Annotated in this window: 52 protein-coding genes, 1 other RNA gene and 1 pseudogene (1 of these 54 running past the window's edge); 13 read left to right on the forward strand and 41 right to left on the reverse strand. The window is 63.4% G+C overall.

Features of this window, described 5'->3' with window-relative positions:
- Nucleotides 1–324 precede the first annotated feature (324 nt).
- The 10 genes and pseudogenes from YUO_RS0128205 to YUO_RS0128250 form a co-directional block, all read right to left on the reverse strand.
- Nucleotides 325–1254, reverse strand: a complete 930-nt coding sequence (locus tag YUO_RS0128205) for a polyphosphate kinase 2 family protein (RefSeq protein ID WP_028350277.1) — start codon at nt 1252–1254, stop codon at nt 325–327.
- Nucleotides 1220–2231, reverse strand: a pseudogene (locus tag YUO_RS41945) (branched-chain amino acid ABC transporter permease). The gene YUO_RS0128205 and the pseudogene YUO_RS41945 overlap by 35 nt, the downstream one beginning before the upstream one ends.
- Nucleotides 2228–3109, reverse strand: a complete 882-nt coding sequence (locus tag YUO_RS0128215; RefSeq protein ID WP_028350278.1) for a branched-chain amino acid ABC transporter permease — start codon at nt 3107–3109, stop codon at nt 2228–2230. Before YUO_RS0128215 ends, YUO_RS41945 begins: the two are co-directional and overlap by 4 nt.
- A 12-nt stretch (nt 3110–3121) precedes the next feature.
- Nucleotides 3122–3826 carry an ABC transporter ATP-binding protein gene (locus tag YUO_RS0128220; protein ID WP_028350279.1) on the reverse strand — a complete coding sequence of 235 codons (705 nt, stop codon included), beginning with the start codon at nt 3824–3826 and terminating at the stop codon, nt 3122–3124.
- Between the two features lie 3 nt (nt 3827–3829).
- Nucleotides 3830–4603 carry an ABC transporter ATP-binding protein gene (locus tag YUO_RS0128225; RefSeq protein WP_028350280.1) on the reverse strand — a complete coding sequence of 258 codons (774 nt, stop codon included), beginning with the start codon at nt 4601–4603 and terminating at the stop codon, nt 3830–3832.
- Between the two features lie 33 nt (nt 4604–4636).
- Nucleotides 4637–5947 carry an ABC transporter substrate-binding protein gene (locus YUO_RS0128230; protein WP_028350281.1) on the reverse strand — a complete coding sequence of 437 codons (1311 nt, stop codon included), beginning with the start codon at nt 5945–5947 and terminating at the stop codon, nt 4637–4639.
- Between the two features lie 99 nt (nt 5948–6046).
- Entirely contained in the window at nt 6047–6763 is a 717-nt protein-coding gene (locus YUO_RS0128235; protein WP_028350282.1) for a hypothetical protein, read from the reverse strand.
- A 40-nt stretch (nt 6764–6803) separates the two neighbouring features.
- Nucleotides 6804–7832 (reverse strand): ABC transporter substrate-binding protein, encoded by a 1029-nt coding sequence (locus tag YUO_RS0128240; RefSeq protein ID WP_028350283.1) that lies wholly within the window; start codon nt 7830–7832, stop codon nt 6804–6806.
- Nucleotides 7833–8016: 184 nt separating this feature from the next.
- Nucleotides 8017–8805: an ABC transporter permease gene (locus tag YUO_RS0128245; RefSeq protein WP_028350284.1), complete on the reverse strand. Its 789-nt coding sequence runs from the start codon at nt 8803–8805 to the stop codon at nt 8017–8019.
- On the reverse strand, nt 8805–9632 hold the full coding sequence (locus YUO_RS0128250; protein ID WP_028350285.1) for an ABC transporter ATP-binding protein: 828 nt from the start codon (nt 9630–9632) through the stop codon (nt 8805–8807). Before YUO_RS0128250 ends, YUO_RS0128245 begins: the two co-directional genes overlap by 1 nt.
- Before the next feature lie 163 nt (nt 9633–9795).
- Between YUO_RS0128250 and YUO_RS0128255 the strand changes: the two genes are divergently transcribed.
- From YUO_RS0128255 to YUO_RS0128265, 3 genes are all read left to right on the forward strand, one after another.
- Nucleotides 9796–10065 carry a hypothetical protein gene (locus YUO_RS0128255; RefSeq protein ID WP_028350286.1) on the forward strand — a complete coding sequence of 90 codons (270 nt, stop codon included), beginning with the start codon at nt 9796–9798 and terminating at the stop codon, nt 10063–10065.
- A gap of 180 nt (nt 10066–10245) precedes the next feature.
- Nucleotides 10246–11034: an ATP-binding cassette domain-containing protein gene (locus YUO_RS0128260; protein WP_028350287.1), complete on the forward strand. Its 789-nt coding sequence runs from the start codon at nt 10246–10248 to the stop codon at nt 11032–11034.
- Nucleotides 11031–12590 carry an ABC transporter permease/substrate-binding protein gene (locus YUO_RS0128265; RefSeq protein ID WP_028350288.1) on the forward strand — a complete coding sequence of 520 codons (1560 nt, stop codon included), beginning with the start codon at nt 11031–11033 and terminating at the stop codon, nt 12588–12590. Before YUO_RS0128260 ends, YUO_RS0128265 begins: the two co-directional genes overlap by 4 nt.
- Nucleotides 12591–12927: 337 nt before the next feature.
- Here the strand turns inward: YUO_RS0128265 and YUO_RS0128270 are convergent, their stop codons facing one another.
- From YUO_RS0128270 to YUO_RS0128280, 3 genes are all read right to left on the reverse strand, one after another.
- Nucleotides 12928–14658, reverse strand: a complete 1731-nt coding sequence (locus tag YUO_RS0128270) for a sulfatase-like hydrolase/transferase (protein ID WP_028350289.1) — start codon at nt 14656–14658, stop codon at nt 12928–12930.
- A gap of 33 nt (nt 14659–14691) precedes the next feature.
- Nucleotides 14692–16401, reverse strand: coding sequence for a sulfatase-like hydrolase/transferase (locus tag YUO_RS0128275; RefSeq protein ID WP_028350290.1), 1710 nt, complete (start codon nt 16399–16401; stop codon nt 14692–14694).
- 231 nt (nt 16402–16632) lie between these two features.
- A complete protein-coding gene (locus tag YUO_RS0128280; RefSeq protein ID WP_035727836.1) occupies nt 16633–17313 on the reverse strand; it encodes a TetR/AcrR family transcriptional regulator in 681 nt (226 codons plus the stop codon).
- Between the two features lie 143 nt (nt 17314–17456).
- On the opposite strand from YUO_RS0128280, the gene YUO_RS0128285 reads away from it, so the two are divergent.
- Entirely contained in the window at nt 17457–18074 is a 618-nt protein-coding gene (locus tag YUO_RS0128285; RefSeq protein ID WP_028350292.1) for a hypothetical protein, read from the forward strand.
- Here YUO_RS0128285 and YUO_RS0128290 read toward each other — a convergent pair.
- On the reverse strand, nt 18071–18310 hold the full coding sequence (locus YUO_RS0128290; protein WP_028350293.1) for a hypothetical protein: 240 nt from the start codon (nt 18308–18310) through the stop codon (nt 18071–18073). The genes YUO_RS0128285 and YUO_RS0128290 overlap by 4 nt on opposite strands.
- 19 nt (nt 18311–18329) lie before the next feature.
- Complete coding sequence (locus tag YUO_RS0128295; protein ID WP_028350294.1) at nt 18330–19181, reverse strand: SDR family oxidoreductase; 852 nt, start codon at nt 19179–19181, stop codon at nt 18330–18332.
- A 455-nt stretch (nt 19182–19636) separates the two neighbouring features.
- Between YUO_RS0128295 and YUO_RS0128305 the strand changes: the two genes are divergently transcribed.
- The gene (locus YUO_RS0128305; protein WP_028350296.1) at nt 19637–20743 is read left to right on the forward strand and encodes a DUF2336 domain-containing protein; all 1107 of its coding nucleotides are present in this window, start codon (nt 19637–19639) and stop codon (nt 20741–20743) included.
- A gap of 60 nt (nt 20744–20803) precedes the next feature.
- On the opposite strand, the gene YUO_RS0128310 is transcribed toward YUO_RS0128305, so the two are convergent.
- Nucleotides 20804–21640 (reverse strand): LysR family transcriptional regulator, encoded by an 837-nt coding sequence (locus tag YUO_RS0128310; RefSeq protein WP_028350297.1) that lies wholly within the window; start codon nt 21638–21640, stop codon nt 20804–20806.
- Between the two features lie 100 nt (nt 21641–21740).
- Here YUO_RS0128310 and YUO_RS41950 point away from each other — a divergent pair, with 100 nt between their 5' ends.
- A complete protein-coding gene (locus YUO_RS41950; protein ID WP_051379688.1) occupies nt 21741–22196 on the forward strand; it encodes a PaaI family thioesterase in 456 nt (151 codons plus the stop codon).
- Nucleotides 22197–22738: 542 nt separating this feature from the next.
- Here the strand turns inward: YUO_RS41950 and ilvC are convergent.
- From ilvC to miaA, 8 genes are all read right to left on the reverse strand, one after another.
- On the reverse strand, nt 22739–23758 hold the full coding sequence (gene ilvC, locus YUO_RS0128325) for a ketol-acid reductoisomerase (RefSeq protein WP_028350298.1): 1020 nt from the start codon (nt 23756–23758) through the stop codon (nt 22739–22741).
- A 146-nt stretch (nt 23759–23904) separates the two neighbouring features.
- Entirely contained in the window at nt 23905–24507 is a 603-nt protein-coding gene (locus YUO_RS0128330; RefSeq protein WP_028350299.1) for a LysE family translocator, read from the reverse strand.
- Nucleotides 24508–24514: 7 nt separating this feature from the next.
- Nucleotides 24515–25405, reverse strand: coding sequence for an EamA family transporter (locus tag YUO_RS0128335; RefSeq protein WP_028350300.1), 891 nt, complete (start codon nt 25403–25405; stop codon nt 24515–24517).
- A gap of 6 nt (nt 25406–25411) precedes the next feature.
- A complete protein-coding gene (locus tag YUO_RS0128340; protein ID WP_028350301.1) occupies nt 25412–26107 on the reverse strand; it encodes a class I SAM-dependent methyltransferase in 696 nt (231 codons plus the stop codon).
- A 2-nt stretch (nt 26108–26109) separates the two neighbouring features.
- Nucleotides 26110–26652, reverse strand: coding sequence for an acetolactate synthase small subunit (gene ilvN / locus YUO_RS0128345; RefSeq protein WP_028350302.1), 543 nt, complete (start codon nt 26650–26652; stop codon nt 26110–26112).
- A 25-nt stretch (nt 26653–26677) separates the two neighbouring features.
- On the reverse strand, nt 26678–27664 hold the full coding sequence (locus YUO_RS0128350; RefSeq protein WP_028350303.1) for a threonine dehydratase: 987 nt from the start codon (nt 27662–27664) through the stop codon (nt 26678–26680).
- 242 nt (nt 27665–27906) lie between these two features.
- Complete coding sequence (locus YUO_RS0128355; RefSeq protein ID WP_028350304.1) at nt 27907–29682, reverse strand: acetolactate synthase 3 large subunit; 1776 nt, start codon at nt 29680–29682, stop codon at nt 27907–27909.
- 411 nt (nt 29683–30093) lie between these two features.
- Nucleotides 30094–31026 carry a tRNA (adenosine(37)-N6)-dimethylallyltransferase MiaA gene (miaA, locus tag YUO_RS0128360; RefSeq protein WP_028350305.1) on the reverse strand — a complete coding sequence of 311 codons (933 nt, stop codon included), beginning with the start codon at nt 31024–31026 and terminating at the stop codon, nt 30094–30096.
- On the opposite strand from miaA, the gene serB reads away from it, so the two are divergent.
- Nucleotides 31025–31930 carry a phosphoserine phosphatase SerB gene (gene serB, locus YUO_RS0128365; RefSeq protein WP_028350306.1) on the forward strand — a complete coding sequence of 302 codons (906 nt, stop codon included), beginning with the start codon at nt 31025–31027 and terminating at the stop codon, nt 31928–31930. The two genes, miaA and serB, sit on opposite strands and share 2 nt — an antisense overlap.
- A 172-nt stretch (nt 31931–32102) precedes the next feature.
- On the opposite strand, the gene YUO_RS0128370 is transcribed toward serB, so the two are convergent.
- The 10 genes from YUO_RS0128370 to YUO_RS0128415 all read right to left on the reverse strand — a co-directional run bounded on the left by YUO_RS0128370 (nt 32103) and on the right by YUO_RS0128415 (nt 41585).
- A complete protein-coding gene (locus YUO_RS0128370) occupies nt 32103–33608 on the reverse strand; it encodes a Do family serine endopeptidase (protein ID WP_028350307.1) in 1506 nt (501 codons plus the stop codon).
- 301 nt (nt 33609–33909) lie between these two features.
- A complete protein-coding gene (locus YUO_RS0128375; RefSeq protein ID WP_028350308.1) occupies nt 33910–34110 on the reverse strand; it encodes a DUF2065 domain-containing protein in 201 nt (66 codons plus the stop codon).
- Nucleotides 34111–34208: 98 nt separating this feature from the next.
- Nucleotides 34209–35120, reverse strand: coding sequence for a protease modulator HflC (hflC, locus tag YUO_RS0128380; protein WP_028350309.1), 912 nt, complete (start codon nt 35118–35120; stop codon nt 34209–34211).
- Nucleotides 35117–36262: an FtsH protease activity modulator HflK gene (hflK, locus tag YUO_RS0128385; protein ID WP_028350310.1), complete on the reverse strand. Its 1146-nt coding sequence runs from the start codon at nt 36260–36262 to the stop codon at nt 35117–35119. Before hflK ends, hflC begins: the two co-directional genes overlap by 4 nt.
- Before the next feature lie 171 nt (nt 36263–36433).
- The gene (locus YUO_RS0128390; RefSeq protein ID WP_028350311.1) at nt 36434–36946 is read right to left on the reverse strand and encodes a dihydrofolate reductase; all 513 of its coding nucleotides are present in this window, start codon (nt 36944–36946) and stop codon (nt 36434–36436) included.
- Entirely contained in the window at nt 36946–37431 is a 486-nt protein-coding gene (locus YUO_RS0128395) for a GNAT family N-acetyltransferase (protein WP_028350312.1), read from the reverse strand. Before YUO_RS0128395 ends, YUO_RS0128390 begins: the two co-directional genes overlap by 1 nt.
- Before the next feature lie 19 nt (nt 37432–37450).
- The gene (locus YUO_RS0128400; RefSeq protein ID WP_028350313.1) at nt 37451–38245 is read right to left on the reverse strand and encodes a thymidylate synthase; all 795 of its coding nucleotides are present in this window, start codon (nt 38243–38245) and stop codon (nt 37451–37453) included.
- A gap of 174 nt (nt 38246–38419) precedes the next feature.
- On the reverse strand, nt 38420–39400 hold the full coding sequence (locus YUO_RS0128405) for a tripartite tricarboxylate transporter substrate binding protein BugD (protein ID WP_028350314.1): 981 nt from the start codon (nt 39398–39400) through the stop codon (nt 38420–38422).
- A gap of 111 nt (nt 39401–39511) precedes the next feature.
- Nucleotides 39512–41077, reverse strand: coding sequence for a tripartite tricarboxylate transporter permease (locus YUO_RS0128410; RefSeq protein ID WP_028350315.1), 1566 nt, complete (start codon nt 41075–41077; stop codon nt 39512–39514).
- A gap of 7 nt (nt 41078–41084) precedes the next feature.
- Nucleotides 41085–41585: a tripartite tricarboxylate transporter TctB family protein gene (locus tag YUO_RS0128415; protein ID WP_028350316.1), complete on the reverse strand. Its 501-nt coding sequence runs from the start codon at nt 41583–41585 to the stop codon at nt 41085–41087.
- A 400-nt stretch (nt 41586–41985) separates the two neighbouring features.
- Here YUO_RS0128415 and ssrA point away from each other — a divergent pair.
- The 5 genes from ssrA to YUO_RS0128440 all read left to right on the forward strand — a co-directional run bounded on the left by ssrA (nt 41986) and on the right by YUO_RS0128440 (nt 45196).
- Nucleotides 41986–42342: a transfer-messenger RNA gene (gene ssrA, locus YUO_RS44335) on the forward strand.
- A gap of 144 nt (nt 42343–42486) precedes the next feature.
- Nucleotides 42487–43002, forward strand: coding sequence for an SspB family protein (locus YUO_RS0128420; RefSeq protein WP_028350317.1), 516 nt, complete (start codon nt 42487–42489; stop codon nt 43000–43002).
- 73 nt (nt 43003–43075) lie between these two features.
- Nucleotides 43076–44491, forward strand: coding sequence for a class II fumarate hydratase (gene fumC / locus YUO_RS0128425; protein ID WP_028350318.1), 1416 nt, complete (start codon nt 43076–43078; stop codon nt 44489–44491).
- A 262-nt stretch (nt 44492–44753) separates the two neighbouring features.
- Complete coding sequence (locus tag YUO_RS0128435; RefSeq protein ID WP_028350319.1) at nt 44754–44942, forward strand: DUF4169 family protein; 189 nt, start codon at nt 44754–44756, stop codon at nt 44940–44942.
- Entirely contained in the window at nt 44939–45196 is a 258-nt protein-coding gene (locus tag YUO_RS0128440) for a ribbon-helix-helix domain-containing protein (protein ID WP_028350320.1), read from the forward strand. The genes YUO_RS0128435 and YUO_RS0128440 overlap by 4 nt, the downstream gene beginning before the upstream one ends.
- Nucleotides 45197–45248: 52 nt before the next feature.
- Here the strand turns inward: YUO_RS0128440 and YUO_RS0128445 are convergent, their stop codons facing one another.
- Nucleotides 45249–45827: a tetratricopeptide repeat protein gene (locus YUO_RS0128445; RefSeq protein WP_028350321.1), complete on the reverse strand. Its 579-nt coding sequence runs from the start codon at nt 45825–45827 to the stop codon at nt 45249–45251.
- A gap of 288 nt (nt 45828–46115) precedes the next feature.
- On the opposite strand from YUO_RS0128445, the gene YUO_RS0128450 reads away from it, so the two are divergent.
- Nucleotides 46116–47693: an ABC-F family ATP-binding cassette domain-containing protein gene (locus tag YUO_RS0128450; protein WP_028350322.1), complete on the forward strand. Its 1578-nt coding sequence runs from the start codon at nt 46116–46118 to the stop codon at nt 47691–47693.
- Nucleotides 47694–47887: 194 nt separating this feature from the next.
- Here the strand turns inward: YUO_RS0128450 and YUO_RS0128455 are convergent, their stop codons facing one another.
- The 6 genes from YUO_RS0128455 to YUO_RS0128480 all read right to left on the reverse strand — a co-directional run.
- Complete coding sequence (locus tag YUO_RS0128455; RefSeq protein ID WP_235782851.1) at nt 47888–48655, reverse strand: C13 family peptidase; 768 nt, start codon at nt 48653–48655, stop codon at nt 47888–47890.
- Entirely contained in the window at nt 48652–49008 is a 357-nt protein-coding gene (locus tag YUO_RS0128460; protein WP_028350324.1) for an Mth938-like domain-containing protein, read from the reverse strand. Before YUO_RS0128460 ends, YUO_RS0128455 begins: the two co-directional genes overlap by 4 nt.
- Before the next feature lie 68 nt (nt 49009–49076).
- Nucleotides 49077–50177, reverse strand: coding sequence for an AmmeMemoRadiSam system radical SAM enzyme (gene amrS, locus YUO_RS0128465; protein ID WP_035727844.1), 1101 nt, complete (start codon nt 50175–50177; stop codon nt 49077–49079).
- Between the two features lie 111 nt (nt 50178–50288).
- Nucleotides 50289–51779 carry a hypothetical protein gene (locus YUO_RS0128470; RefSeq protein ID WP_156908810.1) on the reverse strand — a complete coding sequence of 497 codons (1491 nt, stop codon included), beginning with the start codon at nt 51777–51779 and terminating at the stop codon, nt 50289–50291.
- Between the two features lie 223 nt (nt 51780–52002).
- The gene (locus tag YUO_RS0128475) at nt 52003–55650 is read right to left on the reverse strand and encodes an AsmA family protein (RefSeq protein WP_028350327.1); all 3648 of its coding nucleotides are present in this window, start codon (nt 55648–55650) and stop codon (nt 52003–52005) included.
- Nucleotides 55651–55818: 168 nt separating this feature from the next.
- Nucleotides 55819–56915: the 3' portion of a cytochrome P450 gene (locus YUO_RS0128480; RefSeq protein ID WP_028350328.1), read on the reverse strand. The gene runs 136 nt beyond the window's last position; 1097 of the gene's 1233 nt are visible here — the last part of the coding sequence; its start codon lies beyond the right edge, outside the window; it ends in the stop codon at nt 55819–55821.

Below are 56915 nucleotides of genomic sequence, written 5' to 3' on the forward strand. Positions count from 1 at the left end.
CCCGTCGATCCATCGCCACCATCGACAAGCCCCCACCCATCAATCCCAGCATTCGCAAACCTCCAACCTCCCCAAACCAGATGGAGTTCTGCTATGGCTGATCTTCCCCGGACAGCCCTGCCCCTTGCGGGGGAGGGTTAGGGAGAGGGGTGCCACACGACGGGCTCTCTCAATATGAGTCCCACCACGATCGACCGAAATTGAAAAGCCGGTGTGTGCTCATCGACCATCTCGCCCGGGGCTTACCCCTCTCCCCACCCTCCCCGCAAGGGGGGAGGGAGCCTGACCGGTGTGCTCGCCTCACGCAGGATAATGAGCGCAGCTCTACCCATCCTGCTTTTTGGCCCCGCCCTCCTCCGCCAGCAGCGCCTCACGCACTTTGGCGAATTCGCTGCGGTCGGCCTTGTCGACCTTTGGAAAATGCAAATCTAGTCTGTCGAGTGCGCTGACGATCGTCGAGCCGATCACGACGCGGGCGAACCATTTGTGGTCGGCGGGGACGACGATCCAGGGCGCCGCCTGCGATGCGGTGTGGCGGATCATCTCCTGATAGGCGGCCTGGTATTTCGCCCACAGCTTGCGCTCACCGATGTCGGCGAGCGAGAACTTCCAGTTCTTGGCGGGATCCTCCAGCCGCTCGAGAAAGCGTTCGCGCTGCTCCTCCGTGGAGACGTTGAGGAAGAACTTCAGGATCACGGTGCCGTTGCGCGCGAGGTACCGCTCCATCGCGGAGATGTCTTCGAAGCGCTCCTTCCAGATGTTTTTGGTTACGAGTTGTGGCGGCAACTTCTGCCGGTCGAGAATTTCCTGGTGCACCCGCACCACCAAGCATTCTTCATAATAAGAGCGATTGAAGATACCGATCCGGCCGCGCTCCGGCAGCGCGATCATGCTGCGCCACAGGAAATCGTGGTCGAGTTCTTTGGTCGACGGCTGCTTGAACGAAGTGACCTCGCAGCCCTGCGGGTTGACGCCCTCGAACACGCTCTTGATCGCGCTGTCCTTGCCGGCGGCATCCATGCCCTGGAAGATCAGCAGCAGCGACCAGCGGTCCTGGGCGTAGAGTTTTTCCTGGAAATCGTTCAGTCGCTTACGATTGGCCTCGATGATCCTGGTCGCCCCCTCCTTGTCGAGACCGCCCTTCTCGTTGGTCTTGTGCGACTTGAGATGAAATTCGCCCGCGCCATCGTAGCGGAACGGGACCACATAGGTTTTTAGTTCATCTGCCAGCGACGGCTGCGGCTTCTTGCTCATGTGGTCTTGGGCTTCTTCGGTTGCGCCTTCAGTTTGTCGAGGATGCTACCCAGAATGCCCTTGGGCAGGAAGATGATGAAGACCACCAGCAAAACGCCGTAGACCAGGTTGTCCCAGCCGACCGCCTTGGTACCGAAGCCGATCCGCAGCCCTTCCGCGAGCAGGATGGTGATGATGGCGCCGATCGTCGGCCCGAGCGAGACATAGAGCCCGCCGACGATGACGGCGAACACCATCTGCAGCGACACCGCAATGCCGCTGACCGTGTCCGGCGAGATGAACATCTGGTACTGGCAGTACAGCGCGCCGGCGAGCGCGGTCATCAAGGCAGAGATCAGCGTGATCTTGAGCTTTTCGGCTGTCACGTTGACGCCGGCCGCAGCCGCCGCGTCCTCGTCCTCCGAGATCGCCTCCATGGCGTAGCGGCTCATGCTGCGGTCGACCCAGCGCCAGATCAGAAGGCCCACCACCCAGACGCCGAGCGCGATCAGATACCACGTCGTCTTGTCGTCGAACTGCAGCGCCAGCAGCCCCCGGCCGCTGGGCGCGCGGTCCGGCGTGTAGCCGAGCGAACCGCCGGTGTAATCACGCGTCGCGGTGATGACCTGCAGCACGATGCCGGACAGCGCCAGCGTCACCAGCACGAAATAGTGCCCGGTGATGCGGAAGCGGAAGCAGGGATAGGCGACCACCAGCGCCAGCAAGCCCGCCGCCACCATGCTGAGCGGAATGCCGATCCAGGGCGTGATGTCGAGGTGGTTCCACAACAGCGCGGTGACATAGGCGCCGACGCCCATGAAGCCGCCATGGCCAAGCGAAACCAGCCCGAAGCGGCCCATGATCGACCACGAAGTGTAGGCGAACGACCAGATCAGGATCAGCACCAGGATGTGCAGGTGATAAGGCTCACGATAGACGAAGGGCAGCGCAATCAGCGCAGCCAGTCCAACGGCCCAGGCGATGTAGCGGGAATTCACGAGCGCCTCGCCAAAAGGCCCGCGGGCCGGATGAACATCATGACGATGAAGAAGGCGAACGCCAGCACGTAACCCCATTCGAGGTCGGAGTACAGGCCGCCCAGCGAAATGATCTGGGCGAACACGAACGCCGCGATGAAGCCGCCGACGAAATTACCGAGCCCGCCGAGCACGCAGATCAGGAAGGTGATCGGCCCGAACGACAGCCCGACGAAGGGATGCACGTCATATTGCAGCACCAGAAGACAGGCGGCGAGGCCGGCGAGTGCGCCGCCCAGTGCCGAGGTGATGAGATAGATGCGCTTGGTATCGACCCCCATCAGCGACATGATCTGGCGGTCCTGCGCGACCGCGCGGATCGCCGTGCCGGTATAGGTGCGCTTCATGAAGAAGTAGATCGCCAGCATGCCGAGCAGGGCGGCGACGAAGGCGAGCAGCCGCGAATAGCTGAAATGCATGTCGCCGATCGCCAACACCGGCAGGCGAATGCCGAGATTGCGAAAATCGATGCCGAAGGCGACGGTGGCAAAGCTCTGCAGGATGAACAGCACGCCGCCGGTCGCGAGCAACTGGTTGATCGGCGGCGCGGTCAATAGCGGCTCGATGACGAGGTAATGCAGGAGCGCGCCCAGCGCTGCGACCAGCAGGATCGCGATCGGCGCTGCGGCCCAATACGGCAGGCCGAACACTTGGACCATGTAGTACATGCCGTACATGCCGATCATGACCAGCTCGGCGTAGCAGATCCAGGTGACGTCGATGACACCGAAGATCAGATTGAGCCCGAGCGCCAAGAGCGCCAGCACGCCTCCGAGCAGGATGCCGTTGACCACGGCTTCCAGCAGAAAGATGTCGAAGGTGTCGAGGAATGCCTGCATCGCCGCTTTGCCCTATACGCCCAAATAAGCTTGCTTGATGGTGTCGGTAGACAGCATCTCTTCCGACGTGCCGGACGCGCGGATGGTGCCGGCCTCCAGCAGGTATGCGCGATCGACCACCTTCAGCACCTGCTGCACGTTCTGCTCGACGATCAGCACCGTCAACCCGCCAGAGCGAATTCGCTTCACCAGTTCGAACACCTGCTGCACCACCACCGGCGCAAGCCCGGCCGAGGGCTCGTCGAGCAGGAGCAATTTGGGATCCGACATCAGCGCGCGGCCGATCGCGCACATCTGCTGCTCGCCGCCCGACAGCGTGCCGGCCATCTGGCTGCGCCGCTCCTTCATGCGCGGGAACAGATCGAACACGAATTCCAGCCGCTCGGAATATTTGGCGCGCGCGCCCGGCATGTAGGCGCCCATTTTCAAATTGTCGTCGACGGTGAGCCGGGGAAACAGCCGGCGGTTCTCTGGCACGTGCGCGATGCCGAGATCGACGATGCGATGCGCCGCCGTCGCCACCACGTCGCGGCCTTCCATCGAAATCGTGCCCTTGGTGGGCCGGATCAGGCCGGAGATCACACGCATCAGCGTGGTCTTGCCGGCGCCGTTGGGGCCGATCACGCCGACCGCCTCGCCAGCCCTGACGTCGAGGTTGATGCCGAACAGCGCCTGAAAGGTCCCGTAACCCGCATCGACCGATCTGAGTTCAAGCATGCGCTAGACCCCTGCCCTGCGCCGCGCTTCGGCGGCGGCAGCCGCGGCCTGGCTCGAATCCGCATCCGTGCCGAGATAGACCTCGATCACTCTTGGATCGCTCGCCACCGCGCTCGGCAGGCCTTCCGAAATCTTCTCGCCGTGATCGAGCACCATTACGCGGTCGACCACCCGCATCAACACGCCCATGATGTGCTCGACCCAGATGATGGTGATGCCGAGCTCGTCGCGGATCTTGCGCAGCATGTCGGCGGCCTGATCCATCTCGTGCTCGTCGAGCCCGCCGAGGCTTTCGTCGGCAAGCAGAAGTTTCGGCCCCGTCGCGAGTGCCTTGGCGAGTTCGAGTTTTTTCAGGCCGGCAGCTCCTAAGCCATCGACGCCGGCGTGGCGGTTGGTCGGCAGGCCGACCATGGCCAGCGCGCGTTCGGCGGCCTCATCCGCGCGGGCGCGGCTGTGGCGGCCCTGGCCGTAATAGCCTGCCAGCGCCACATTCTCGAATATCGTGAGCCGGTGAAACGGCCGCGGGATCTGGAAGGTGCGGCCGATGCCGCCGTTGATGATGCGGTGCGGCGCCTTGCCCGCGATCTCCGTTCCATTGAACACAATCGATCCTGCCGTCGGGATCAGCGTGCCCGACAGCATGTTGAAAATCGTGCTCTTGCCGGAGCCGTTCGGGCCGATCAGGCCGAGAATCTCGCCCTGCTCGACCCGGAACGACACGTTGTTAACAGCGGTGAAGCCGCCGAAGCGTTTCACCAATCCGTCTACCGTCAGCACTCCAGAACCTCCACTTAGCCGTTTGCCCGGCTCTTACTGGTTGCTGAACGTGGTTCCCTTCGGCAGCGGCAACACGGCCTCGCGCTGCGCCTGGCTCTTCGGCCACACCACATACGACTTATCGTCAACATACTGGATGACGACGGGGAACGAGCGTTCGTTCTGGCCGGCCATCTGGCTGCCCTCGCCGTGGAACTTGACACCGAAGCCCAACATGGTGCCACCTTCGGGAATATCGGTCTCGAGGGCTGCCTTGCGCAACGCATCGGGATCGACGCCGCCATACTTCTTGATGGCGCGCGGCAGCACCTCGGTCAGAAACAGATAGGTGTTGGATGCCGCCATGCCGACATGCGCGGAGCGGATCGCGACGCCGGGCTTCGCCTTGTCGAACTCCTCGCCGACCATCTTGATGACCGGCGGCAGCTTCGGATCCATCGATTTCTGGTTGGCGAGCCAGATCGAGATCGGATCGGTGTTGAAGACGTAGTTGACGTCGGAGCCCAAGCCTTCCTTCAGCTTCTCGTAGACGCCATAGCCTGCGCCGTGGCCGACCAGAGCAGCGAATTTCAAGCCCTGCTCGCGCGCCTGGCGGCCGAACAAGGTGATGTCGGGGTTGTAGCCGGTGTGGAAGACCACGTCGGGCCGGGCGCGCTTCAGTTTCGTCACCAACGAAGAAAGATCCGGCGCCGTGGCGGAATAGCCTTCCTTCAGCACGATGTTGAAGCCGGCCTTCTTGGCGCCGGCCTCGTTGCCCTTGGAGACGTCGACGCCGTAGGCGCCGTCCTCGTGGATGATGGCAACGCGCAGATCCTTCGGCTCCTTGCCGAGCTTCGCCTTGGAATTCTGCGCGATGAAATCCATCGTCATCATGCCGAACTGGTCACCGGAGGCTTGCGGCCGGAACACGTATTTGAAGTTCTTGTCTGATAGCACCGCAGATGAGATGCAGGTCGTGATCCACATGAAGTTCTTGAGCTGCTCGACGCGCGCGGCCACCGGCACGCATTGCGCCGAGGAGAAGAAGCCGAGCAGCATGTTGACCTTTTCCTGCTCGATCAGCCGCACCGCCTCGTTGATCGCGACGTCGGGCTTGCTCTGGGCGTCGGCATAAACCGCTTCGACCTTGTAACCCTCGACGCCGGTCTTGGCGTACTGGTCGAGCATGATCTTGGCGCCGATATATTGCAGCTCCGAACCGCCGCCGGCGAGCGGGCCGGTCAGATCGTAGATGACGCCGATCTTGATTTTCTTTTCCTGAGCCTCGGCGGAAACCGCCATCCCCAGCACCGCGATTGCGGCAGACAGCCCGACGAGAAGGCGTGCAGTTTTGCGCCCCGGCATGGAATCCTCCCTGGATTATTTTTTGTGCACTGCATTTTCTTGTTCTTGGTTGGCGCCTATCACATTGGTAGCGCGACCAGATGTCAAGCGCATTGCGCATCACGGCCGGAATGCGAGCTGCGCCTCGATGAATGCCGTGACAAAACGCGGCATTGCCGAATTCAGATCGCGCGCGCTGCGCACGACGTGAATGGCCGACAGTTCCGGCTGACGCTGCGAGGCAAGATTGCGCTCGATCCGCTCGCGCAGCGCGTCGCCCGGCATATTGACGCGCAGAACGCGGATCATCGCGAGCGCAGACCCGGTGTAGAAGCAATGCCAATGCGGCTCGCTGTCGTATTCGCCGGGGGCAAGGCCGGTCTCTTCCTCGAGCTCGCGCGTGACGCTGCCGGAGATATCGACCGCGCCGTCCCTGATATCGTCGAGGTCCGGCGTGCCTGACGGAAAATAGATGCGCCCGGCATTCGCCGTGTGCGGACCCATTTCGCCGAGCACAAAGGCGTCGTCGGCGCAGAGTAGCGCGCCCATGCCGAAGCCGTTGAACACGGAAGCGTCAGGAAAGCCCCAGTCGCGCCACGCCAGAAAACTGGCGAAGTCGGTTTCGAAATAGCTGGCGCTCAGAAGGTCGCCTGAAAACACCGGGTTGCGCCCGAGCAGGACGCGGCCATTCCACAGTGCAGGCTTTTCGCGCCGCTTCTCGGAAAAATGCGCATCGATGTCCGCGCGCCGCGCTTCCGCGAACGGCCAGGCGAATGACTGTACGGGAAGGTCAAGCGCGGTGACGCGATGAATGACCGGAGGTGTTACGCCATTCATCGCGTCACATCGCTCGATTTCACGCCGATCTATCCCTTCTTCACTTCGGATTGGCGCCCGTGGTCTTCTTGGCCTGCTCGACATATTTGTTGGTGTAGGTCTTGGTCACGTCGATATTGGCCTTGGCGATCTCCGGCGAGCCTTCGCTGAACACGGCGAGCACCGCATCGGCGCCCTTCGGGTCCATCAAACCGGTTTGCGAGTACATCGGGATCGTGTTCTTCAGCGCGGCGAGATAGAGTGCCTTGTCCTTGCCGACCATTCCCTCCGGCATCTTCGCCATGATCTCTTCCGGCGAATGCGAATGGATCCAGTTGAGCGTGTTGATGATCGCGTTGGTGAGCGCCTGCACTTCCTTCTCGTGCGACTTGATCCAGGCCGTCGTGGTGTAGAGCGCACCGCCCGGATATTCGCCGCCGAACACCGCCAGCGTGTCCCTTTGCGTGCGGGTGTCGGCCAGTATCTTCAAATCCGGATGGCTGCCCTGCAAAACGGTGACGGAGGGATCGAGCATCACGGCGGCGTCGATCTGGCCCTGCTGCATCGCCGCCACCGCGGTGGCCCCGAGGCCGACGCCGATCACCGCGGCGCTGGTCGGATCGAGGCCGTTCTTCTTCAACAGATATTTTAGGAAGAAATCGGTCGAGGAGCCCGGCGCGCTGACGCCGACCTTCTTGCCGGCCAGATCCTTGATCGATTTGATCTCATTGGTATGCGCGGGCGACACGACCAGCACCAGGCCGGGATAGCGGTCGTAGATCACGAAGGACTGCAATTCTTGTTTCTTGGCGGCCAGGTTGACGCAATGGTCGAAATAGCCCGAGACCACGTCGGCGCTGCCGCCGAGCACGGCCTTCAGCGCGTCCGAGCCGCCCTTGAGGTCGACCAGTTCGACCGCCACGCCCGCCTTTTCATATTCGCCGAGCTGTTTGGCCAGCACCGTCGGCAGATAGCACAGGCAGGCGCCGCCGCCGACCGCGATGGTGACCTTGCTTTGCGCTGCGGCAAATCCCGAGGTCAGCGTCAATGCCAGCAGCGTAGCGGCCAGCCGGCCGAACAGTTTCTTCATGTGTTCCTCCATTCGTTGGCGGCAAGATAGAGCAGCGGGCGACGCTTGAGAAGCTGCACCGTCATTCCGGGATGGTGCGCTAGAATTGTAGGGTGGGCAAAGGCGCTCTTCGCGCCGTGCCCACCATCCATCCGCATCGCAGTCTTGATGGTGGGCACGCTTCGCTTTGCCCACTCTACGAGACCTACCCTCTGCCCTCCGCCGCCGTCGGCCGCCACACCAAGAGCCGCCGTTCGGCCAGCGTCACGCCCATGTCGATCAGGATGACGAACGCCGATAGTACGAACATTCCGGCGAAGACACCGGCGACGTCGAACACGCCTTCGGCCTGCTGGATCAGGTAGCCGAGGCCGGCGGCCGAACCCAGATATTCGCCGACGACGGCGCCGACCACCGCAAAACCCACCGACGTGTGCAGCGAGGAGAACATCCACGACAGCGCAGACGGCCAGTAGACGTGCCGCATCAACTGCCGCTCGTTCATGCCGAGCATGCGGCCATTGTCGAGCACGGTGTTCGAGACTTCCTTGACGCCCTGATAGACGTTGAAGAACACGATGAAGAACACCAGCGTCACGCCTAGCGCGACCTTGGACCAGATGCCGAGCCCCAGCCACAGCGTGAAGATCGGCGCCAGCACCACGCGCGGCAGCGCATTGATCATCTTCACATAGGGGTCGAACACCGCGGCGACGCGCGGCTGGCGCGCGAACCAGAAGCCGACCAGCACGCCGGCGACCGAGCCGATCACGAAAGCGAGAATCGATTCCCAGAGCGTGATGATCAGGTGCTTCCAGATCACGCCGGACGAAAACCATTTGACGATCTGGCTGCCGACATCGATCGGGTTGGAAAAGAAAAACGGCGGCAGCAGGATTTTTCCGAACACCGGTACGGTGGTGAGGAACTGCCACACCGCCAGAGCTACGACGGCGACCAGCAATTGCAACAGGAGCAGCGTCGAGCGGGACATCAGCCTGCCTCCGCACTTCGCGTCGATTGTACGTAGCCCTTCATCACTTCGTCCTTCAACACGCTCCAGATCTCCCGGTGCAGTTCGTGAAAGTCCTTCTCCATCCGGACTTCCGAAATGTCGCGCGGCCGCGGCAGCTTTACGCGCCAGTCACCGATGATGCGCGCGCTTGGTCCTGCCGACATGATCACGACGCGATCAGCCAGCGCGATCGCCTCTTCGAGATCATGGGTCACGAACAGCACCGCCTTGCGGTCGGCGTTCCATAACTCGAGCAAGAGATTGCCCATGATCTGCCTCGTCTGGGCGTCGAGCGGACCGAACGGCTCATCCATCAGCAATATTTTTGGATCACGTATCAAGACCTGCGCGAGACCGACGCGCTTGCGCTGTCCGCCGGACAGCATGTGCGGATAGCGGTTGGCGAAGGCGCCGAGTCCGACCGACGTGAGCCAACCCTGCGCGCGCTGCAGCGCCTGTTCGCGCGGCGCGCCCTTGATCTCGAGCCCGATGGCGACGTTGTCGAGTGCGGTCTTCCAGGGAAACAGCGCATCGGCCTGGAAGAGATAGCCGGCATCGCGGTTCAACCCGGTCAGCGGCTGGTCGAAGATTCTTACCGATCCCGCCGCCGGCTTCAAAAGCCCGGCCGCAACGTTGAGCAATGTCGATTTTCCGCAACCCGTCGGCCCGACGATGGCGACGAACTCGCCATCGGCGACGGACAGGCTGGCCTGCTCCACCGCCGTATAGACGCGGTCCCCGGCCACGCGAAACGCCACCGTCGCATCGCCAAGCGCGACCGCTGCCGGCTGTGCGGTATCCGCCATGTTTTCTTCCCCAAAGATTTGAACGGATGCCTTAGCCGTTACAAACGATAAGTTCAACGCGGCGCTGCAACGCGGATCGGTCGCCCCAACATGCCTTCCAGATGGGTACAGGTTGCTGCAAACTGCATATGTAGCCTGCGATTCGTAGATGTCTTAGGGAGCCATGAACGAGACTTTGATATCCGCCTGCACCATGTTTCTCGTTCCGGCAACGCTTTTGTTTGGCGCTTTAGGTATCGCGAACTCGTCCTTTCTCAAGATGCTCGTCTGCTTGCTTGGTCTAGGCACGGCAGGACTATGGCTCTACCGGATATGGTGGTGGACCAACCTGTCTTTGATTGATCGCAGAACGGCACTTGGTCTTGCTGGCATGTATGCGGGCGCGTGGGTGGTGACATTCCTGGTGCAGTTGAAGAATGTGTTCTCCCGCTGACTGAATCCGTATTGCTGAAAATCCTGTCAGTCTGAAGCTAGGGACCGGGCAAACCGTCGACCATCTCGAACCAATTGCTTTCACAACAAAGCGGGACTTGAAGTCGCACATTCGCGACTGGGCCATTTATCGGCTATCACTGTATCCTTCAGGAACCGCCAAGGTTGGGGACCGCGCCGAATGCCCACAATGCCACTGATCGCCTATGCGCATGTCGGCAAGACGTTCGACGCCGGCCGCGTGGTGGCCGTCGACGACGTCTCGCTCGACGTCGCCGAGGGCGAACTCCTCGCCATCGTCGGTGGCTCCGGCTCGGGCAAGACCACGCTATTGCGGCTCGCCAATCGCCTGATCGAGGCTGACTCTGGCACCATCACGGTCGAAGGCGAGGATGTCCGCAACGTCGATCCGATCCTGTTGCGGCGGCGGATCGGCTATGTCTTTCAGAGCGGCGGGTTGTTTCCGCATCTGACCGTAGCCGGCAATATCGGCATCACGCCAAAGCTGCTTGGCACGCGGCCCGCCGAGATTTCCGTGCGGGTGGATGAACTGCTCGACCTTGTCAGGCTCGACCGCACGCCATATCGCGACCGGCTGCCGCATGAACTCTCCGGCGGCCAGCGCCAGCGCGTCGGCGTGGCGCGGGCGCTCGCCGCACGCCCGCGCATCATGCTGATGGACGAGCCGTTCGGCGCGCTCGACCCCTTAACCCGCGACGCGCTCGGCGACGATTTTCGTGAGCTGCACAAGAAACTCGGCCTGACCACCGTCATGATCACCCATGACATGACGGAAGCGATCCTGCTCGCCGACCGCATCGCGATCATGTGCGACGGGCGGCTGTTGGCGCAGGGCACGCCATCAGAGCTTTCCAAATCCGGCGACGCTTACGTCGGCGAACTCTTGCGCACGCCGCGGCGGCAGACCGAGCGGCTAAGCGCATTGCTTCCTCGCGAGGGTGCGGCATGAGCATCTTCGCCGATCCGCGCTGGGGCGAGGCGCTGGGCCATTTGCCCGATTATCTCGGCAACCACGTCCGCGTCAGCGTCGCCGCGCTGGCGCTGGGGTTGCTTGTCAGCCTGCCGCTCGCGATCATCGCACGCCACCGGCCGGTGATGCGCGGCGCGCTGCTCGGGCTTGCCAGCATCGTGCAGACGGTGCCGGGGCTGGCGCTGCTGGCGCTATTCTATCCGCTGCTCCTGGCGCTCGCGGCGTTGTCGCTGTCATGGTTCGGCGTCAGTTTTTCCGCGTTCGGATTTTTGCCCGCGGTGCTGGCGCTGGCGCTTTATTCGATGCTGCCGGTGCTGCGCAACACCATCACCGGGCTGCAGGGCGTCGACGCTGCAATCCTGGAAGCGGCGCAGGGCGTCGGCATGACGCCGCGGCAATCGCTGTTCACGGTGGAATTGCCGCTGGCGCTGCCGGTGATGATGGCAGGCATCCGAACTTCGGCCGTCTGGGTGATCGGCACCGCGACGCTGTCGACGCCGATCGGCCAGACCAGCCTCGGCAACTACATCTTTGCAGGGCTGCAGACCCAAAACTGGGTGTTCGTGCTGTTCGGCTGCGTTGCCGCCGCCGTGCTGGCGCTGCTGGTCGATCAACTGCTGGCGCTGATCGAAAACGGCTTGCGCAACCGCAGCCGTTTTCGCGCGACACTGGGCAGCGTCGGCATTGCGGCGCTCGTCGTTGCTACGCTGGCGCCTAACCTGGTGCGGCCGCAGACGAACTACATCATCGGAGCCAAGACGTTTGCCGAGCAGTATGTCCTGTCGGCCTTGATGGTGCAGCGGCTGAAGGAGGCTGGGCTTTCGGCAACGACGCGCGAAGGTCTCGGCTCCAACGTGATCTTCGAAGCGCTGGCGGCTGATGATATAGACTTCTACATCGACTATTCCGGCACGCTGTGGGCCAACCAGTTTCACCGCACTGACATCAAGCCGCGTCAGGAGCTCTTGGCCGAGCTGAAGACGATACTAGCGAAGCAGAACATCACACTGCTCGGCGAGCTCGGTTTCGAGAACGCCTATGCGCTGGTGATGCCGCGCAAACGCGCAGACCAATTGGGCATCCGCACCATCGCCGACCTCGCCTCGCGCGCGGCGAACATGTCGATCGCCGGCGACTATGAATTCTTCTCGCGCCCCGAATGGACCGCGCTGCGCAGAGCCTACGGCCTGTCGTTCCGCGGCCAACGGCAGATGCAGCCGGACTTCATGTATGCGGCGGTCGCTTCCGGCGAAGTCGATGTCATCGCCGGCTACACCAGCGACGGGCTCATCGCGAAATACGATCTGGTGACGCTCGGCGATCCCAGGCACGCAATCCCGCCCTATGATGCGATCCTGCTGCTCGCGCCAAAGCGCGCCAATGACGAGGCTTTACGCAAGGCGCTGACCCCGCTGCTCGGCAAGATCGACATCGCCACCATGCGCGAAGCAAACTTGCGCGCATCCGGCAACGATGCCGCGAGCTCGCCGGATGCGGTAGCGCAGTGGCTGTGGGAGAAGGTGGGGAAGAGGTAGGAGGCTGCCGAGCTCCCTCCCCGTCATTGCGAGGAGCGCAGCGACGAAGCAATCCACGCCTCCACTTGGGGCGAAATGGATTGCTTCGCTTCGCTCGCAACGACGGTGGCGAGCCTCTCTGAATTTCAATCCACACCATCACCCCAAGCGCGCTGCGTTCCCTCCCCCCTTGCGGGGGAGGGTTAGGGAGAGGGGTGGCGGCAACGGCGGTGCTCGTGGCTTACCCCTCTCCCCAGCCCTCCCCCGCAAGGGGGGAGGGAGCCGACCGCCGATGCGTCGAGACTGGCCGCTCGCAAGACGGATATGGTCCGTCGGCACGCGTCGGATGACCGGAGCCTCAAAGCCCCTTGATCATGCCGGCGTCGATCAGAAGCCGGTTGAACCGGCGCGCCTCCGCGCCTTTCCTGCAGTCATAGAAGGCTCCCTTGCAGCGGAGCATGATGCTCTTCTGCTCTGTAAAGGTCGGATCGAGCGGGATGCCGGCGGCTTCCTGCAGCACGAGAGGGATGTACGCCGCGTCGAGCGTTTCGAGTGCCGATGACAGGTTGCGCGGCTGATAGTTGATGCCGTCGATAGCATAATAGGTAGAGAAGTAGCGTGGATCGGCGGCCATCACCCGTTTCGCCAGCGTCGCCTGATCGATGCCGGGCTCCAGCATCTTTTGCGAGATCGCCGGCTGGTGATCGCCGAAACGCAGCACCAGGAAGGATTCGTCCGGATAGTCGCGCTTCAGCCGCGCGGTGAATTCGCGATAGTCGTTGGCCGTCATGGTCTGGCGGCGAATGTATTCGTCGACCTCCGCCGTGTTGCCCGGCGGCGTCCAGCCCGGCGGGGTCAAATCGGGCCGGTAGACGTCGGTCCAGGGAAAATGATTGGCCGTGAGATAGACGAACATGAAGACCGGCGCCTGCTGCGGCTGCTCGCGTGCAAACACCTTTAGCGCCTGATCGAAATAGAACTTGTCGGGCTGCATGTCCTGGTTCACGCCCATATCCGCCATGTCGACGAAATGGCCGACGCCGGCTCCCTTCTGGAAGGTGCGCGCGCCAAGGAAGTTGCCATAGGTCGGATAGAGCGAGAAGGTCTTGTACCCGCAGTTCCGCAGTGCCTGCGGCAGTCCACGGGTCACGCGACCCGCGGTTATCCTCGTCACGTAGAACTTGAGATCGCCGAACGACCGCGCCGACAGGCCCGTCAGCACGTTGAACTCGGTGTACCAGGTCGGACCGCCGGTTGCCTCCGCCATCATGGTGCGCTGCTTGCCGTCGATGGACTTGAAGTAGTCGGCGTATCCCGCCGGCACCTTGATGCCTGGCGCGGAGGTGACGTCGAAGCTCGACTCGTCGAGCAGCATGATAATGTGCGGCCGCTTTGCGTCGGCATCACAGGCCGCGTCAGGCGGCAGCGCCGAAAGACCGGCGGCATGCGCTTCCGGTGCGAGGCGAAGCGGGGCGTTTGCCGGCGGATCGGCGTCGATCCATCCCGTCGAAGCCAGCCGCGACACCGCCACCACGCCCGAGCGCGCGAGACTGGAAATGTGGTTGATGCCCTGGAATGGCTCCCACGGCTGCTCGGGCCATGCGACCGACATCGCCGAGATCGACGCAATGCTCGCGGCCAGACCGATCAACGCCAGGCGGCGCCGCACCCGGAACGGATCGAAACGCCAGACCAGCCACAACAGCGGCACGGCAACGATCCCCGCCACGATCAACTGCGTCTGCAATCGCGGAAACACCGAGAGCAGAAACGAAAACGTATCACGGTCGATGATCAGGAAGTCGAGGAACGTCAGGGTGAGCTGCAGGATGCCGAATTTGAAGCGTGACAGTTCGATCAGGATCACGATGAGAGCAAGCGCAATCGCCGCGCAGACCCCGGGTCGCGGCAGCACCAGCAGCAGGGAGCAATTGACGAAAATCCACGCCAGCAGCGCCAGCGTGATCGCAAACGGACCGTATTCGCTGGTGAGCAGGACCACGAGCCCCGCCAGATGAACGGCGATAATCAGGCCAGCCGGGACAAAGAACCGGGCGCCGCGCGATTCCGCGCGGATGCTTTCGCTCATTCCCCGTTCAGCGGCGGCCGACATGTCTCGTCTCTAAAGCCCTTTGATGAAACCTGCGTCGATCAATAATCGGTTGAACCTGCGCGCCTCGGCGCCATCCTTGCAGGCATAGAATACACCCTTGCAGCGGAGCATGATGTTCTTTTGCTCCTTGAACGAGGGGTCGAGCGGAATGCCGGCGGCCTCCTGGATCACCAGCGGCAGATAGGGCGCGTCGATCGTGTCCATGATCGCGGAACTCTTCACCGGCTCGAAGTTGACGGCGTCGATCGCGTAATAGGTGGTGAAGTAGCGCGGGTCGTGGGTATCGAACTTGCGGGCGACCCTGGCTTCATCCAGGCCGGGATCCAGCAGGTTCGAGGAAAACTCCGGCTGATGGTCGCCGTAGCGCACGATCAGGAATGGCTGCGCCGGGAACTTCTTTTTCAGGCTGGCGACGAACGCCGCATAATCCCCGGCGCTCAATGTCTGGCGGCGCAGATATTCGTCGACCACAGGCTCGTTGCCGGGCGCGCGCCAGGACGGCAGCAGGTCGGGGCGGAATTTGGTTTCCCAGGGGAAATGGTTGGCGGCGAGATAGACGAAGGTGAACAGCGGCGTGTTGGCCGGCTGCTCGGCGATCAGATTCACGGCCTTGTCGTAGAAGAAGCTGTCGGGCTCGATGCCCTTCGCGCCGAGCGCGCGTGCGTCATAAAAGTGCTGGATGCCGGTAGAGGTCTGGAAGCCACGCGCGCCCATGAAGGCGCCGTAGGCCGGATAGAGCGAGATGGTGCTGTAGCCGCAGCGGCGCAGCGCCAGCGGCAATCCGCGCTCGACCCGGCCCGAGGCGATACGGGTGACGAAATAGGAGAAGCGGCCGAACGACCGCGATGACAGGCCGGCGAGCACGTTGTACTCGGCCATCCAGCTTGCGCCGCCGCTGCTCTCGGCCACGAACTTGCGCTCGCGGCCGTCAAAGGACTTGAAATGGCTGCCATAGCCCGGCGGCACTTTGACACCGGCGGCCTGGCGGATGTCGAAGCTCGACTCGTCATGGATCATGATGATGTGCGGGCGGCGACCGGCCACATGGCAGGAATCGACCAGCGGCACCTTCAGCCGCTCGGCGGTCGCGGCTTCCGATTCCATAAAACCGTAATTGACGAAGTCGGAAACCGCCGTCACGCCCGAGCGGGCGAATTTGGAGAGATAGCCATCGTCGTAATAGCCGCGCCAGGCTTCATCGGGCCAGACGACGGAATAACCGGCCAGGCTTGCGAGACAGGCCAGGAGGCCGGCAGTGGCCGGCAGGCGGCGGATGCGGAACGGATCGAGCCACCACAGCGCGTACATCAGAGGCAGGATGACAAGGGATGCGCCGACCACGCTCCAGCGCAAGTTCGGAAAGATCGTGAACAGATACGCCGCGGTGTCGCGGTCGATCACCATCAGGTCGACGAAGTTCGCGGTCATCTGCACAACGTCGTGCTTGAGCCGCGACAGCAGCACCAGGACCACGACCAGTGTGAGCGACAGCGCACCCGACAGCGCGGGACGCCGCAGCAGCGCAACAAAGAAGAAGTTCAGAGTGCCCCACGCCAGCACGAAGCCCATGCGGCCGCCGAAATCGGCTTCGGTCTGCAGCATGATCGCCAGCGCCGCCATGTGCGGTGCAGCGACGGCCGAAAGGCGTCCGAGGCCGATGGCGGCAAGGCCGGCGACAAGGGTGGCGGCGGAGGGCCCTGGATTTGGCGCGGGCGCCATGGGAGGTACGCAACATGACCCGGCGTAATGCAAAGCCTTGGCTGGCGACGACCAGGAGACGCACGACCCATCCGGAACCTGAGCCGTGTCACAAAAACGTAGTGGAATCGTCATGAACAGGCAATGAATTTGCCCTCGGGCGAACTACGTCGGGACGAATACGGGGACGCTGGGTGCGCGTTTGCGCACCATAGTTCGCGTCTTCGACGCGCCCCGGAATGACGGAGTGAGTTAGCTCCGCTTCGCAATCCCCTCGATAAAAAGATCCAGCACCGCCTCGGCGGTCCGCTCGGCCTCGGCTCCGGCCACGCCCCAGCGCGGAAAATGGCCGTCGATATTCATCCGGGCAAAACCATAGACCAGCGCCCGCCCGGCGATCTGAACCTGCTTGAGGTCGGCGCTGCGGAGCTGGCCCGCCGCAAAGGCTTGGGCCAGCGTTTGCTCGGTCAGCGCGATCAGCTCGGCATTGTCGCTGGAGATAGCGGCCGCCTGGTCGTGGTCGAACAAGCGGCGGCTGGAAATGATTTCGAAATGGGTCGGGTTGCGCATCGCCCAGCGCAGGTACGCAAGCCCGAGGCAACGAAAGCGGCCGAGCGGGTCGCTGGCCGGTGCCGCGGCAAGCGCGGCCTCGATCTCGGCCCGGAACCGCCGCTGCGCCTCCTCCGCCACCGCCTGGATCAGGGCGTCGCGGCTCGGAAAATGCCGGAACGGCGCCCCCGGCGAGACGCCGGCCCGGCGGGCGGCCTCCCGGACGCTGACCGCCTCCGCGCCGCCCTCGCCGACCAGTTGCAGCGCGGCGTCGATCAGGACGCGCCGGAGGTCGCCGTGGTGATAGGGTTTTGGCGCCGAGGCACGGCGGCGCCGCTTGGTGGTGGGGGATTTTGCGACGGAAGGCTTGGCTGACGGACGCATGCCGTCTCCTACCATCACCAGGTCGTGAATGTAAGCGCTGATTACACGATTGACCTGATCCGCACAGCAAATGTAACTGGTGATTACATCACCAGCCGCGTCATTGCGAGCGAAGCGGACGGCGCAAACCGGGGGAGCAAAACATGCCGACACAGCAAAAATGGTTCGAAGGCTGGCGGCTGTTCGCCCTGCTCGCGCTGACGCTGCTGGCCATGAGCATCTGGATCGCCGGCATGCGCGGCTTCGAGGTCGACGGCGTGCGCATGGTGATCCGCTTCACCGCACGCACCTCGCTGTTACTGTTCTGCCTCGCCTTCGCAGCCGGCGCGCTGGCGCTGTTATGGCCGAACGCGTGGACACGATGGCTGCGCCGCAACCGCCGCTATCTCGGCGTCAGCTTTGCCGCCTCGCACGCCATCCATGCGGCCGCAATTGCCTGCTTCGCCGTGATGGACCCGATAGGCTATGCGGCGGCGACCTCGATCGCGTCCTACATCTTCGGCGGCATCGGGTATGCCTTCATCGTCGCGATGGCCGCGACCTCGTTCGATCGCACGGCCGCTGCGATCGGCGCATGCGCCTGGCGCCGGCTGCATCTCGTGGGCGGCTACTACCTGCTGTTCCAGTTCATGGTGTCGTTCGGCAAGCGGATTCCCGACATGCCGCTCTACGCGCTGTTCCTGATTCCGCTCGTGGCCGTGTTCGCGCTGCGGATGATCGCGATGGCGCCGCGTGCACGCACGACCGCGCGGGCGGGCTAGTCGTCCTTCAGGTAAAACTTCCGTCCGAGACGCCGGTGCACTGACATGACGGCGCGGTCGACGTCGCTGATCAGGCTGTCGCCGAGAACGACATTGGGGATTTCCCAGTTCCGCCCCTCTCGGATGTTGGGAAGTCCGCGCACGGCGGGGACGGACGCCGTTTCGCATCCCGGTTGGCTGCGAAGCGCCGCGTCGGCGATCTGCGTCAGCTCGGCTCTGCTCTTTCCTGTCGTCACTGGTGGCTGGTGCCTTTGCTCATCCCTGCGGCGTCAGCCCGAGGCGCTTGGCGATGATCCGGTCGAGTGTGCGCTTGGGCAACACCGCCGCCATCAACTGGCGCATCGGATCCGGCGCGATGACGTAGCGCACTTTGGGACTGGGCCGCGTCAACGCCTCGAACACCTTCTCGGCGATCTGCTCAGCCGGCAATCCGTTCGCGCCGAGTTGCAGCATGAAGGCGCGGATCTTCTGCAGCGCCGGGAAGTACGGCGAGTTTTTGTAGGCGGAGATATCGACCTCCTCGGCCTTGCTCCAGATCGGCGTCTTGACCGCGCCCGGCGCGATGACGATGACGTCGATCCCGAACAGCATCAGTTCGCGGCGCAGGCTCTCCGACAGCCCCTCGATGGCGTGCTTGGAGGCGGAATAGGCCGAGGTCAGCGGATTGCCGTTCTTGCCGGCGACCGAGGAGATCATCACGATCCGCCCCTTCGGCCCCTTCAAGCTCGGATCGGAGCCGAGCAGCGGCCCGCATGCCTGGGTCGCAATGATCGGCCCGATGAAATTGACCTCCATCTGGCGGCGGAATTCGCCCGCGGCGAGTTCGAGCACGGGACCCGCGACCGCAATGCCGGCATTGTTGACGAGGCCGGCGAGCGTTTCGCCGCTGAGGGCGCCCCGGACCTCGCGCGCCGCCGCCAGCACCGCGGCTTCATCGGTGACATCGAAGATCAGCGGCGTGAAGTTCGCCCCGAACTCGCTCCTGAGGCGGTCGGCATCGGCCTGCTTGCGCACGCTGCCGAACACGCGGAAGCCGCGGTCGAGCAAGAGCTTTGCACTGGCCCAGCCGATGCCGGTGGACGCGCCGGTGATGACAACAGATCTCATGACCTAGGCCTTTGTAAGAGGTTAATGAAGTTCGTCGTGAAGGAATGCTTAAGCTTCGGCTCGGTGGGCTTCCTCCGCGGGGTGCAGCCAGCCTTGACGGCGTCTTGTTCGGCAGATTGCTATTCGAGTTTTCCCGGGAACGGTTTGGTGAGGATAGCAGCCGGACCGGGGTACCGGAAGCCGCGGCAGATGGCCGATCGGTTCGACATCGGCGATTTATCGCGCGAAATCGCAGCATACGTCCCGATCGGATTGGTAAAGCAATTCAGAACGCAAAATTTGCAATGCGCGGCCTGCTTCGACATGCGCCTGTTCCGCAACAACCGCGGCCGATGCATTGCCCGATTCAGATACAGTCGATCTGTGTTCTACCTGGTCCGCACCTTTAACGTGAGTGTAAGGCTCGGCTTGTCATTGTGGGCGCGAACCCTTCAACAACAGACAGGCTGCCCACAATGGTGCAACAGCCGGCGCACTCGATCATTGCCGAACTTGAAGATGCCGTCAGAGGCGGTTCATCCGCCAAGCGGGTGGAGACCCTGCGGCAGGTCACCGATCTCTTCCTCCATGACGGCGAACGCCTCAGCGACGACCAGGTCAAGGTCTTCGACGACGTGCTCTGCCTCCTGATCGCGCGCGTCGAGACGCGGGCAAAGGCCGAACTTTCGAAGCGGCTGGCGCCGCTCGACTACGCCCCGTTCGAAGTCATCCAGCATCTCGCCTGGGACGACGAGATCGAGGTCGCCGGCAGCGTGCTGGCCCATTCCAGCCGGCTCGGCACCGACGTGCTGGTCGAGATCGCCAGCAGCAAGGGACAGGATCACCTGCTCGCCATTTCCGGCCGGGCAAGCCTGCCCGCCGTCGTGACCGATGTCATCGTCGATCGCGGCGAAGACCAGGTGATTCGCAAACTCGCCAACAATGCCGGTGCGCAGTTTTCCGATGAAGGCTATTCCAACATCGTCGCCCGCGCCTCAGCCGACGACGAACTGGTCGAGATCCTCGGTCTTCGCGGCGATCTGCCGCCAAACTGCATGCGCGATCTGCTGCGTCGCGCCAAGGAAGCGGTCCGCGCCCGCCTGCTGGCCATCGCGCCACCCGCGCTCCAGGAAGAGATCAAGCGGGTCCTGAACGAGGTCGCCCGCGAGGCTCCGCCACCGAGCCGCAGCTTCGGAGTCGCCGAGGAACTCGTGAAGCTGATGAAGGGGCTGAACGAGCTCGACGACGCGGCGGTGTACAAATTCGCTGAAACGAACAAGTTCGACGAAGTGACGGTCGCGCTTGCCGTTCTCAACGACATGCCGATCGAGATGACGGCGAAGCTGATGGAAGGGCCGCGGGCCGACCTGATCCTGATTCCTTGCCGGTCAGCACGCCTGAACTGGCCAACGGTCGAGTCCATCCTGCGCAACCGGCCGGTAAAGCCTCCGATCAGCGAGCAGACGCTGGAGATCGCGCAACGCGATTTCCGCAAGCTGTCGATGGAGACGGCCCAGCGCACCGTCCGCTTCTGGCAGTTGCACAACAAGATCGAGAAAGAACCGATTATCCGGACGCATTGAGCGGTCGAATTGGGTCTTGCCTGTGCGCCGTGGTCGCGGCGCGCGCAAGGTCCGAACCGGTCACAAGCCATCCAGCGCGCGATCCAGCCAGCCGTCGGCGCCGCCTCGGACCCATTCAAAGCCGAGCCGCCGGGGTAGATCGACACCCTCGGGGCGAAGCATCCGCACCTCGGGGTGCTCGAAACTGTCCGGCATCAGACAGAACCCGAGGCCCGCCGCCACCATCGCGAGCGCCCGCGCATCGCTATCCGTCTGGGCGACGACCTTCGGCCGCACCTTCCAGGCATCGAGAATGCGCGATGCCGATTGCAACTGCTCGCAGTGCATGCGCACGATCAGGGGCTGGCCCGCCAATATCTCGGGCGAGACTGGCCCGCGCGGAAATGAACGGGCCGAAACGGCCAGCGCCTGCCGATCTGCCGCCAATTCCAATTGCCGCTGGCCGCGTGCGGCCGATCCGAGCGCCGTCAGGACGACATCGTAACGGCCATTGGCAAGCCGCTGCCGCAGCTTGGCAAGGGGCGCATCTTCGGTCCGCCACGACCGCCCCGGCTCGATTGCCCGCAACCGCTCAATGCATTGCGCCACAAATGCCGGAGCAATCGTCGGCAGAATTCCAAGCCGCAGCGGCCTACCCGACGGCCTGCCGCCGGACGCCGCCTTGAGCCGTTCAGCCTGGCGCAAAATCGATCGCGAGGTCTCCAGCACCTCTTCGCCCCTCGGCGTGAGCCTCACGCCACGCGCATGACGCTCCAGCAGTGCGAATCCCAGCTCGGCCTCGAGGGAAGCGATCGCAGCCGACAGCGTCGGCTGCGTGACGAACGCCCGGCGCGCGCCAGCGCTGAAACTGCCCGCTTCGGCGACAGCCACGAAATACCTGATCTGCTTGAAGTCCATCCATAGAGGATATCTATAGCTTGATATCGGAGCAATCGCGATTGCCTAAGCCTCGCGCTGGTCCGAGCATGGCGCCGATCAATGCAGCCGGGAAAGACCGATGGATCATCCGAAACCGCAGATGTCTGCGCACGATGCGATCCGCGAATTGGTCGAACGGGTCACCTATGCGCCCGGCTATACCAAGGCCGTCGGCACCAGGGTCGAGCACGCTGAACCCGGCCATGTCGTGATGTCGCTCGCGAAAAGCGACGGTCTCGTGCAGGCGAACGGCTTCTTTCATGGCGGCGTCATCGCCGGGCTGGCGGACCATGCCGGCGGCGGGGCGGTCACCACGGCCATGCCGCCCGGCCGGTTCGCGGTGACCGTCAACCTCCAGGTTAGCTATCTGGCTCCGGCAAAGGGGGAGTCACTGGTCGCGCGCGCCCGCGCAATCCAGGTCGGAAGCACGATTGGCGTGGCGCATGTCGACGTGGCGTCGCTGGCCGACGGGACGGAGACACCGTGTGCGGTGGCGATCGTGACGCTTCGCGGCGTCGACTTCCCCGCCAAATAAAAGCCACGCAATGCTGGAGAGTGCTGTACGTTCCGATGACGGAACGCGCGTTGCTAGCCAGGATACGAGATCGAAGTCCGGTTCGCTGCTGATCCAGCACATGAGATGTTCGAAGAGCGCGGAAAATCAGGAGCGCTCCTGCTGTTCAACGACGGCGGATATCGTTTCGCACGCGAGAATGCAGATTAAGCGACCGAGCTTTGACTCGGTAAACGCTCACTTTTCCATCGCTAATGTAATTGTTGAACAGCCTCGCACCAAGAATATGCATGAAGCGTCAGCTCTTCGTTTTGGCTTGGCTGGAGCACTCGACGCGGCGTGTTGAAGAATGTGCTTGAAGCATCAATCCTTCAAGGAAACGGCGAGACCGCTGTTGCGATCTCGCCGGATATAGCCGAGCAAGTTTTAAGATTTGGTGTTTAAGTACCAGCCCCTCATCCTGAGGAGCCTGCGAAGCAGGCGTCTCGAAGGATGAAGGCCCGTCTGTGGCCTCATGGTTCGAGACGGCGCTTGCGCGCCTCCTCACCATGAGGGTCAGGCACTCAGTTCTTCGTCTTGTCGACCAGCGCGCCCTTCTTGATCCACGGCATCATGTCGCGGAGCTTGGCGCCGACTTCTTCGATCGGGTGCTGGGCGAGCTTGGCGCGGGTCGCCTTGAACGAGGTCTGGTTGACCTTGTTCTCCAGCATCCAGTCGCGGGCGAACTTGCCGGACTGGATGTCGTTGAGCACCCGCTTCATCTCCTTCTTGGTCTCGTCGGTGACGATGCGCGGGCCGGTGACGTATTCGCCGTACTCGGCGGTGTTGGAGATCGAGTAGTTCATGTTGGCGATGCCGCCTTCATAGATCAGGTCGACGATCAGCTTCACCTCGTGCAGGCACTCGAAATAGGCCATCTCCGGCGCGTAGCCGGCTTCCACCAGCGTCTCGTAGCCGCCCTTGATCAGCTCGACCAGGCCGCCGCAGAGCACCACCTGCTCGCCGAACAGATCGGTCTCGCACTCTTCCTTGAAGGTGGTCTCGATGATGCCGGCGCGGCCGCCGCCGATCGCCGAGGCATAGCTCAAGCCGAGGTCATGGGCATTGCCGGAAACGTCCTTGGCGATCGCGATCAGGCAGGGCACGCCGCCGCCGCGCTGATATTCGGAGCGCACGGTATGGCCGGGGCCCTTCGGCGCGATCATCAGCACGTCTAGGTCGGCGCGCGGGTCGAGCAGGTTGAAATGGACGTTAAGACCGTGCGCAAATACCAGCGCCGCGCCCTTCTTCATGTTGTCGTGCAGGTGCTCGCGGTAGATGTCGCCCTGCAGTTCGTCCGGGGTCAGCATCATCACGAGGTCGGCCCATTTGGCGGCCTCGGCGACTTCCATCACCTTGAAGCCGGCGGCCTCGGCCTTCTTGGCCGAGGCCGAGCCCTGGCGCAGCGCAATCGCCACTTCCTTGACGCCGGAGTCCTTCAGGTTCAGCGCATGGGCGTGGCCCTGGCTGCCATAGCCGACGATGACGACCTTCTTGCCCTTGATCAGGTTCAGGTCGGCGTCGCGATCGTAATAAACACGCATGGTCGTTTCCTCAATCGATGGCCAAAAAGGGCCGGTTAATCAGGCATTTGGACAGGTGGGACCGCCGGTCGCCCGCGAATTTCCGGCGTTGTCTAGAGCATTTTCACTCGAAGGGGAAACCCGTTTATGCATGGCCCGCTGCGGCATCATGCGTCCATGAAGACCGGATAGAGCGAGGCCAGGAGCAGCACCGCCATCACGATGTTGAAGGCGCGCACCGCCCGGCGGGAGGTCAGGATCGGCCGCAGGGCGGTGCCGAACAGAGCCCAGGCCGTGCAGGACAGGATGCCCAGGAGCAGGCTTAAGCCGACCTGGATCGCGATATTCCAGGGATAGGCGGCGATCGCCGCATAGGCGGTGATGGTGCCGATCACCATGACCCAGCCCTTGGCGTTGACCCACTGGAACATCACCGCGCCCCAGAACGTCATCGGACGACCCCGGCTGTCCTGATCCGCGGACGGCGGCTCGGACATCGCAATCGCCCAGGCCAGATAGATCAGGTAGGCCACGCCGGCATATTTCAGGATGGTCTGGAGCACCGGATAGGCGATGAAGATGGTCCCAAGCCCGAGGCCGACCGCGCCGACCATGAAGGCAAAACCGACCGTGATTCCCATGATGTGCGGGATGGTCGGACGGAATCCGTAGGTGAGCCCCGACGACAGCAGCATGATGTTGTTCGGCCCCGGCGTGAAGAACATCACGGTGGCGAACATGATGAAGGCGATCAGCAGGGATTGCGACATGGGGGCCTCATGCGATCTTTGGCAGAACTTGTTTTTCTGAAGCCCTGGTAGGTTTGGACAGCAACATGACGGCGATGCCGCCGACGACGGTGACCATGCCGCCAAGCCGTAGCGGGCCAAAGGTCTCGCCGAACACGACGCTCGATGCAGCGGAACCGACGAACGGCACCAAAAGCGCAAACGGCACCACCTGCGCCGCCGGGTAATCCCGCAGCAGCCGGCCCCACAGCCAGTAGGCGATGCTGGTGGAGACGGCGCCGAGGCCAATCATGCACAACAAACCGGTGAGGGACATGTGGGTCAGCGCATGCCAGGTCGGCTGCGGGCCGTTGCTGACCAGCGTCAACGCAAACAGCGGAACCGCGGCAACTAGACACAGCCACGCGAACAGGTCGAACATCGGCACGCCCTGCGCATGCCGCAGCAGCAGGTTGCCGACCGCGAAGCTGAGCGGCGAGATCATCAATATCGCGAAGGCGCTGACGCTGAAATCGTAGCCGACGGTGCCGCAGATCATCAGTAGGCCAGCGGTGGCGATGGCAATGCCGACTGTCTGCCCCGCGCTCGGCCGCTCGCGAAACAACAGCGCGGCAAAGCCGATGGTGAACAGCGCCTGGCTCTGCACGATCACGCTGGAGAGACCGACCGGAACGCCGCGCGCAATGGCAAAGGCCTGGGCAAGAAACTGGCCGAGGAACAGGGTGAAGCTGATCGCGACCAGCACCGTCCAGGAAACCTTGGGCCGCGCCACGAACAGGCAGGGCAAGGCCGCGATGGAAAAGCGCAGCGTCGTCATCAATTCCGGCGAAAACTCGTCGAGCGCGATCCGGCTGGCCACGAAAGCAAGCCCCCAGATCACCGCTACCAGCACGGCGATGCAAACATCGGCCGGTTTCATTTTTTTCTAGCTCTGTTGATCCGGCTTTGGCTTGCGCAGGAGATAGGTGCCGTGCAGCGGCGCGTGATAATCAACCGATTCCAGCGTGAAGCCGATATCGGTCAGCATGCGCTCGATCACCCAACCGAAGGTCGAGTACTCGTCGCGCATATGGGTGACCACGCCTTCGCGCTGGAAATCGTGATTCTTGATGGTGAAATCGGCCCATTGGTCGACATCGCGCTCGGTGCCGTCGGGCATGCTGACGAACACGATGTCGCGCAGGTAGAAATTCGCGCCGGGCTTCAGCGCGGCATAGATCCTTGCCAGCGCCACCGCCTTCCAGAAGTCAGGCAGATGGTGCAACGTGAATTCGCTGACGATCAGGTCGTAGGAATCCGGCTGGTAGGCAAAGCTCAGGAGGCCTGCCGGCTGGGTGCGGATCGCTACCTTGCGGTCGCGGGCCTGGATATTGGCGAGCGCCAGCATCGCCGGCGAAATATCTATTGCGTCGACCTCGGCCCCCATCAACGCCGCTTCGCAGGCCAGTACACCGTTGCCGCAACCGATATCGGCCACGCGCCAGCCGCGCTGCACGCCGAGCATGGTGAGCGCGGCCCGTGCGCGATCGTCGCTGTCGTCATGCCGGTCGTAGATCGAGGCGACCGCCGAATCGAGCCCGAGCCGCCGCCTTTGAGTGTAATACCAGTCACGCGCCAGCATGTTTACATCCCCTCAGGCCCGCGCCCGATCGCGGCTACGCCAGTGCGCGCCACCTCGACAAGGCCGAGCGGGCGCATCAGGTCGATAAATTGGCTGATCTTGGATGAATTGCCTGTGATCTCGAACACAAAACTCTCTGTCGTGGCGTCGATCACGCGCGCGCGGAACGCGTCCGCCAGCCGCAGCGCCTCGACCCGGCTGTCGCCGCGGCCGCGCACCTTGACCATGGCGAGCTCCCGCTCGATCGAGCGACCGGTAATCGTCATGTCGACGACGCGATAGACCGGGATCATACGGTCGAGCTGGTGCTTGATTTGCTCGATCACCGTCGGCGTGCCCGTCGTGACGATGGTGATGCGCGAGAGATGTTTGTGGCTCTCGGTCTCGGAGACGGTGAGACTGTCGATGTTGTAACCACGGCCCGAAAACAGACCGATCACGCGCGCGAGCACGCCGGGCTCGTTCTGCACCAGCACCGAGAGCGTATGCGTCTCGTTGGGATCGTGGCGCTCTTCCAGGAAGTAGGCGGATGCGGGCTGGTTCATTGTGGTCCCCTTACATATCCTCTCGTCACGCCATCGCCCGTTGGGCGGCTGTAGTGGCATCCGTGCCGATCCATTTTCGAAACAGATCAAAATCGATATTGCCGCCAGACAGGATCAAGCCGACGCGCCTGCCGGCGAGCTTCTGCCTTTCGTGCAGCGCGGCGGCCAGCGGGGCTGCGCCGGCGCCTTCGGCGAGGTTGTGCGTGTCGGTCCAGTAGGCGCGGACGGCGGCTGCGACCTCGTCGTCCGTGACCTGGACGATGCGCGCGGCGCCCTTGCGGATGATGGCGAATGCGTCCGGATCGGGATTGCGCGTCGCCATGCCGTCCGCCAGCGTGTTGCTGGTTTCGGTGGTTACCACCGTGCCAGCCGCAAACGACAGTGCGTAGGACGGCGCTTCGGTCGACTGCACGCCGACGATTTCGGTTTTCAGCCCGAGCAGATCGCGCGCCATGATGCAGCCGGAGATGCCCGAGCCCTGCCCGATCGGCACATAGAGAATGTCGAGGTCAGGCGCCGTCCGGAACAGTTCGAGCGCGTAGGTGGCGACGCCGAGCACCAGATCCGGATGGAACGACGGCACCATATGAAGGCCGGCGAACTGGGCACGGCGCTGGGCTTCTTCGGCCGCCGCCTGAAAATCCTCGCCATGCTCGACGAGGTCGGCGCCGAACGCGCGCATGGCGCGGTTCTTCTCCACCGAATTGCCCTTCGGCACGTAAATCACCGCTGGCACGCCGTGGCGGGAGGCCGCGAACGCAAGGCTCTGGCCGTGATTGCCGCGCGTGGCGGAAATGATCCCCGATATGTCCGGCCGCTCCTGCTTCAGCCGGTCGAGATAGATCAGCCCACCGCGCACCTTGAACGCGCCAATCGGCGTGTGGTTCTCGTGCTTGACGATCACCGTTGTGCCGAGCCGCTCTGCCAACAGCGGCCAGGCATGCGCCGGCGTCGGAGGCACCGCCTGCCCCACGATCTCGTGCGCGCGTTCGAGCTCTCTGAGGTCAAACATGGGTTCTCGTCAACCTTCTCTCTTTTTGTCATCCCCGCGAAGGCGGGGATCCAGTATTCCAGAGACGCCCCGAGATTGACGGAGACGCCGTGGCGTACTGGATCGCCCGGTCCCGGCTACGCCAAGGCTTCGCCGAGGCTGTCCGGTCCTGGCTCGCCGAAGCTCTAGCGGAGGCGGCAAGCCGGGCGATGACAGCGGAATTTTTGTCTCGCGTCCTCACAGCAATCTCTTACCTCGCATCCTCACACCAGCGCCTTGCCGCCAGCAAACGCCGCGGCGGTGGCTTCATCGGTTGCTTCCGCCGGCAGCAGCATTTCGTTGTGCGCCTTGCCGGATGGAATCATCGGGAAGCAGTTTTCCAGCGCGGCGACGCGGCAATCGAACAGCACCGGGCGCTTGACCTTGATCATCTCCTTGAGCGCACCGTCGAGATCGCTGGGCTTGATCGCCTGGATGCCGACGCATCCGAAGGCGTCCGCGAGCTTGACGAAATCCGGCAGCGCCTCGGAGTAAGAATGCGACAACCGGTTGCCGTGCAGGAGCTGCTGCCACTGCCGCACCATGCCCATGTACTGGTTGTTCAGGATGAAGATCTTGATCGGCAGCTCAAACTGAACCGCCGTCGACATCTCCTGCATCGTCATCTGCACCGAGGCATCGCCGGCGATATCGATCACGAGGCTGTCGGGATGCGCGACCTGCACGCCGAGCGCTGCCGGCAGGCCATAGCCCATCGTGCCGAGTCCACCCGACGTCATCCAGCGGTGCGGCTCGTCAAAGCCAAAGAACTGCGCCGCCCACATCTGATGCTGGCCGACCTCGGTGGTGATGTAGGTGTCGTGGCCGCGCGTCGCCTCGAACAGCTTCTGGATCGCGTATTGCGGCAGGATCACGTCATTGCTCTTCTTGTAGGCGAGCGAATTGCGCGCGCGCCATTTGGCGATCTCCTGCCACCACGCCTTGATATCTGGCTTCTTCGCTTCCGCCTTGAACACCTGCAGCAAATCGCCGAGCACGTTGCCGGCGTCGCCGATGATCGGCACGTCGACGTGGATGTTCTTGTTGATCGAGGACGGATCGATATCAATGTGGATCTTCTTCGAACCCGGCGAGAACGCGTCAGTCCGGCCGGTGATGCGGTCGTCGAAGCGGGCGCCGACGCACAGCATGACGTCGCAACCATGCATCGTCATGTTGGCCTCGTAGGTGCCGTGCATGCCGAGCATGCCGAGCCAGTTCTTCCCCGTGGCCGGATAGGCGCCGAGGCCCATCAGGGTCGAGGTGATCGGAAAGCCGGTGACATCCACGAGCTCACGCAGCAGCTTCGAGGCTTCGGGTCCGGAATTGATGACGCCGCCGCCGGAATAGATCACCGGGCGCTTGGCGGCAGCCAATAGCGCCACCGCTTTTCGGATCTGCGCCGCATCGCCTTTCACCCGCGGGGTATAGGACACATGCACGTCGGATTTGCGCGGCGGATGATAGGTGCCGAGCGCAAACTGCACATCCTTGGGCACGTCGACCACGACGGGTCCGGGACGGCCCGTGGTCGCAACGTAGAACGCCTCGTGCAGCACCTTGGCCAGATCGTTGACGTCGCGCACCAGCCAGTTGTGCTTGGTGCAGGGACGGGTGATGCCGACGGTGTCGCATTCCTGGAACGCGTCGTTGCCGATCAGGTGCGTCGGCACTTGCCCTGTGATGCACACCAGCGGGATCGAATCCATCAGCGCATCGGTCAGCGGCGTCACCATGTTGGTGGCGCCAGGGCCCGACGTCACCAGCACCACGCCCGGCTTGCCGGTCGAGCGCGCATAGCCCTCGGCGGCATGGCCGGCGCCTTGCTCGTGCCGCACCAGGATGTGCTCGACGTCGCTCTGCTGGAAAATCTCGTCATAGATCGGAAGCACGGCGCCGCCGGGATAGCCGAAGATGTGCTGGACGCCATGATCGATGAGCGCGCGCACGATCATCGCGGCGCCGGTCATCTGATTGGGGTCGTTGCTCTTGTCGGTCATGGTTTGCTCCGGATGCGCTGGTCGGCGCGGCTTCTTTCGGTTGTCTGTTTTGGGAAATAAAAAAGGGCCCGAGAGGCCCCATGCACACCGCCTGAATTTGGATGGCCGCTAGCCATCCCCGGCGGTGTGCCTGGGTACGACGACGATAAGGAGTTTGGTAATAATGTTACGCATTTGGCGGCTCGGACTTCCCGAAGGTTGCGCGGGTTATACCGTTCGGCCCCCGGAAGTCAAGGGACGGACGCTTTCGGCGCGATTTAGGCAGTGTAGCGGTGTTCCGGGCATTCGGCGAGGGGGAATTTTATGCGTGCAGCCATGCGCCGTCCTCCCCTCATGGTGAGGAGCGCGTCTTCGCGCGTCTCGAACCATGAGGCCCGTGGCCCATCCTTCGAGACGCCGCTTCGCGGCTCCTCAGGATGAGGTCTGCATGCCTGGCCACCCCCTCGCCGCCTCCGGCGTCACCCATTCGAACTCCGGCAGTTGATGCCTGAACCACGTGAACTGCCGTTTTGCATAATGGCGGGTGTCGGCGCGGCCGATTTCGGCGGCCTCCTCGCGCGTGATTTCTCCCCTGAGGTGCCGGATCAGCGCCGGCACGCCGTGGGCCTTCATCGCCGGCAGCAGGGGATCGAGCTTTCGGGCGGCGAGCGCTGCGACCTCCTCCAGCGCACCCGCGGCCAGCATCGCGCCGAACCGCGCATCGATCCGCGCGTATAGTTTTTCGCGCTCAGGCGCGAGGAACAGCGCCGAGAACTCGCTCCGAGGCAGCAGCGGCGGCAGGCCCTCGCGATGCCAGTCCGGCAGGGTGCGGCCGGTGCCTTCCACGACTTCCAGGGCGCGGGCAATCCGGGTGCGGTCGCGCGGCTTCAGGCGCTCGGCGGAGACGGGATCACGCCGCATCAGCTCAGTGTGCAGCGCTTCGACGCCGTCGCGTTCCAGCCGGGCGCGTACGGCTTCGCGCACCTCGGCCGGGATCGGCGGCACCGCGGAGAGACCGCGCGTCAATGCCTTGAAATAAAGGCCGGACCCGCCGACGAAGATCGGCAGCCGCTTCTCCGCGCGCGCCTCTGCGAGCACCTTTCCCGCATCCGTCACCCACGCTCCGGCCGAGAAATTGACCGACGCGTCGACATGGCCGTAGAGCCGGTGCGGCACGCGCGCCTCCTCCTCCGGCGTCGGCCGCGCCGTGATGACGCGGAGATCGCGGTAGACCTGCATCGAATCGGTGTTGATGACGACGCCGCCGGTCTTTTGCGCCAATTCGAGCGCCAGGGCCGACTTGCCGCTGGCGGTCGGCCCTGCGATAAGCACGGCCTTGCTCAAATCTAGCTGAAAAGCCTGCATGTCCCTGGTCGCCACCCTCATCTGCAATCCGGCCAACCCCGCGCTCGACTCCACCATCGTCGACGGCGCGCTGGCCGTTCTCCCCTCGCCGGGAACGGCGCAATGGCTGTTCGACGAAGTGGCAGTCGACATTCCCTTTGACAGCCAGGTCAAGAGCCCGGACGAGATCAAAGCGATCGAAACCCGCCTGCAACAGGCGCGCGGTGACCTGCCGATCGACATTGTCGTGCAGCCTGCCGCGTTCAGGCGCAAGAAGCTTTTTCTCGCCGACATGGACTCCACCATGATCGGCCAGGAATGCATCGACGAGCTGGCCGATTTCGCCGGACTGAAGGCGCATGTCGCAGGCATCACCGAACGCGCGATGCGCGGCGAGATCGAATTCGAGCCGGCGCTGCGCGAGCGTGTGGCGCTCCTGAAGGACCTGCCGGTCAGCGTGGTCGATGAAGTCCTGGCAAAACGCATCACGCCGACGCCGGGAGGCCGCGAGCTGGTTTCCACGATGCGCGCCAACGGCGCCTGGACCTGCCTGATCTCCGGCGGCTTCACGCTGTTCACGCATGCGGTCGCGACCAAGATCGGATTTCAGGAAAACCGCGCCAACGAGTTGAAGGTGCGGGACGGCAAATTCAGCGGCGAGGTGGCCGAGCCGATCCTCGGCCGCGCCGCCAAATTGGCTACGCTGATCGAGCTTCGCGAATCCTTCGATCTCGACGAGATCGATACGCTGGTGGCCGGCGACGGCGCCAACGACCTCGGCATGATCCAGGCCGCGGGCCTCGGCGTCGCCTATCACGCCAAGCCGGCGGTCGCCGCCGCTGCCGCCGCGCGGATCGACTACGGCGATCTCACCGCGCTGTTGTATGCGCAAGGCTATCGGCGCGAGGAGTTTGTAGGGGGATAAGAACTCTTGCGTCGTCCCTGCACACGCAGGGACCCATACGCCGCGGCCCGTCCATGATGCGATGGGGCCAGTTGCCTTTGATACAATCCGCGCTGGCGGTTATGGGTCCCTGCGTGCGCAGGGACGACATCGCGTTTTGATCAGCAGCAGGTTTACGCGGATCTAACAATCCCTACTGCACACCGACTGCCACGAACCGCAATTCGCCCTCGCCGTTCGACACCAGCAGCAGCACCGATTTCTTGCCGTCCTTCTTGAGCTGATCGACGCGCTTCTTGATGTCTGCCGCGCTGGCGACCGCTTCCTGCGCCACCTCGACGATGACGTCGCCGGCAGAGAGCCGCTTGTCGGCGGCGTCGGAGGAGCCGTCGACGCCGGTGATGATGACGCCTTTCACGCTCTCCTTGATCTTGTACTTCGTGCGCAGGTCCTTGCTTAGCGCGGCAAGATCGAGGCCGAGCGCTTTTTGCGTCACAGGCTTCTCGACAGGGTCTTCCTTGGTTTTGGCGGCGGCCTGCTGCACCTTTTCGGTATCCTCGAGGCGGCCGAGCGTAACCTTGCGGGTTTCCTCGTTACCCTTGCGGATGATGACCACGTCGACTTCCTTGCCGACGGCGGTATCGGCGACGACACGGGATAGATCCTTCGGGTCCTTGACGTCCTTGCCGTCGAACTTGACGACGACATCGCCGGGCTCGATGCCGGCAGGCTTGGCCGGCCCCTTGTCGTCGATGCCGGCGACCAGCGCGCCGCGGGCGGGCTTGATGTTGAGGCTTTCGGCGATCTCCTCGGTGACCTGCTGGATCCGCACGCCGAGCCAGCCGCGGCGTAGTTCGCCGAACTGCCGGAGCTGATCAACTACGGCGGCCACCGTCTTCGACGGCACCGCGAAGCCGAGGCCGATCGAGCCGCCAGTCGGCGAGATGATCAGCGTGTTGACGCCGACCACTTCGCCTTCGAGGTTGAACAGCGGCCCGCCGGAATTGCCGCGGTTGATGGAGGCATCGGTCTGGATGTAGCTGTCGTATGGCCCCTGGCTGATGTCGCGGTTGCGCGCCGACACAATACCGGCCGTGACCGAGCCGCCGAGGCTGAACGGATTGCCGATCGCAATCACCCACTCGCCAAGCCGCAGCTTGTCGGAATCGCCGAACTTCACCGCAGTCACCGGCTTCACAGGCTTGAACTTCAAGACCGCAATGTCGGTCTTCTTGTCGACGCCGACCAGTTCGGCCTTGATCTTGGTGCCGTCGTTCATGATCAAGTTGATCTCGTCGGCATCCGCGATGACGTGATTGTTGGTAACGACGATGCCGGCGGCATCGACGATAAAACCGGAGCCGAGCGAATTGGTCTTGCGCGGCGGCTGCATTTCGCCGCTCTTGTCGCCGCCCTTGGGCAGGCCGCCGCGCCGGTTCTTGAAGAAGTCGTCAAAGAATTCCTCGAACGGCGAGCCCGGCGGCAGTTGCGGCATCGTATCCCTGCCGCCCTTGGCTTCCACGCTCTGCGAGGTCGAAATATTGACGACGGAATCGATCACCTTCTCGGCAATGTCGGCGATACCGTCCGGCCCGCGCGCGCTGGCCGGCACTGAAGCCAGCATGCTGGCGGCACCGAGCGAGATCGCAATTCCCATCAGGCGCAGGCGGCTTTTCAAGGCGGGTCTGGCACCGGTCATGTCGGCTCGTCTCCAAAGGCTCAAATTTGGGGCCCACAGTGCGCCCGAACGGGTCCTCGGCGCAAGCATCTGCGCCTGACATTCCGGCGGAAAACGGGCGGCTCGCGGCTCACGATTTCGTTGGCGCCAGAGCTAGTTGCGGCCGTCAATTACCGTCATTCCAGGGCGCGAAGCGGACTCAGATGTGCATTTGCACATCTGAGAATCTCGAGATTCCCCGATCCGCAATTGCGCATCTGAGGACTGGTCCTTCGGACCATCTACGATGCGCGGTTGCGCATCGGAGAATGACGGAGGAACCTTACCGCCGCACGAACCAGATCAGAAGCAGGCCGACGACCGCGGAAACGATGCCCACGATCCGCAGGATATTGTCCGGCGTCGCCAATGCGCTTTTCATCGCCCGGCGCATCCAGGCCGGGCTGGCTGCGAACATCAGGCCTTCAAGCACAAAGAGGATGCCCACACCGATGAGGAAGTCGGCGAACGCAATGGACCTCATCGGATGGCATCCCCCCGCTATTCAAGCGCCTTTTGCTTTTATGCCGGCGAAGCGACCCCCCGCTTCGCCGTAACGGGCGTATTGCGTGGGCCGGCCGCTTAAGGCTTCGGCGCCGCGGCCGCCGCGGCTGCCGCCGGCGGATGGCCCGACGGATTGGCGAAGAAGCGGAAGAATTCGGAATCGGGCCGCAGCAGGAAACGGGTGTCGTTGGAGCGCAGCCCGGTCTCATAGGCCGACATCGAACGATAGAAGGCGAAGAAATCCGGATCCCGGCCATAGGCCTCGGCGAACAGCCGGTTGCGCTCGGCGTCACCCGCGCCGCGCGTCTGCTCGGCGGTCGAGTTGGCCTCCGCAATGATGACGGTCGCCTCGCGGTCGGCCCTCGAGCGGATCTCCTGCGCCTTCTGGCCGCCCTGGGCGCGGAACTCGGCCGCCTCGCGCTGCCGCTCGGTCTGCATACGCTGATAGACCGCCTGGCTGTTGGCCTCCGGCAGGTCGGCGCGGCGGATACGCACGTCGACGACTTCGATGCCGTATTGGTCAGCCTCTCTGTCGAGCTGCTCGCGGATGCGCGCCATCAGGCCCTCGCGTTCGTCGCGCACCACGTTGATGAAGGGGACCTCGCCCAGCACGCGGCGCAGCGCCGCGTTCAACAGCGTGGTGAGCTGGATGTTGGCCGCCTGGATCGTGCCGATGCTCTGATAGAAGCGCAGCGGATTCTTGATCCGGTAGCGTGCGAAGGCGTCGACCACGAGCCGCTTCTGGTCGGAAGCGATCACTTCCTGGGACGGATTTTCCAGATCGAGGATGCGCTTGTCGATGGTGATGACGGTGTCGATGAACGGCGCCTTGAAGTTCAGGCCCGGCTCGGACACAACGTCAACGGGCCGACCGAGCCGGACCACGAGCGCCTGCTGGGTCTGAGACACCGTGAAGACCGAGCTGTAACCCACGATCACCACGACCAACAGCAGGATCAGGGTGACAATACCTGTGACAGGGGACCTCATCGCGTGCCTCCCTGCTGCGGCTGCTGCTGACCGGCCGTCGGCGGCGGACGGCGCGGCGTCAATTCGCTGAGCGGCAGATAGGGCACGATGCTCTGTGCCGAGTTGCCACCGTCATAGACCAGCTTCTCGGATCCGCCGAGAATCCGCTCCATCGTCTCCAGGTAAATTCGCTGCCGCGTCACGTCCTTGGCCTTGTTATATTCCTCGTACACCTTCATGAAGCGCGCGCTCTGGCCCTTGGCCTCGGCGATCGCCTGTTCCCTGTAACCCTCGGCGACCTGCAGGATCTGCGCGGCACGGCCGCGGGCGTCGGGAAGGACGCGGTTGGCATAGGTCTGCGCCTCGTTCTGCTGCCGCTCGAAGTCGGCGCGCGCGGCCTGAACATCACGGAACGCGTCGATCACCTGCGCAGGCGGGTCGACCTTCTGCATCTGCACCTGCGTGATCTGGACGCCGGAACCGTAGGTATCCAGCGTCCTCTGCATCAATTCGTGAACGCCCTGCTCAGTCAGGTTGCGGGCGCCGGTGAGGATTGGCTGGATCTGCGAACGCCCGATCACCTCGCGCATCGCGCTTTCGGCCACCGCCTTCACGGTGCCTTCGGGATTCTGGATGTTGAAGAGGAAATTGCCGACGCCGTTGGGCTTGATCCGCCACAGCACCGTGAAGTCGACGTCGACGATGTTTTCGTCGCCGGTCAGCATCAGGCTTTCTTCCGGCACGTCCCGCATGGTGCGGCCGCGCCGCGCCGGATCGTCGATCAGGCTCATGCCGACCGAAATGGTGGAGACGCGTAGCGCCTTCGGCAGCAGCACGGTTTCGATCGGATAGGGCAGATGATAGTTCAGCCCGGGCTCGACGGTGCGTACATGCTTGCCGAAGCGCAAGACGACGCCGAGTTCTTCCGACTGCACGCGGAAGAATCCGGACAATCCCCAGATTACCAGCGCGCCAGCCAGCACCAGCGCGATGCCCATGCCGCTGAAATAGCCGCCCGGCAGAAGCTGCTGCAGCTTGTCCTGACCGCGCCGCAGCAGATCCTCAAGATCGGGTGGCCTCGGCCCGCCCGACTGCGGACCCGAACCCCACGGTCCCTTCGGACCCGGGCCCCATGGACCCCCACCTTGATTCTTCCACGGCATGCAAACTCTCCTCCGCGAGGGCCCGGGTCCGCCTGTTTTGGGCAGGATGCCCAGCCTCGCCTATCAGCCCGGCTTTATAGGGGACCGCTAGGTCCCTTACAACGCAAGCTTCCTGCACGAAGCAGCTATGCTTGACGCCATAATTGTCAATGTAAACATTGGCTAGCGAGGTTAACCCTGTCGGCGCCGACGAAATGTCACATAGGAGAAATCGGCGCTATCGTCCGGACCGGCCGGATTCCGCACGCGTGCCGCCTCTTCCCATGCGGTTGCATCCACTGCCGGGAAACGCGTATCGCCATCGGGCCGGGCATGCACCTCGGTAATCTCTAGGCGATCGGCGCTGTCCATCCATTGCGCATAGATTTCCGCGCCGCCGATCACGGCGATCTCAGTGGCGAAACGTCGCAGTGCATCACCGGTGGCGATCGCCTTCGCGTTGATGAATGAATGGGTAACCACCACGCCATCGGCGCGAAAACCAGCGTCGCGGGTAACGACGATATTGGTCCGTCCGGGGAGCGGCCGGCCGATCGAGACGAAGGTCTTGCGGCCCATGACGACGGGCTTGCCCGAGGTCAGCGCCTTGAAGCGCGCCATGTCGGATTTCAGCCGCCACGGAATGGCGCCGCTGGCTCCGATCACGCCGTTCTCGGCGACCGCGACGATGAGAACGATTTCCATTACCGCTCCCGTCGCGCCAGCGCCGCGAGCGCCGGACCGCCGACCCGGCACACCGTCCACTCGTCCATCAAGACCGCACCGAGCGACTTATAGAATTCAATCGACGGCGTATTCCAGTCGAGCACCGCCCACTGCAAGCGCGACCAGCCGTTCGCCACGCATTCCCTCGCGAGATGCACCAGAAGCGCCTTGCCGATTCCCTTACCGCGCAGCGTCGGGCGGACGAACAGATCTTCCAGATAGATCCCGGAGCGACCGCTAAAGGTTGAAAAATTCACGAACCAGACCGCGAAGCCCGCCGGCTCACCGTCCCATTCCGCAATCTCGCAGAACAGGCGCGGATTGGCGCCGAACAGCGCCGCATCGATACCAGCCTCGGTCGCTTCCACTTCGTGCAGCAGCTTTTCGTATTCGGCGAGTTCGCGAACGAAGGACAGGACAAGCCCTGCTTCGCCCGGGCGCGCGCGGCGGATCGTCAGCGACATCAGGTGCTCACACCGCTGGTCATACAGCCACTTCGGCCTTGATGTGCGGGTGCGGATCGTAGCCTTCGAGCGCGAAATCCTCGTAGCGGAACGCGAAGATATCCTTCACGTCAGGATTGATCTTCATGACGGGCAACGGCCGCGTCGGTCTCGCCAGTTGCAGACGTGCCTGCTCGAGGTGGTTGGAGTAGAGATGCGCGTCACCCAGGGAGTGCACGAAGTCACCGGGCTTCAGGCCGGTCACCTGCGCCACCATCATGGTCAGCAACGAATAGGATGCGATGTTGAAGGGCACGCCGAGGAACACGTCGGCTGAGCGCTGATAGAGCTGGCAGGAGAGCTTGCCGTTCGCGACATAGAACTGAAACAGGCAGTGACAGGGCGGCAGCGCCATCTTGTCGACGTCGGCCGGATTCCAGGCGGTCACGATCAACCGCCGTGAATCCGGGTTACGCCTGATCATGTCGATGACGTTGGAAATCTGGTCGATGCTGCGCCCGTCCGGCGCCGGCCACGAGCGCCATTGCGATCCGTACACCGGGCCGAGATCGCCGTTGGCGTCGGCCCATTCATCCCAGATCGAAACGCCGTGATCCCTGAGATATTTGATGTTGGTGTCGCCGGCCAGGAACCAGAGCAATTCATGCACGATCGCCTTCAGCGGCAGCCGCTTGGTGGTCAGCATCGGAAAACCGGCCGAGAGATTGAACCGCATCTGATGACCGAAGATCGACAGCGTGCCGGTGCCGGTGCGGTCGTGCTTCTCCGCACCGTCGCTGAGGATACGTTCGAGCAGGTCGTGGTACTGGTTCATGGCTGGTGCTTCAGGCCTTTGTCGGAACGGCGAATTTAGCGGCCGGGACATTCGATCGACACGCCGATTCGGCTTCGCGCAATGATTATACCCGGAAAAATGATCGCTCTCCGAACAAACGACAAGGGGCGGAACCCGCGTCCCGCCCCTCACCTACGGCCTTGATTGTTCGGATTAATTCACCGGCTTGACCACCGGCGTCCACTTCGCGATTTCGCTCTTTACCAGCGTTCCCAGTGCCGCTGGCGTACGATCGGCGGCAGGCGGTATGACGCTGCCGAGTTCGAGCAGGCGCTTGCGCACATTCTCGTCGTCGAGCGCCTTGACGATCGCCGCGTTCAACTTGGCGACGACATCCGGGGGCGTTCCCTTGGGCGCGAAGATTGCGTTCCACGCCTGGGCTTGGAAGGCCGGCAGGCCGGCCTCGGCGGTGGTGGGAACATTGGGCAGCGAGGGGTTACGCTCTGGCGTCGCCACGGCATAGGCCTTGATGGTGCCGCCGTTGATCTGCGGCACGGCATTGACGATCTGGTCGCACATGTAATCGACCTGACCGGCCACCAGCGCGTTCATCGCCGGACCGGTGCCATTGAAGGGAACGCCGATCGGCTTGACCCCGAGTACCGAGTTCAGCAGTTCGCACGATACGTTCGAGACCGAGCCGACGCCGGCATGCGCCGCGTTGACCTTGGATTCGTTCGCCTTGACGTAGGCGATGAATTCCTTGAGGTCCTTTGGCGCAAAATCCTTGCGCGCCAGGATCAGGATCGGCGTGCCGGCGAGCAGTCCGACCGGCTCGAAGTCCTTTTCCGGGTGATAGGCGAGCTTGGGATAAAGCGGCACAGAAGCCGCATGCGTGCCCATATGCCCCGTGATCAGCGTATAGCCGTCATTGGCGGCGCGCGCGGCGCGGGTGGTGGCGGTGGTGCCGCCGGCGCCGACCACGTTTTCGATGATGATGGTTTGACCGAGCGTCTGCGCCATATGGCCGGTGACGATGCGCGCGATGACGTCCGTCGGTCCGCCCGCCGCAAACGGCACGATCATGGTGATGTTGCGCGTCGGATAAGTCTGAGCCTGAACCTGCGAAGACAAGCCCAGTCCCGCAAGCACTGCCAGAAAACCGCTCGCAAGCGAGCGACCGTACCAATTCATTTTGATCTCCCGGATCCGTTGCAATGCCGAGCCCGCCGGCCGGCATTTTCCATGGCATAGAAAATTAGCCCGAAGTCGACCAGACTTCGGGCTGCGGCGCACCGACGCAGGTCAGTTCTCCGATTCCACAAACACCTCATCGCGCTTCTTGCGCAGCGACGGCAGCACCGCAAGAATTAGCAACGCGGCTGCAATCGCCATCAGTACCGCCGACAATGGGCGCGTCAGGAAGACTGACCAGTCGCCGCGCGAAATCAGGAGCGCGCGGCGCAGGTTTTCCTCCATCAGCGGGCCGAGCACCATCCCGAGCAGCAGCGGCGCCGGCTCGAAATCGTGCTTGATCAGCCAGTAGCCGACCAATCCGAACGCGCCAGCGATCATGACGTCGGTCGGCGCGTTGTTCACGGAGTAGATGCCGATACAGCAGAAAACTACGATCGAAGGGAACATCAACCGGTACGGCACGCGCAACAGCCGCACCCATATCCCGACCAGCGGCAGGTTGATGATCAGCAGCATCAGGTTGCCGACCCACATCGAGGCAATCATACCCCACACCAGATCCGGTTGTTTCTGCATCACCTGGGGACCGGGCACGATGCCGTGGATCGTCATTGCGCCGACCATCAGCGCCATCACCGCGTTCGGCGGAATGCCAAGCGTCAGCAACGGAATGAACGATGTCTGAGCTGCGGCATTGTTGGCACTCTCGGGTGCTGCGACGCCGCGGATTTCGCCATGACCGAATTTCGAGGGATCTTTCGCGACCTTCTTCTCGAGCGTGTACGCCGCGAATGATGCGATCACGGCGCCGCCGCCCGGTAGAATGCCGAGAATCGACCCGAGCACGGTGCCGCGCAAGATCGCAGGGGTCGTCTCCTTGAGATCCCTCCGCGTCGGCATCAGTCCCGACACCTTCTCCTGGACCAGCTTGCGATCGGTTTCACCGCCGGCATCGAGATTGCGAATGATCTCTGCAAAGCCGAACAACCCCATCGCCAGCGTGGCAAAGCCAAGACCGTCAGCCAGTTCGGGAATGTTGAAGGCCATGCGAGACGCACCGGTCTCGATGTCGGATCCGACCATCGAAAGCAGCAGGCCGAGCACGATCATCGCGATCGCCTTCAGCACCGAGCCTTTCGCGAGCACAACCGCGAAGATCAGGCCGAGCACCATCAGTGAAAAATATTCGGCAGGTCCGAACGCCAGCGCTATCCTGGTGAGCGGCGCGCCCAGCAGGGCAATCAGCACGGTCGCGACGCAGCCAGCGAAGAACGATCCGATCGCGGCGATCGCGAGCGCCGGGCCGGCGCGGCCTCTCTTCGCCATCTGGAAGCCGTCGAGCGCGGTGACCACAGAACCGGCCTCACCTGGAATATTGACCAGGATCGACGTGGTCGAGCCGCCATATTGCGCGCCGTAATAGATGCCGGCCAGCATGATCAGCGCGCCTACCGGGGGCAGGCCAAAGGTGATCGGCAGTAGCATGGCCACCGTGGCGATGGTGCCGATGCCGGGCAGCACACCAACCAGCGTACCGACCAGTGCGCCGATCAGGCACAGCAGAATATTGACCGGGATCGGAATGGAAATTCCGCCAAGAAAGGCGGGTGTCCACTGCACGAACTGGAAAACGACGCCGAAGCCGAGTCCAAGATTTGTGAAAATATCTCCCATCGCACCCTCACCGGATCATGAAAGTCGGCAGGAGCTGCAACGGCAGTCCGAGCGCGTACGGAAACAGCAGGCTGCAAAACGTCGTCAGGCAGACGGCAACGATCAGCGTTTCCTTCCACCGGGTCTCTGGTGACCCGCATGCCGCGATCAAGAAGGCGGCCATGGCGGCAAAGATCATTCCCATGGGTCGGATCGTGAAGGCAAACGTCAAAATCGCGATCGTCACGAAAAACGGTCCCCTCCAATGGTATTTCGCAAGGTGGGGACCTTCGGTGACAACGCCGACGACGGTAATGAGGGCGCCTAGTCCCAGCAGCAAGAATCCGAACATCCGCGGCGCGGTACCGGCGCCGAACGAAAATCCGCGCATGCCCTGCAAGTCGCTCGACGCCCAAAGGGCGAACACGGCAATCGCCATCAGGGCAATTCCGCCGACAAATTCCTGCGGGTTGCGAACCCAATTCGGCATGATGGATTTGACCGGCGCATGGCCCGGCGTAGCATTCATGGATATCTCTCCTCCCCAAGACAGGCTTCTCGCCCGTTTGCTCGGATAACCTGGATACTTGTCCCGGAAACTGCCTAGCGACTTTCCTCAGACAACGCCAGCAAAACCCAAAACACTCCAGCGCCGACGGTAAACGGAGCGGCCAAAACCGCCATCAAACCCTATAAGGGGCGCGCAGATCGCAACTTTTGCGGTCGGAGCACTGCAACACACGCGAGGTGAATTGCCGATCACGTTACGATCCGCGCGGTGCGAGCGCGGGACGGCGGCGAACTGCGCATAATCCGCGCAATGAACGTGACCGCACATTTTGGAATCGTCGAATCCGTGGCGAAACCGCAACTGAGCGACAGCAAACCGAAAGTTGGGGGCCATGTTCCCTTCCTGTTCAGCGCCTTTGGCCCTGTTTTTCTCCCAACCTGCACCCTATATTGGGGGTGCCGGTTCGCCGGCTATGGAAATAAATGACCGTCGCAATAAACCATTCGGACCCGGGGGCAGTACCCGGCGCCTCCACCCAAGCCCACCCTCCCGTGATGGGTTTCGGCGGGGGCGAACCAGGATCGACGAGGGCGTAAAGGACGAGTTTTTTCCCGGTATTGTTCCGCCGTTATCGGGCTATGCAATAGTTGCAAACGACAACTATGCTCCGGTTGCTCAGGCTGCGTAACGCAGTTTGAAAGACCACTCTAAAGTCCTAGCGGGTTAAGCTCCGCTAGGCGGGGTTCGGAGGCACCTGGCAACAGAAGCCTCCACTTAATTCTTTTCATTTCCGGCCGACGGGAGCCGTTGCTGCAAATTCGATCCGTCGCGCCTGCTGACCTGCGGCTCCCGCCGGGGTAGCATGGGGGCAAAGGGGCGAGTCGGGGGACCGGCGGCCATAAAACCTGACAGGACGACCATGGCGACCGATCACATCCGTTATGACGTGCTGGCGCGCGACGCGCTGCGCGGAGTGTTGCGCCGCGTGCTGGCTGACGCGGCCGAACACGGCCTGCCCGGCGAGCATCATTTCTTCATCACCTTCCTGTCCACCGCCGACGGCGTGAAGCTGTCGCCGCGGCTGCTGGCGCAATATCCGGAAGAGATGACGATCATCCTGCAGCATCAGTTCTGGGATCTGGTGGTGACGGAAGATCGTTTCGAAGTCGGCCTGTCGTTCGGCGGCATCCCCGAGCGGCTGGTGGTGCCGTTCGCGGCGATCAAGAGCTTCCTCGATCCGTCGGTACAGTTCGGCCTGCAATTCGAGCCGTCGGAAACGGCGGCAGAAGCGCCTGCGGCGAAGGTGCCGGCGGTTTCCGCGCCGTCCGCCCTGCCCGTCGCCGCGCCGGAGCCCGCTGCGGAAGTCGAGGACGAGCCGGCAAAGACGAGCGAAGGCGCTGAAGTGGTGCGACTGGATCGTTTCCGCAAGAAATAATCTAAGCGCGAGAAACTCCGCTACGCTGTAGTGTACGCGTTCCGCCCTTTCACGGCGCGCAACGGACATACGCATGGCTCGAGCAAAAACATCCGGAAACAAATCTACCCGTAGCGAGACCGACAGCTTCGGTCCGATCGACGTTCCCGCTGACCGCTATTGGGGCGCGCAAACCGAGCGCTCGCGACAGAATTTCAAGATCGGCCATGACCGCATGCCGATCGCAATCGTCCATGCGCTCGGTCTCGTCAAGCTCGCCGCCGCCCAAACCAACCGGGAGCTCGGACTGCTCGATGCTCGCAGAGCCAGCGCCATCATCCGCGCCGCACGCGAGGTGATCGAAGGCAAGCTCGACGATCACTTCCCGCTGGTCGTCTGGCAGACCGGCTCGGGCACCCAGACCAACATGAACCTCAACGAGGTGATCGCCAATCGCGCCAACCAGATGCTGGGCGGCGAACTCGGCGCCAAGAAGCCGGTTCATCCCAACGACCACGTCAACATGAGTCAGTCGTCGAACGATTCATTTCCGACGGCGATGCATATCGCTGCCGCCGGACGCATCGTCTCCGACCTGATTCCGGCGCTCGACGAGTTGCATCGCGAATTGCGCAAGAAGGAAAAGGCGTTCGCCAAGATCGTCAAGATCGGGAGAACCCACACCCAGGACGCAACGCCATTGACGCTGGGGCAGGAATTTTCGGGCTACGCCGCGCAGGTCGAGAGCGGGATCGCGCGGCTGCGAGCCGCGGTGAAGGAACTGTTCCCATTGGCGCAAGGCGGCACCGCGGTTGGAACCGGTCTCAACTCGAAGCCGAAATTTGCAAAGCTGTTCGCCGGGCATGTCGCGAAAATCACAAGGTTGCCGTTCACCAGCGCGCCCAACAAGTTCGAGGCGCTGGCTTGCAACGACGCCTATGTGCTGGTGCATGGCGCGATCAATTCGGTGGCGACCGGCCTTTTCAAGGTCGCCAATGACATTCGCCTGTTGGGTTCGGGCCCGCGTTCGGGTCTCGGAGAATTGATCCTGCCGGAAAACGAACCGGGCTCGTCGATCATGCCCGGCAAGGTCAACCCTACTCAGTGCGAGGCGATGACCATGGTCTGCTGTCAGGTGTTCGGCAACCAGACCGCCGTCACCGTCGCCGGCAGCCAGGGGCATTTCGAACTGAATGTTTACAAACCCGTATTGGCATATTGTATGATGCATTCCATTCAACTGCTGTCGGACGCGGCGCGCTCGTTCACCGAACATTGCGTGGTGGGCATCCGCGCCGACGAAAAGCGAATCCGCGAATTGATGGGACGCTCGCTGATGCTGGTCACCGCACTGGCTCCCAGGATCGGATACGATAACGCGGCGAAGGTCGCCAAATCGGCGCACGCGCGCGGCACGACCTTGAAGGAAGAGGCTGTGCGCCTCGGGTTTGTGGACGCCGCCGAATTCGAACGCCTGGTGCAGCCGGACAAAATGACACGGCCGGGCTGATCGCCCCCCGGGAAACTACGGATCAGAGATATAAATTATGGATGATACCTGAAGAATGAAGTGGACCATCTATCGCCGTTGTGTTGACGCATGGTAGGAGCAGGAATTATTCGGTTTTTCGCAGAGCGAAATGTATTTTTGATGCTATCAGAGCCGGTAGACGGGGATTCCGAATGACCATCAAATTTGCTTGCGCACGACGCGACGTTTTTCCGCCCCATGAATCATCATGCCTTCGAGTCGCCGGATGATGGAGGCGAGCATGGGAGACGTGATCAATCTGAAGCGATTCAAGAAGCGTACCGAACGGGAACAATTGGCAAAGCAAGCCGATGCCAACCGCGCACGCTTTGGCCGGACCAAGGCCGAACGCACGCTCGATGAACGTCGCAAGGATCGCGCCGGCGATCTTCTGGACCAGCACAAGCTCGAGGACGGAGACGCATCATGAAGTCGCCCGTCGTCAAACGCTCGATCGTCGTTGCCGGTCACAAGACCAGCGTCAGCCTCGAAGAAGCTTTCTGGAACGGGATGAAGGAAATCTCGGGCCTGCGGAACATGACGCTGTCCGAACTGGTCGGCGAGATCGACAGCAACCGCCAGCAGGGCAACCTGTCCTCGGCGATCCGTCTTTTCGTGCTCGACTATTTCCGTACCCGCGCCATGCCGGCCGCCGCGCCGGACGCGCCGCGGCCGCAGGCGTAAGCCTCGATCAGGCGAGCGCGTCGCAACGCACCCGCCCTGTCACGTCATAAGCTCAATAAACGAGTCCGGTGCCGGGCGGCTTTTCGAGCGCCGCGGCCAGCGATCGATACTCCTCACAAGCCGTGCCGCAAATCGCCGCGATCCGCGTCAGATGATACGACGCCTGGTCGCGATTGCCCTGCTCGACCTGCCACAGGCCGTAATATTGCCAGGTCAGCACGTGGTTCGGATCCGCCTTCAACGCGCGCTCGTACCAGACCTGCGACAGCCCGTAGTCGCCGAGCTTGCGATATGAATAGCCGATCAGATTGGCAACATCAGCATTATCGTCACGGCCGAGCGCCTTTAGCTGCTCGATAGCACCGGCAAAGTCGTTGCGCTCATAGATCGTCGCATGCGCGGCACGGTACGCATTCCGGAACGCATCATCGTCGGCGCTCGACTGTTTGGGTGGCTTCTTCTTCGACTTCGAGGTCGATTTGGGAGCGGATCTGGTGTCCGGCGGCGGCGGGGTGGCCGAAGGCGGGTCACCGCCGCCTCCTGCGGCATAGGCCGGAACGGATGGCGGCGATGCGATCACAGCCATTGAAAACAACGCCAGCGTAGCGAACTTGATTGCCGACTTCATCATGCAAACCTCCGGGTTTCCTTGCGTGAGCGCATCCATGGTCCAGCCGGAGGTAGAGACCCCGCCGCGAATGAAGTATTCCCGCCAGGCCCGCGCAAACCGTTTGTGCCCTGCCTGGCTGGACGAATGACGGCAATGCGTATCTAATCGACGGTCGTTGCAGTCCCCGCAAAAGACCGACGGAACCCGGCGAAAACCGGCTGAAGAAGCGTAGAGACCCCCTGGAGAGAGAAATGGACATCGCAAAGCTGACCGCGCCTCGCGACCTCAGTCCATTTTCGGAAGCTCTCCATGCCTGCCTTTCTCGTTCTGGATTCTATCTCCCTTGCCACGCCTGACGGACGCCCGCTGTTCGACGGATTGACGCTCGCCATAGGGCGCGAGCGCACCGGCCTCGTCGGCCGCAACGGCTGCGGCAAATCCTCATTGCTGCGCCTGATTGCGGGCGAGATCGAACCTGCCGGCGGATCGCTGCAACGCATCGGCTCGATCGGCATGCTCGCACAACTGACTGACGAACGGCTGACGACCGACGAGGCGCTTGGCGTCGCCGGCGGCCTCGCCCGCCTGCGCCGGCTCGAACGCGGCGAAGGATCGCTTGATGACGCGACGGAAGCGGATTGGACGCTGGAAGCGCGGATACAGGCGGCGCTGGTCGAGGCCGGACTGCCGGCGCTGCCGCTGGATCGCCCGATCGCCTCCTTGAGCGGCGGCGAGCGAACGCGGGTGGCGCTGGCGCGGCTTTTGATCGAGGCACCGGATCTGCTGCTATTGGACGAGCCGACCAACAATCTCGATACCGACGGAAGGCAGGCCGTGGCGCAGATGCTCGAACGCTGGCAGGGCGGCGTGCTCGTCGCCAGCCACGACCGCACGCTGCTCGAACGCGTCGACCGCATCGTCGAACTGACGCCGGTCGGAAACACGCTGTTCGGCGGCGCGTGGCCGGAATTTGCCAAGGCGCGTGAGGCGGCGCGTGCCCGCGCCACCGATGACCTCGACCGCGCCTCGGACGCCCTGCGCAACACCCAGCGCGCAGTGCAGAAGGCGCGGGAAAAGAAGGCGCGTCGCGACAAGGCCGGCCGCGCCTGGCGCGCCAAGGGCATCGAGGACAACATGTTCATGGACCGCGAGAAAGAGCGCGCCGAGAACAGCGCCGCGCGCGAAAGCGGGCTCGCCAGCCGCCTGCTCGGCGAGCGCACCGAGGCGCTGGAAATCGCCAAGGCCCACGTCGAGATCCTGACGCCGCTTTCGATCGATCTACCGCGTACCCATCTGCCCGGCGGCCGCGAACTTGTCACCCTGAGGGACGTGGTGATGGCTTTCGCGGAGCGCCGTCTGTTCGGACCGCTGTCGTTCGAGGTTCGCGGACCCGAGCGGATCGCCATCCGCGGCGCCAACGGTTCTGGCAAGACCACCTTGTTCCGCCTGCTCACCGGCGAGCTGAAACCGGCGAGCGGCGATATCAGCCGCCTCACCGACCGTATTGCCGTGCTCGATCAGCATGTCGGCCTGCTCGATCCCGGCTTAAGCATTCTCGACAATCTGCGACGCCTCAATCCAGAACTCTCGGCGAACGCCGCGCACGCCGCGCTGGCGCGGTTTGCGTTCCGTAACAAGGCAGCGCTGCAGATCGCGGCGACGCTGAGCGGCGGCGAGCGGCTGCGCGCTGGCCTGGCCTGCGTATTCGCGCGACCGCAGCCGCCCCTGCTCCTGCTGCTGGACGAGCCGACCAACCATCTCGATCTCGCCTCGATCGAGGAGTTGGAGAGTGCACTAAATGGATTCGACGGCGCGCTAACTGTGGTCAGCCACGATGAGGCGTTTCTGAAGGCGATCGGGATTAACCGGGAGATCGTGCTCGGTTAGGCCGTGTACTCATAACCCCGTGGCGTGACGCAACGAAGTTGATGTCCAACTTGCTTCTGAAGCGTCGCGGTTCTGCGCAACCGGCGAAAATGACGCGATGTGCCATTGGCAGACATGCGGCGCGTTTGGGTCAGTAGATCAATACGGACGAGGTTTTCGGCAGACAGGCATCGGCCGTGAAAGCGGGCGGTCGCTCAAGGACGCGCAATGAGCAACGGGTGCACGTTTTCGCCGCCTGCCATTATGGGATTCGACGGCTCGAAGCGCTCGCGCACTTCTCGCTTTTTGACGAGCGAGCGCGCAACAACAAAGGCGTCCTTCAGGCTCCTGGCTTGCCGGAGTGCTATATTGAAAAAGGCGTTGCCGAAATAGGTCCACTTGGCTTTGTCCCGGCAGCCGAACGATGGATGGTCGGCATCGGCCGCGGTGATTACTAGCGTATCGGGGTTCGCGAGACGAGGGATAAAGACCCCTGAGTAGCAGGCCGAGATGACCACCACTTTGTATCGCATGCCGGTCCGCGCCAGCATGTAGGCGAGCTTAGACGGAGTGAGCATTTGCACAAGCCGCCCCGCTTTAACTGCAAGGCCGGCGCGGGAGCCGTGCGAGGTGAGGATCAAAAACAGAATGTCGTTGTCGGCGTCCATCCCGTTGGCTGCCGCTTGCAAGGACATGGCTAGGCCTTCAATCGTGGCACCTCCGCCTTTCTTCGAATTGTATTGCACGTTGATTGAGGCGCTCTCGAAACGGCCTGCTACGACCTGTGCTGCGCCGGTCGCCTCGCGTCTAAACACGCCTTGATCGCCGAAAAGACCGAAGGACACCACGCTCATCTTGCGAGCATCCTCAACGGCGTGCACCGTCGAAACCGACGACGCAACGGTCAAAACAAGAGCGATGAGCGGGGCGCCGATCCGGCTGATCCAACGTGGATTCACGATTTCACCAGGGCATTTCTTCAACAGGTCACGTGAAAGAGGCCGATTCTCCTTGCGCGCGACCGGTTGAACATCCGTATTGCCTCGGGTGTCGGCTTCAACACGACCTCGCAGCCCTTTCTTTCGAAATAGGCTTCAGCTTCCGGCGATAGGTGCACGTTACCCATCTGACCCGAGCCAATGACGACCTGGTCGCACCCCTTCTCGAAGAGGAACTTTGCCTCGTCTTTTGAAAGCACGTGCGAGGTACCATACAGCTTCTTTGATAGCTTCTTTTTCCGCTTCACAACTTCGCCGGAAAGGCGAACGACCACGTCGTGCTCATACGTCCTTCCGTCAATCGTAATCGCGCCAAATATCGTGCTGTCAATCTTCATCGCGACCTCCTAATCAGGCTCCCGCTAACGCGCAGCTGTGAGGCGCCCCGACGCCGGCATCATCTCACTCAAGAGCGTTCCAGTCTGCCGATCCGAATCGGGACGCGCCGCTGTCCCCAGTTGCCCGGGCGTGCCTCGAACAAGCCGGGGATTGCGGTGGAGCAAATGCCGCAACGGCCGTCGCCGGTGAGCCGCCAAGTGGTGATGTCATACCAATCTCGGCCTATGATCCGCTCACCACAGCCCGGACAGTACGTGCTTTGGCCACTCTCGTCATGGACATTCCCGGTGTAGACGAACTGCAGCCCGACCTTGCGCGCGATGTCGCGAGCCATCGTCAGGGTGAGGGCCGGCGTCCGGGGCAGATCCAGCATCTTGTAGTCAGGGTGGAAGGCGGTGAAATGCAAGGGCACGTCAGATCCTAGCCTTGTCATCACCCATTCGCTCAGCTTTTTTAGCTCCTCAGGGCTGTCATTGTGACCCGGGATCAGCAGCGTTGTGATTTCGAACCAGACCTTCGTCCTGTGCCTCAGATACTCGAGCGTCTCGAGGACGGCACCGAGATGCCCGGTGCACAGCCGATTGTAGAACGCCTCGGTGAACGCCTTGAGATCGACATTGGCGGCGTCCATGAAGGTGTAAAGCTCCTCCCGTGCCGCCGCGTCGATGTAGCCCGCTGTGACCGCCACGTTCTTGATCCCGCGCCGGCGCGCCACCCTTGCGACGTCGACGGCATATTCGAGGAAAATGACGGGGTCATTATAAGTGTAGGCGATGGAGCGCGAGCCCGTGGCAATCGCGGCCTCGACAATATCTTCCGGCGAGGCTGTGTCCTGGAGCCGGTCGAACTCGCGCGCTTTGGAGATGTCCCAGTTCTGGCAGAACTTGCAAGTCAGGTTGCACCCGGCGGTACCGAAGGACAATACTGGAGTTCCGGGCAGATAGTGGTTCAGTGGCTTCTTCTCGATTGGATCGACACAGAATCCCGAGGAGCGGCCGTAAGTCGTGAGCACGATCCGGTCATCCTGCCGGCCACGCACGAAGCACAGGCCGCGCTGGCCTTCGTTAAGCCTGCAGTAGCGCGGGCAGACATCGCATTGGATGCGCCCGTCTTCGAGCCGGTGCCAGTAGCGGCCAGGAACACCTTCCAAACGCTCGAGATCAGTCATGGAATTCGTCGTGTGTGGCAGACCTCAGCTTTTTTGCCAACGGGCGTGACGGAGAGTTGCCACGATATCTAGCCGGCCCGTCTACGGGCACGAGCGCCCGCGCACGTCGGCTCATTCTATTCCTGATCGGCGGAGACCGTAAGCGAACAGTCGACAATCTCGGCATGCGACCGTTTCGGCCAGTTCGACGGTTAAAAGGGACAGCATGAGCCCCACCATCGGCACTGCGGGAATCAGGTATCGCCAGACGTCGAGGGTGTGGGCGCCGGCGGCGGCCGCGATCGAAGCCGTCCACATCACCATCACGATTCCTGCACGTGTCAGGAACCTGGAGCGCCGGCGCCGCACAGCGGCCACCGCCCAAAATATGACGGCGATAACGAAGGCGATGGACAATGCCCTGTACAGATAGGCGGAGATGCCTGGGAAATCGGACAGGAGGCCGATCCGAACTGGTTCGCCTTGCAGATCGGTCGCTTGAACCGCCCGGCCGTGCCGAATCATGATGTCGGACACATGCGGCACGTCGTCGGTCGACACCCCTATGGCAGGGTCGAGTCCGTAGGGCGGCCATGCGACCGAGGCCCCATAGGCCATCTGACGGACGAACTTGCCCGCGTAAGCCAGCGGCCGGTCGCGCACGGCGGCCAGGAAGATGCGCCGATAGGCTGCGGCCGCGCCGACGGCATTCCCGGTATCATCGGCGAGGTCTCGATCCAGGGCGGTGTCGAAGAGGCACGCGTCGCCGAAGAACCCGAGCACGGGCCAGCGACCTGGCTCCGCGGCGAAGTCGGCGGCAAGCCGCGTCATCGTGGCGTCGGCGCGGTCGCCGGCCGCCGACACAATTTCGCGTCGCGCTGCATCGCTTGCAAGCGCGATGTTCAGGTGATTGCAGAACAGTGTCTTGGAGACGAACACGGCCGAGGCTTGGTCGGAGTTGGAAGCCCCGAACCGGGAACCGGCGGCGAGGAGCGCCAGCGCCGCCACGACGGACACGGCAATCACAGCAAGGCGCGCGGACGTATCTGGCCGGGCGAGGCAGATGCCGACCACGGCGGCGGCGATTGGGACCAGGACTCCCTGCGATCTGAAGCACGCCGCGAGCGCCGCGCACAGGATGGCGGCCGCGACCGCCCAGCACCGCGCTGCTTTGCCGACGCAGGTACCAACGAGCAATCCAGCCACTGCCAGATTGAGGAAGACCGCAAAGAGAAGGTCTGCGGTGAGGACGTTCCTGAACAGCAGCAGGCCCGGATACGTCGCCACGAGGATGATCGGCACGAGCCCACCGGCGTTGCGCGTTGCCGCCTGGGCAGTTGCTGCAAGCGCCAGCATCAGGACGACCCACGCCGCCTGCTGCAGGCGCACCATCGTCCCGAGGTCGCCTCCAAACGCGAACGTCGCGGCCAGGAACGCCGGATAGCCCGGATCGCGCCCACCCGCCACGGTCGGCCGTCCTGCCTCGAGCGTGCGAAACGCAGATTCCACAAAGGACGGCGTGTCGCCCCAGATGATCGGGACCGCCGGCCTGAACGACACGACGATCGCCACCAGCAGCGAGGCCCACGCCAGCACGGCCCACGGGGACGCGACGCCGCGCAAAGAGGCGGCTCCGCCCGCTGTACGCGCTGGAGCTTCGCGGTTGGACCGCACGATCTCCACACCGGATGAAGTTCTGCCCCAGCTTCATGCTAGACTAAAACGCTCTACGAGACCATCGGAGGGCACGGCGTGCTCACCTCGGCGGCTGGATGAGGCGAATTTTGACTTCGTACGACCGTGTCCGGCTTATTCCGCAAAGCGGCCGCGTTAATGAGTCCGCGCCCTAGTTCGGGCGCGGCGGCGGATTGGCGAACTGCGGCGTCAGCGCAAGCGGCGGACGCGGCTTCGGCTTGGCGGCGCCGGGCGCGGGCCGGACGTCGATCGGCGGCGGCAGCGGCGCAACCTGCGGCTGGCCTGCGACAGGCGCCGGCGGCGCGTTGACGACGGGGGGACGCGGCGCGGTCGTCTTCTTCGCCGGAGGTCGCCGTGGGTCGCGCCCCTTTGGCGCGACGACCGGGGCGCTCGGCACCGCCTCCGGAATCGGCAACTGCCCCTCCGTAGGCAGCACGATTGGTGGCGGCGCTGCCGGCGGCGGCTCGCCGCGCTCGATGGCATCGAGCCTTCGCGTTTCGTGATCGATCGCACGCACCGCCAGCCACGAAGACAACGGGGCAACGTCGACGCTGCGGCTCAGCGCATCGGGCGTCCCCACGGCAAGCAGTTGAATCTCCGGACGCCCGGTCGTCATCGTCAGCGAAAGGGCGGCGCGGATATCGGCCTGATCGGCGGCGATATCGTATCCGCCGGAGATGATGGCCCGCACGCCATTGCCGTCCAGCGTCGTCGCGCCGACGCGAAGCCGGCCGTCCCTGACGGTGAACGGGATTTGCGCCGAAGGCACAGCAAACGCGCCGGCCGGAAGAGCGGATTCGACGATCTGCTTCAATCGGACGTCATCCTTGGCCTGTCCGTTGTCATTGGCGCGGACCGCCACTTCGAACGCGCGCGGATCGAGGCCTGAGATCCTGGCCGCCTCCATCGTCAGCGTTCCGCTGCCGGACAGCGCGCCCGCCAGCGCCGAGGCGCTGCGGCCCTGGGTCGTCAGTGTCATCTGCATCGACGCGCGGCCGGCAGGCATCGCGAGATTGCGATAACGCAGCGCCGTGCCGTCGACACCGGAAAGCTGGACGCTCGCGTTCAAGGCAATTCCCTGCGCGCCCGGCCTTGCATCGATCGTGGCCGTGACATCGCCGCCGCCGATCTTGCCTTTGATGGCATCGAAGGTCAGCGACTTGCCGTCGCTCTTGACCACCCCGCTCACCGGCTGCAATTCGCTTCCGCCTGGAAGCAGGCCGCGCAACGCCTGAAACGCGATGCTGCCGCGCCAACCCTTCGCAATCCCGGGGCCGAGCGGCTCGGTGGCATCGTGTCCGGCGGCCCCGAGCGCCAGGGCAAGAGCCGGCGTCAGCGCGAGCTGGTCGGCGCCGATCTCACCCTCGATCTCCTTCTCCTCGCCGAGCGTCACAGCCACGCGGCCGCGCAGGCGCGAACCGCCGACGGTGCTGTCGAGATCGTCCAAGGTGAGCTTGTTGCCGGTGAGCTGCACGCGCGAGGACAGGCCGATGTTCTGCGCCAGCGTATCCCCCGGTTTGAGATCGAGCAGCGGGGCGAAATCGGCGCTACGAACCTTCAGGCCGAGAACGGCCTTTGCCTCCGGCGCCCATGGTTCGGCGGAGCCTTCCGCTTCGGCATCGAGCCCCGTTCCCGCGATCTTTGCCTTGAGCCGCAACGGCGCACCCCACGCGCCCGTCGCGGTGCTCTCGAATTGCGCGGGGCCATCGCCCACCGTGACGGCGCGATCGAAGCCGAGCAACGCCAGCAAGGTGCGACCTTGCTCCGACGACAATTTCGAATCGACCCAGACCTCGCTGCGCTGGAGCGCGGCGAGATCGATGCCCTGGATCGCCGCGACGGCAGGTCTGGCGGTGATCGTGCTGGTGCCCTTGAGCAGCGGCGCGTCGAGTTCGGCCGTGGCGCGCGCCTGGACGCGATCGGACAGCCCGGCATTTTTGGTGAGGTCGAGCGCCAGTTTCAGGCGCGCTGGACCCGGGCTCGTCCCCATCGCATTGAGCCGCGCGGCCAGCGGCGGTGAAAAGGGAACGATCAGGCTGGTCAGCCGGCCGAGTGAGGCAGCGCTCGAATTGAGCGCGAACCATCCGGTTGCGTTGACGCGGTCGAAATTGCCGGCGCCGTCCAGCGTCACGTTTTCAAGTTCGCCGATCTTCAACTGCTCGAGCGATATCTTCGCCGGCGAGTAAGCCAGCCTGGCGAGCAGCGGAGATAGCTCCTGGCCGGCGGAGGTGGCGCGGCCGATATCAAGCGAAAGCTTGCCCTCGTCCGGCCACTCGCCTTGCGGCCCCACAAGCGACCGCGCAAAAGCCGTGGCGGCGTCGAGATCGAGACGCGCCGCCTTCAGCTCGGCATCGATCCGGGAACCATGATCGGCTTGCCGGTGCGATACCGCCACCCGCCCCTCCACCGTACCGCCGTCGATGTCGGCCTTCATGGTGTCGATGGCAAAGCCTTCGGGCGCGACGGTGATGTCGCCGCGCAGGCGAAGCGGCTTCTGGCTGCGATAAGCGCTGTCGCCGCGGCCCTGCAGCCAGGTCAAGAGCGCGTCGGGATCGGAGGATTCGACGCTGAGCGCGGCCTTGAAACGGTCCGGTACAGCGCTCTTCGCGCCGGCCTCGCTAAGCGAAACCCTGGTCGCTCCGGGCGCGCGGAACTCCAGCCTGTGGACGTGCCAGGACTTGGCATCGCCTTCCAGCTCGGCAGCGATGTCCTGCAGGGGGCGCCCGCCCAAAATGACCTGCTCGGAGGCGAGTTCGATTTGCGCTGGGATCGGCAGATGCGGAATGACGGAGCTGAGCGCCTGCAGCGCCGGCAGCGCGCGAGCCGGCTCAGTCGAATTGTCCTTGCCATTTTCCTTGGCAACGAACCTGTCGGCATCGAGCTGACGTGCCGACAGCGCCGCGCGCAACAGCGGCGCCGCACCGAAACGGATGTCGGCGCCGCCCGCAAGCTTCAGTGCGCGTTCCTCGGCGCCATAGGTCACCTCGACCTGCTCCAGCCGCGCCGCCGAATAGTCGGACTTGACCTTCGCCGCGATACGCCACGGTGGATCGTTGCCCTTGCCCTTCTGGCCGGGAGGAGCGACGAGCGTTATCGCGCCCTCAAACCGCGGCGCGCGGGAATCGAAGTTCAACAGGCCGTCGAGATCGATGGCGAGCGAACGCTGGCCCGGATCGATGTTGAGATGAACGCGGGTGCCGTTGCCGTCAGGGCCCTGCCCCGAGGAGACTCGAAACGGATAGCGCGTGCCCGACAGCATGAAATTGCCGTCGCCGCGGATCGAACCGGCCAGCGAACGCACGTCGCCGCTGAAAGCGATGTCGTTCAGTTCGAGAGTAGAGCGGCTGACCGCATCATGCAGGGCGATGCGGCCGGTCAGATTGACCCGATCGATCGCCAGTGAACCCAGATTGAACGTCCCGGCCGATGCCGGCCAGTCGATCCGTCCTCTGGAATCGAGGCCGAGATCGAGCGACATGCGGTTGATCGTCAGTTCGGTGGCGCGCACTTCGCCGCGCATCAGCGAGCCCAGGCTGAATTCCACGTCGAGCTTGTCGGCGCGAACCTTGCCGAGATCGTTGACGCCACCGACCACGACCGAGTGCAGTTGCAGCGATGGCGCCGGCAATAGGCGCGCGTCGAGCTTGCCGCCGACGCGCACCGGCGCGCCGATGATTCGGCTCGCCTCAGCCTCGAACTGCGGCCGGAACTGGTTCCAGTCGATAAAATACGGCCCGACCAGCGCGGCGATCAGCGCAATGATAAAGGCAATGGCCAGGCCGAGCAGCGTCGTCTGCACGGTGTCTCCTCTTGAACGGCCCCGGCGTAGGCCACGCCACGTCGAACCCGGCCCCGGAGCAGCCCGGAATATAGAGAGAAGTACGGCGAAGTCACAGCGGCATACTGACAGGAGCCCAGCCCGGCTCCGGATCGACGAAGCCAGGGGCCAAAACCGCCCGTCGGGGCGTTACCAGCTCGCCGGCAGGCGCTTCAGGCCGCGCAGCACGAAGGTCGGCCGCCATTCCGCATTGACAGCGTCATCGAGCCGCAGGTCCGGTATGCGCCGAAGCAGGGTCGAGATCGCGATCTCGGCTTCGATCCGCGCCAACTGGGCCCCGAGGCAGAAGTGGATGCCGCCGCCGAACGAGAGCGGCTTCACGTTGGACCGGGTGATATCCAGCCGCTCCGGGTTATCAGGATAGACCGCCGGGTCGTGGTTGGCCGAACCGAGCAGGCACAGCACGCTCTCGCCCTTCGGGATGCGCTTTCCGCCGAGATCGTCGATATCCTCCAGCGCTACCCGCCCGGTCATCTGCACCGAGGAATCGTAGCGCAGGAATTCCTCGATGGCGTTGGTGATGAGCTCGGGCCTCGCCTTGAGCAGCGCGAGCTGGTCTGGATTGCGGTGCAGTGCCAGCAAGCCGTTACCGATCAGGTTGACGGTGGTCTCGTGGCCGGCGCCGAACAGCAGGATGATGTTGGCGGTCAGTTCCTCATTGGTGAGCTTGCTGCCGTCCTCCTCGGCCTGCACCAGTTGGGTGATCAGGTCGTCGCCCGGGCTTTTGCGCCTGAGATCGAACAGTTGCTGGAAATACATCGCCGCCAGCGCGTTGCTGGCGTTGCCCTGCTTGATCTCCTCCGGCGACAGCGGCACCGGATCGAGCAGCCGTCCGCCGTCGCGTGAACCGGTATAAAACGCCTCGCGGTGGTCCTCAGGAATCCCGAGCATGTCGCAGATGATGGTGACCGGCAGGCGGAACGCGAAATCCTCGATCAGGTCCATCTGCCCCTGCGGGATGATGCGATCGAGCGTCTCGTCGACGACCTGCTGGATGCGCGGGCGCATGTCCTCGACCCGGCGCGCGGTGAAGGCCTTCACCACCAGGCCGCGCAAACGGGTGTGGTCCGGCGGATCCTGCTGCAGCATCCAGTGGCTCATGCTGCGGAACACCGGCTCGTCCATGATCTTGGGGCCGTAGCGCCGGACGGTGCGCTCGACATAATCCTTGCCGAACCGCTTGTCGCGCATGACGAGGCTGACCTCGGCATGGCGGCTCGCGACAT

The organism is Bradyrhizobium murdochi, from assembly GCF_000472965.1.
GTDB lineage: Bacteria > Pseudomonadota > Alphaproteobacteria > Rhizobiales > Xanthobacteraceae > Bradyrhizobium > Bradyrhizobium murdochi.

What these genes read in the sequence shown, in the direction of transcription:
- YUO_RS0128205 (WP_028350277.1), bottom strand. Translation starts at nt 1,254, where the DNA reads ATGAGCAAGAAGCCGCAGCCGTCGCTGGCAGATGAACTAAAAACCTAT.
- YUO_RS0128215 (WP_028350278.1), bottom strand. Translation starts at nt 3,109, where the DNA reads ATGCAGGCATTCCTCGACACCTTCGACATCTTTCTGCTGGAAGCCGTG.
- YUO_RS0128220 (WP_028350279.1), bottom strand. Translation starts at nt 3,826, where the DNA reads ATGCTTGAACTCAGATCGGTCGATGCGGGTTACGGGACCTTTCAGGCG.
- YUO_RS0128230 (WP_028350281.1), bottom strand. Translation starts at nt 5,947, where the DNA reads ATGCCGGGGCGCAAAACTGCACGCCTTCTCGTCGGGCTGTCTGCCGCA.
- YUO_RS0128235 (WP_028350282.1), bottom strand. Translation starts at nt 6,763, where the DNA reads ATGAATGGCGTAACACCTCCGGTCATTCATCGCGTCACCGCGCTTGAC.
- YUO_RS0128240 (WP_028350283.1), bottom strand. Translation starts at nt 7,832, where the DNA reads ATGAAGAAACTGTTCGGCCGGCTGGCCGCTACGCTGCTGGCATTGACG.
- YUO_RS0128245 (WP_028350284.1), bottom strand. Translation starts at nt 8,805, where the DNA reads ATGTCCCGCTCGACGCTGCTCCTGTTGCAATTGCTGGTCGCCGTCGTA.
- YUO_RS0128250 (WP_028350285.1), bottom strand. Translation starts at nt 9,632, where the DNA reads ATGGCGGATACCGCACAGCCGGCAGCGGTCGCGCTTGGCGATGCGACG.
- YUO_RS0128255 (WP_028350286.1), top strand. Translation starts at nt 9,796, where the DNA reads ATGAACGAGACTTTGATATCCGCCTGCACCATGTTTCTCGTTCCGGCA.
- YUO_RS0128260 (WP_028350287.1), top strand. Translation starts at nt 10,246, where the DNA reads ATGCCCACAATGCCACTGATCGCCTATGCGCATGTCGGCAAGACGTTC.
- YUO_RS0128265 (WP_028350288.1), top strand. Translation starts at nt 11,031, where the DNA reads ATGAGCATCTTCGCCGATCCGCGCTGGGGCGAGGCGCTGGGCCATTTG.
- YUO_RS0128270 (WP_028350289.1), bottom strand. Translation starts at nt 14,658, where the DNA reads ATGAGCGAAAGCATCCGCGCGGAATCGCGCGGCGCCCGGTTCTTTGTC.
- YUO_RS0128275 (WP_028350290.1), bottom strand. Translation starts at nt 16,401, where the DNA reads ATGGCGCCCGCGCCAAATCCAGGGCCCTCCGCCGCCACCCTTGTCGCC.
- YUO_RS0128280 (WP_035727836.1), bottom strand. Translation starts at nt 17,313, where the DNA reads ATGCGTCCGTCAGCCAAGCCTTCCGTCGCAAAATCCCCCACCACCAAG.
- YUO_RS0128285 (WP_028350292.1), top strand. Translation starts at nt 17,457, where the DNA reads ATGCCGACACAGCAAAAATGGTTCGAAGGCTGGCGGCTGTTCGCCCTG.
- YUO_RS0128295 (WP_028350294.1), bottom strand. Translation starts at nt 19,181, where the DNA reads ATGAGATCTGTTGTCATCACCGGCGCGTCCACCGGCATCGGCTGGGCC.
- YUO_RS0128305 (WP_028350296.1), top strand. Translation starts at nt 19,637, where the DNA reads ATGGTGCAACAGCCGGCGCACTCGATCATTGCCGAACTTGAAGATGCC.
- YUO_RS0128310 (WP_028350297.1), bottom strand. Translation starts at nt 21,640, where the DNA reads ATGGACTTCAAGCAGATCAGGTATTTCGTGGCTGTCGCCGAAGCGGGC.
- YUO_RS41950 (WP_051379688.1), top strand. Translation starts at nt 21,741, where the DNA reads ATGGATCATCCGAAACCGCAGATGTCTGCGCACGATGCGATCCGCGAA.
- ilvC (WP_028350298.1), bottom strand. Translation starts at nt 23,758, where the DNA reads ATGCGTGTTTATTACGATCGCGACGCCGACCTGAACCTGATCAAGGGC.
- YUO_RS0128330 (WP_028350299.1), bottom strand. Translation starts at nt 24,507, where the DNA reads ATGTCGCAATCCCTGCTGATCGCCTTCATCATGTTCGCCACCGTGATG.
- YUO_RS0128335 (WP_028350300.1), bottom strand. Translation starts at nt 25,405, where the DNA reads ATGAAACCGGCCGATGTTTGCATCGCCGTGCTGGTAGCGGTGATCTGG.
- YUO_RS0128340 (WP_028350301.1), bottom strand. Translation starts at nt 26,107, where the DNA reads ATGCTGGCGCGTGACTGGTATTACACTCAAAGGCGGCGGCTCGGGCTC.
- ilvN (WP_028350302.1), bottom strand. Translation starts at nt 26,652, where the DNA reads ATGAACCAGCCCGCATCCGCCTACTTCCTGGAAGAGCGCCACGATCCC.
- YUO_RS0128350 (WP_028350303.1), bottom strand. Translation starts at nt 27,664, where the DNA reads ATGTTTGACCTCAGAGAGCTCGAACGCGCGCACGAGATCGTGGGGCAG.
- YUO_RS0128355 (WP_028350304.1), bottom strand. Translation starts at nt 29,682, where the DNA reads ATGACCGACAAGAGCAACGACCCCAATCAGATGACCGGCGCCGCGATG.
- serB (WP_028350306.1), top strand. Translation starts at nt 31,025, where the DNA reads ATGTCCCTGGTCGCCACCCTCATCTGCAATCCGGCCAACCCCGCGCTC.
- miaA (WP_028350305.1), bottom strand. Translation starts at nt 31,026, where the DNA reads ATGCAGGCTTTTCAGCTAGATTTGAGCAAGGCCGTGCTTATCGCAGGG.
- YUO_RS0128370 (WP_028350307.1), bottom strand. Translation starts at nt 33,608, where the DNA reads ATGACCGGTGCCAGACCCGCCTTGAAAAGCCGCCTGCGCCTGATGGGA.
- YUO_RS0128375 (WP_028350308.1), bottom strand. Translation starts at nt 34,110, where the DNA reads ATGAGGTCCATTGCGTTCGCCGACTTCCTCATCGGTGTGGGCATCCTC.
- hflC (WP_028350309.1), bottom strand. Translation starts at nt 35,120, where the DNA reads ATGAGGTCCCCTGTCACAGGTATTGTCACCCTGATCCTGCTGTTGGTC.
- hflK (WP_028350310.1), bottom strand. Translation starts at nt 36,262, where the DNA reads ATGCCGTGGAAGAATCAAGGTGGGGGTCCATGGGGCCCGGGTCCGAAG.
- YUO_RS0128390 (WP_028350311.1), bottom strand. Translation starts at nt 36,946, where the DNA reads ATGGAAATCGTTCTCATCGTCGCGGTCGCCGAGAACGGCGTGATCGGA.
- YUO_RS0128395 (WP_028350312.1), bottom strand. Translation starts at nt 37,431, where the DNA reads ATGTCGCTGACGATCCGCCGCGCGCGCCCGGGCGAAGCAGGGCTTGTC.
- YUO_RS0128400 (WP_028350313.1), bottom strand. Translation starts at nt 38,245, where the DNA reads ATGAACCAGTACCACGACCTGCTCGAACGTATCCTCAGCGACGGTGCG.
- YUO_RS0128405 (WP_028350314.1), bottom strand. Translation starts at nt 39,400, where the DNA reads ATGAATTGGTACGGTCGCTCGCTTGCGAGCGGTTTTCTGGCAGTGCTT.
- YUO_RS0128410 (WP_028350315.1), bottom strand. Translation starts at nt 41,077, where the DNA reads ATGGGAGATATTTTCACAAATCTTGGACTCGGCTTCGGCGTCGTTTTC.
- YUO_RS0128415 (WP_028350316.1), bottom strand. Translation starts at nt 41,585, where the DNA reads ATGAATGCTACGCCGGGCCATGCGCCGGTCAAATCCATCATGCCGAAT.
- YUO_RS0128420 (WP_028350317.1), top strand. Translation starts at nt 42,487, where the DNA reads ATGGCGACCGATCACATCCGTTATGACGTGCTGGCGCGCGACGCGCTG.
- fumC (WP_028350318.1), top strand. Translation starts at nt 43,076, where the DNA reads ATGGCTCGAGCAAAAACATCCGGAAACAAATCTACCCGTAGCGAGACC.
- YUO_RS0128435 (WP_028350319.1), top strand. Translation starts at nt 44,754, where the DNA reads ATGGGAGACGTGATCAATCTGAAGCGATTCAAGAAGCGTACCGAACGG.
- YUO_RS0128440 (WP_028350320.1), top strand. Translation starts at nt 44,939, where the DNA reads ATGAAGTCGCCCGTCGTCAAACGCTCGATCGTCGTTGCCGGTCACAAG.
- YUO_RS0128445 (WP_028350321.1), bottom strand. Translation starts at nt 45,827, where the DNA reads ATGATGAAGTCGGCAATCAAGTTCGCTACGCTGGCGTTGTTTTCAATG.
- YUO_RS0128450 (WP_028350322.1), top strand. Translation starts at nt 46,116, where the DNA reads ATGCCTGCCTTTCTCGTTCTGGATTCTATCTCCCTTGCCACGCCTGAC.
- YUO_RS0128460 (WP_028350324.1), bottom strand. Translation starts at nt 49,008, where the DNA reads ATGAAGATTGACAGCACGATATTTGGCGCGATTACGATTGACGGAAGG.
- amrS (WP_035727844.1), bottom strand. Translation starts at nt 50,177, where the DNA reads ATGACTGATCTCGAGCGTTTGGAAGGTGTTCCTGGCCGCTACTGGCAC.